The sequence below is a fragment of the Cellulomonas sp. P2_B4 genome, from assembly GCF_056404795.1.
The window spans coordinates 114,386-171,394 of the sequence record NZ_JBFUDI010000007.1 but is presented as its reverse complement, the minus strand read 5'-3'; the positions used below and the strand labels follow the sequence as shown (position 1 = coordinate 171,394).

Below are 57,009 nucleotides of genomic sequence, written 5' to 3'. Positions count from 1 at the left end.
ACGTACGACGTCGGGGCGCGGCTGGCCGGTGCGACCCCGGAGCCGACCGACGACCCGGCGGCACGCCTCGCCGACGGCGGCGTCCGGCTGGTGTGGCTGAACTCGCCCGGCAACCCGACCGGCCAGGTCCTGGGTGTCGACGAGCTCGCGCGGGTCGTCGACGCCGCGCGGGCGGCCGCCGCGCGGGACGGGCGCCCGGTCGTCGTCGCGTCCGACGAGTGCTACGCCGAGCTGGCCTGGGACGAGCCCTGGGTCTCGCAGGGGGTCCCGAGCCTGCTCGACCCTCGCGTCACCGGCGGCGACCTGACCGGGCTGCTCGCCGTCTACTCGCTGTCCAAGCAGTCCAACCTCGCCGGGTACCGCGCCGCGTTCGTCGCGGGGGACCCGGTGCTCGTCGCCGAGCTGCTCGAGGTGCGCAAGCACGCGGGCATGATCGTGCCAGGACCGGTCCAGGCCGCGACGGCCGCGGCGCTGGCCGACGACGGGCACGTGGCCGAGCAGCGGTCGCGCTACCTGCGCCGCAGGAACCTGCTGCGCGGGGCGCTCGAGCAGGCCGGGTATGCCGTCGACGGCTCGCAGGCGGGGCTGTACCTCTGGGTGCGTCCGGAGGCCGGTGACCAGGACAGCTGGGCCACCGTCGGCGACCTCGCGTCCCTCGGCATCCTCGTCGCGCCGGGTGCGTTCTACGGCGCTCCCCGACACGTCCGTGTGGCGCTGACCGCGACCGACGAGCGCGTCGCCGAGGCCGCCGCACGCCTTGCCGGCGCCTGACGAAGAGCCATCAGATGGTCCTGTGATCGTCGTCACAGGCCCAACGCCACGTCGAAGATTGGTCACGGAACGGCTTGCGCAGGTACCGTCGATCACGGCCAACGTGGGCCGCCAGAGGCAGGCCGAACCGGCTGCACAGCACGACGGTCCGGACGCGCGGGACATCCTCGCCGCCGAGCCGTCGCAGGAGAGGAACACCATGTCGGACGTCGCCACTGCTCCGGTACAGCTGATCGTCGAGGGCAAGTCCAAGGACCTGCCCATCGTGACCGCGACCGAGGGCAACGACGGGATCGTCGTGTCCTCGCTCCTGCGGGACACCGGTCTGGTGACGGTCGACCCCGGGTTCATGAACACCGCCTCCTGCGAGTCGAAGGTCACCTACATCGACGGCGACGAGGGGATCCTGCGCTACCGCGGATACCCCATCGAGCAGCTCGCCGAGAAGTCGACGTTCCTCGAGGTGGCCTACCTGCTGATCCACGGCGAGCTGCCGACGCCGGCCGAGCTGGACGCGTTCACGGAGCGCGTGAACCGGCACACCCTGGTGCACGAGGACTTCCGCACCTTCATGGGGACGTTCCCGCGCAAGGCGCACCCCATGGCCGTCATGTCGTCGGCGATCAACGCGCTGGCCACGTTCTACCCGGAGTCCCTCGACCCGTTCGACCCCGAGACGGTCGAGCTGGCGACGGTGCTCATCCTGGCCAAGACGCGCACCATCACGTCGTACGTGCACCGCGCCAGCAAGGGCGAGCCGCTGCTCTACCCGGACTACTCGCGCGGCTACGTCGAGGACTTCCTGCGCATGACGTTCGCGGTCCCGTACCAGCAGTACGAGGCCGACCCGACGATCGTCGCCGCGATGGACCAGCTCCTCATCCTGCACGCCGACCACGAGCAGAACTGCTCGACGTCGACCGTCCGCATCGTCGGCTCCAGCCACGCCAACCTCTACGCGTCCGTCGCGGCCGGCATCAACGCGCTGTCCGGCCCGCTGCACGGTGGCGCCAACGAGGCCGTCCTCAAGATGCTCACCGAGATCCAGGCCAATGGCGGCGACGCGTCCGAGTTCATGAAGCGCGTGAAGAACAAGGAGCCCGGGACCCGCCTCATGGGCTTCGGGCACCGCGTCTACAAGAACTACGACCCGCGCGCGGCGATCGTGAAGAAGAGCGCCGACTCCGTCCTGTCGGCCCTCGGCCATAACGACGAGCTGCTCGACCTGGCCATGGGCCTCGAGGAGATCGCTCTCTCCGACGAGTACTTCATCAGCCGCAAGCTCTACCCGAACGTCGACTTCTACACGGGCCTCATCTACAAGGCCATGGGCTTCTCCGAGGAGATGTTCACGCCTCTGTTCGCGCTGGGCCGGATGCCCGGCTGGATCGCCCAGTGGCGCGAGATGATGACCGACCCGCAGACGAAGATCGGCCGCCCGCGGCAGATCTACACGGGCGCCGTCGAGCGCGACTACCAGGGCCTCGACGCCCGCTGACCCACCCGCAACGTCCGCACTCGTGGGGCCTATAGCCCCAAGGAGTGCGGACGTTGTGCGTTGTCGGGGCGGCTCGGAGGCTTTGACGACGACGGCCACCACCAACGACGAGGCGCCGCGCGACGTGCCTGGCTCGACGACGACCGACGACCGACGACCGACGACCGATGACGACCACCGACGACGACGACCGATGACGACCATCGACGACGACCACCGACGACGACGGCCGGCGACGACGACCGATGACGACCACCGACGACGACACCCGACCATCGACGACGCTCGCGGCCAGCCGGCCAGCCGGCCAGCCGGCCAGCCGGCCAGCCGGCCAGCCGGCCGGCCGTGTGGATCTAGCCCCACTTGTGACTGGTGGGACGCATGAGGTGCCCCATCCGTCACTCCAGTCCCACGTGTCCCAAGAGGGGCTAGGTCCGCACCGGGGTCGGGCGCGGGCGCGCAGCCGACCTACGGCCGGCGGCGCGTCCCACCGTCGACCTACGGCTGGGTCGTGATCGTCAGGCTGACCGTGCCGGCGGGGACCGGGGTCGTCGACGGGGTCCAGGCGCCGGTGGTGCGGTCCCAGGTCCGGTCGGCGACGCTCACCGACGTGAGCTGCAGCGGGTCGGCGACGGCGGCGGCCCACTGCGCGAGCGCCCAGTCGCGCTGGCCCGCCTCGTCGATCGAGGTCACCGCCGAGGTCGGGAACGTGAGGGTCGCGCCGCCGTCAGTGGGGGTGACCTGCACGGGGACGTCACCGAGGTCGCGCTGGATGCGCGCGACGACGTCGTCAGGGGTGGTCGGCTCCGCGTCGCGCAGGGTGCAGGCGACGGCGGCGGGGGAGTAGCCGGTGAGGGCGGAGGCCCAGGCGCGGGAGGAGCCCTCGTGCTGGGCGTAGGCCTCGGGGAACGCCGACCGCTGGACGGCCTGGGCGGCTTCGGTGATCGGCAGGTCGCGATAGCCGGGGACCTGGACCAGGCGGTCGTAGAAGATCCCGGTCGAGTAGACGGGGTCCTGGATCTGCTCGGGCGTGCCCCAGCCCTGCGAGGGTCGCTGCTGGAACAGGCCGAGCGAGTCGCGGTCGCCGTAGTCGAGGTTGACCAGCTTGGACTCCTGCATCGCGGTGGCCAGGGCGATGGTCACCGCCCGGGCGGGGAGCTCGCGGCGCAGACCGGTGGCGGCGATCAGGGCGGCGTTGTCGGCCTGGGTGGTCGAGAGCGCCCAGCCCGTGCCGTCGACGGTCGCGACGCACCGTTCGGCGACGGGCGCCGGCGGGTGCGTGCGCGAGAGGAACCACACGACGCCCGCGACGCCGAGCGCCAGGACGGCGAGCGCGACGAGGACCGCGCAGCCCCCTCGGCGGGCGGCCCGCCGTCGCCGTCGGGCGCTCACTCGTTGGCGTGCAGGGACGCGTTCAGCTCGACACCCGAACCCGCACGCGCGACCGCCTCGACCCCGCCGGTCAGTGAGTTCCGGCGGAACAGGATGTTGTCGCGACCTGCGAGCTCGCGAGCCTTGACCACGGTCGGCTCCCCGGCGCCCAGGACGGTGACCTTGGTGCCGGCCGTGACGTAGAGGCCGGCTTCGACCACGCAGTCGTCGCCGAGCGGGATGCCGACGCCCGCGTTCGCGCCGAGCAGGGTGCGGCTGCCGATCGAGACGACCTCGCGGCCGCCGCCCGACAGGGTGCCCATGATCGAGGCGCCGCCGCCGATGTCGGAGCCGTCGCCGACCACGACGCCGGCGGAGATGCGGCCCTCGACCATCGACGTGCCGAGCGTCCCGGCGTTGAAGTTCACGAACCCTTCGTGCATGACCGTGGTGCCGGCGGCCAGGTGGGCTCCCAGGCGCACCCGGTCGGCGTCGGCGACGCGCACCCCGGCCGGGACGACGTAGTCGACCATCCGCGGGAACTTGTCGACGCTCAGCACGGTGACGGGCACGCCGCTCGTGGCCCGCAGGCGCGCGCGCGTCGCCTCGAATCCCTCGACCGCGCAGGGGCCGCGGTCGGTCCACACGACGTTCGGCAGCACCCCGAACAGACCGTCGAGGCTCTGCCCGTGCGGGGGGACGAGCCGGTGCGAGAGCAGGTGCAGGCGCAGGTAGGCGTCGGCCGTGTCGGCGGGCGGCGTGTCCAGGTCGATGACCGTGCGGACCACCTGGATGCGGACCCCGCGGGCGTCGTCCTTGCCCTCGGCGGCGGTCAGGTCGGCGGGCGGCTCGGAGTCCGAGGAGGGTGAACCGAGGGCCGGGGAGGGGTACCAGACGTCCAGGGTGGTGCCGTCGTCGGTCAACGTGGCCAGGCCGTATCCCCATGCCATACGTCCGGTCGTCCGAGCAGTCATGGCGACAACCCTAGGTCAACGGCGAGGACTAGGGTCGCGTCGTGGCATCCGAGACCTCCGTCATCCTCGACCTTTCGGCCGACCCGGTCGCGCTCACCCGGGCGCTGTGCGACATCCCGTCGGTGAGCGGCGACGAGCGCTCGATCGCGGACGCCGTGGAGACGGCGCTGCGTGCCTACGCACACCTCGAGGTCCTCCGGGACGGCGACGCCGTCGTGGCGCGCACGAGCCTGGGCCGCCCGACGCGGGCGGTGATCGCCGGCCACCTGGACACCGTCCCGATCGCGGACAACCTGCCGACGAGGCTCGTCGGCGAGGGTGCGCTGGCGGAGCTGTGGGGGCGCGGGACCGTGGACATGAAGGGCGGGGTCGGCGTGCAGCTCGCGCTGGCGGCGTCGCTCGCGCAGCCGTCGCACGACGTGACGTGGGTGTTCTACGACCACGAGGAGGTCGCGTCCGACCTCAACGGCCTCGGGAGGCTGGTCCGCAACCACCCGGACTGGGTGCAGGGCGACTTCGCGGTGCTGTGCGAGCCGACGAACGGCGGTCTCGAAGGCGGCTGCAACGGCACCCTGCGCGTCGAGGTGCGCCTCGAGGGCGTCGCGGCCCACTCGGCCCGGGCCTGGATGGGCCGCAACGCCATCCACGCCGCCGGCGAGGTGCTGCGTCGGCTCGAGGCGTACGAGCCCGCTTCCGTCGAGGTCGACGGCCTGGTCTACCGAGAGAGCCTCAACGCCGTCCTCGTCGACGGCGGGACGGCCGCGAACATGATCCCCGACTCCTGCGTCGTGACGGTGAACTACCGGTTCGCCCCGTCGGCGTCGGTCGCGCAGGCCGAGGCGCACGTCCGCGAGCTGTTCGACGGCTACGACGTGGTGCTCACGGATGCCGCCGCCGGAGCGCGCCCGGGCCTGGACGCCCCGGCCGTCCAGCAGTTCGCGGCGGCGGTCCTGTCGGTGACCGGCGGCCAGGCCGGCCCGAAGTACGGGTGGACGGACGTCGCACGGTTCGCCGAGCTCGGCGTGCCGGCCGTGAACTTCGGCCCGGGTGACCCGCTCCTGGCGCACAAGCGCGACGAGCACGTCGTCGTCGGCCAGATCACCTTGGTCCACGACGCGCTGCGGCACTGGCTGACCTCCTGACGACGGGCAGGTGACGTCTGGGTGACCTCGTCACCGGTCGCCGCGGTCGCACCTAGAGTCGGGGCATGAGCGACGACGGTCAGCCCGCACCCGGACTCGGCTACCGCAGAGGCCCGGTCCTCCTTCGCGGCCAGCAGATCCCCAAGACCACCTCCGACCAGCGGCTGCTCAGCGGCGGCGACGGCGCGGACTGGCTGCACGGCGACCCGTGGCGCGTCATGCGCATCCAGAGCGAGTTCGTCGAGGGGTTCGGGGCGCTTGCGGAGGTCGGCCCCGCGGTCAGCGTGTTCGGCTCGGCCCGGGTGCCCGCGGACCACCCGGACTACGCGATCGGCGTCGAGGTCGGCCGCCGCCTGGTCGAGGCGGGGTACGCGGTCATCACCGGCGGCGGCCCGGGCATCATGGAGGCCGCCAACCGCGGCGCCAAGGGGGCCGGCGGCCTGTCGGTCGGGCTCGGCATCGAGCTGCCGTTCGAGCAGGGCATGAACCCGTTCGTGGACCTCGGCGTGAATTTCCGGTACTTCTTCGCCCGCAAGACGATGTTCATGAAGTACTCCGAGGGCTTCGTCGTGCTGCCCGGGGGTTTCGGGACGTTCGACGAGCTCTTCGAGGCCCTGACGCTGGTCCAGACCCACAAGGTGATCAGCTTCCCGATCGTCCTGGTCGGCAGCGCGTACTGGCAGGGCCTCCTGGACTGGGTGGCCAGCTCGGTGCAGGAGCGCGGCATGGTCGGCTCGGCGGACGTCGAGCTCATCAAGCTCGTCGACACCGCAGAGGAGGCCGTCGACGCCGTGCTGGCGCGGGGCGCCGAGCTGCGCGCGGAGGAGGAGCGCGCGGCCGCCGAGACGGCGCTCGCGCAGCACTCGCCGGAGAGCCCGTGAGCGGGGTCCCCCCAGCGGGTGCCCCGCTGCGTCTGCGCGGCCGCGAGATCGGACCGGACCGGCCGGTCGTGATGGCGGTGGTGAACCGCACGCCCGACTCGTTCTACGCCCCGGCCCGGTACGACGACGCCTCCGCGGACGCGGCCGTCGCGCGGGCGGCCGACGAGGGCGCGGACATCGTCGACCTCGGCGGGGTCCGTGCCGGGCGAGGCCCCAGGGTCGAGGCCGACGAGGAGATCGCCCGTGTGATCCCGCTGGTCGAGCGGGTCCGCCGACGCCACCCGGACCTGCTGGTCAGCGTCGACACGTGGCGGGCCGAGGTCGCCCGGGCCGCGGCCGATGCGGGCGCCGACCTGATCAACGACACCTGGGCGGGTCACGACCCGTCGCTCGTCGAGGTCGCCGCCGAGCGAGGGCTCGGCATCGTCTGCTCGCACACCGGCGGCGCGCGACCGCGGACCGACCCGTTCCGCGTCGAGTACCCGGCCACCCCGGGCGGCGACCCGCTGGACGGCGTGCTCGACGACGTCGTGCGCACGGTGTCGGCGGCCGCCCGACGAGCGGTGGACCTGGGCATCGACCCAGCCAGCATCCTCGTGGACCCGACGCACGACTTCGGCAAGAACACCTGGCACAGCCTCCATCTGGTCCGGCGTACCGAGGCGCTCGTCGCGCTCGGCCACCCGGTGCTGATGGCCCTGTCCCGCAAGGACTTCGTCGGCGAGAGCCTGGACCTGCCCGCCGAGGACCGGCTCGAGGGCACGCTCGCCGCGACCGCGGTCGCCGCGTGGCTCGGGGCCCGGGTGTTCCGGGCGCACGACGTGCGCGCCACGCGCCGCACACTCGATATGGTCGCCACCATCCGCGGGGACCGAGCCCCGGCCAGGACGGTGAGAGGACTGGTGTGAGCGACGTCGCCGTGGTCGAGCCGACGGAGCCGTCAGCCGCAGCGCGTCTGTGGGCGTGGTCCCGGACGCGGCCGTGGTGGCTCCAGGTCCTCGCCGTCTACGCCGCGGCGCGGCTGGCCACGACCGTCGTCTTCCTGTGGGTCGCCTCCGGGCAGGGCGAGAACGCGTGGACCGGCCCTCATCCCGGCTACTTCCCGTACGTGGGGTTCCTGTTCGACGGCAGCTGGTACCGGCAGATCGCCGAGCAGGGCTACCCGAGCACGTTGCCGGTGGACGCCTCCGGCAACGTGCAGCAGAACGCGTGGGCGTTCTTCCCGCTCTTCCCGCTGATGGCCCGCGGGTTCATGGAGATCGCGCGGCTGCCGTGGGAGGTGGTCGCACCCACGCTGGCGCTGACGCTCGGCGCCGTGGCGATGCTGCTGATCCACCGCGCGATCGCCGAGGGCGCCCCCCGTGCGGTCGAGGCTCGCCCCGGGCTCCCGCTGGCGACCGTCGCGCTGGTGAGCGTCTTCCCGACGGCCGCCGTGCTGCAGACCGCCTACACCGAGGCGCTCGCGCTGACCCTCGTCGCGGCCGCGCTGCTCCTGCTGATCCGCCGGCAGTACGCCTGGATGGCCGTCGCGGTGCTCGCCCTGGGCTTCACGCGAGCCGTGGCGCTGCCCATGGCGGCGGTCGTCGTCGTGCACGGACTCGTGCGCTGGCGGAGGTCCCGCGAGACGTTCACGTGGCGCACGGGGGCCGGGCTCACGGCGCTCGCGGCGTGGTGCTTCGCCTCGGGACTGATCTGGCCGGCCGTCTGCGGCTGGGTCACCGGGGTGTCGGACGGGTACCTGCAGACGCAGGAGGCGTGGCGAGGGGCGGCCAGCGTGACCCCGTTCTACGGCTGGACCTACGTGCCGACCTTCTGGTTCGACCGCTGGGCGATCCCCGTGATGGTCGCGGGCTTCTCGCTCGTCGTCGCCACCCTGGTGGTCCCGGCGGCGTGGCGGCTGGGGAACGAGCTGCACGCCTGGTCGGCCACGTACGTCGTCTACATCGCTGCGGTGGTGGAGCCCGGCAGCAGCCTCGCCCGGTTCCTGCTCCTGGCGTTCCCGCTCGGCGCGGTGACCGCGGGGGTCGTCACGCGGCCGACGGCGGCCCGGCGCTGGTGGTTCGGGGGCGTCGTGCTCCTCATGTTCGCGCTGCAGGTGCTGTGGGTCCGGCAGATGTGGCACGCCAACGCGGGTCCCGACTGGCCGCCGTGATCGTCGTCGAAAAGCTGGACATGCGTCCGATCGGGGACCCCTGGAAGCATCGGTCAAGGTGAGGGCCGTCCTGTGAACTAGGATGGATCCCGGACAACCGGCAGCTGAGGCCAGACGTGAGGTGCGCGCGAGCGCGCCCGCAGCCTGGCCTCGCAGCAGCCCGGACGCACGAGCGAAGGAGACGCCCCGCATGGCCGCGATGAAGCCGAGGACCGGTGACGGCCCGCTCGAGGTCACGAAGGAAGGCCGCGGCATCGTCATGCGCGTGCCGCTCGAGGGCGGGGGACGGCTCGTGGTCGAGCTCAACGCGACCGAGGCCGCGGAGCTGGGTGAGGCCCTGACGTCCGTCGTCAGCTGACGATGGCACGGGCAGGCGCCTCGGCGGCGCGGATCGGCCGGACACCTCCGGCGGTCACGCTGGCCGGCGGGACGGTCGGCACGTCGACGCTGCTCACCGACGGGTCGACCGATGCGGTCGCGATCCCCGTCTCTCCCGCACGCGCCGGCGACGACGCGCTGGTTCCGGGTGAGGGGACCGCAGCCGCGGCCGCCCGCTACGGGATCGACCTCGCCGAGATCGGCGAGCGCGCCCGTCTCGCGGGCAACCCCGGGGACGTCTACGTCCTGCAGCTGCCGCGCCCGGTCGGCTCGTCCGTCGTGCTGCCGTGGGCGGATCTGCCGCCCAGGCTCGTGCTCGTCGGCGTGGGGGCGGGTCGTCCCGACGACCTGCGCCGCGCCGGTGCCGCGCTCGCCCGCGCCACCCGCGGGCTGGGCCGAGTGGTGACCACGGTCGGCGCCGAGGCGCAGCAGACCGCGTCGCAGGCGGCCTCCGCCGCGCGCGCTGTCGCGGAGGGCTACCTGCTCGCCGCGTACGCGCCGCTGCGGTTCTCCGCCCAGGACGAGTCGAAGGAGCCCGGCGAGCTCGTGCTCCTGGGACGCGACGGCACCCGTGCGGCTGCCGCCGTCGGCGCCGCGCGGACGGCCGCGACGGCCACCTGGCTGGCGCGGGACCTGGCGACGACCCCGTCCAACATGAAGAACCCCGAGTGGATGGCCGAGCAGGCCCGCCGGCTCGGCACCGCGGCCGGGCTGGACGTGGTGATCCGCGGTCCGCGCGAGCTCGGGGAGTTCGGCGGCATCCTGGCCGTCGGTTCCGGCTCCGCGTCACCGCCGCGGCTGGTCACCGTCGGCTACACGCCCGCGACGTTCACGCCGGGGTCCGGCAAGCACGTGGTGGTCGTCGGCAAGGGCATCACGTACGACACCGGCGGCCTGTCCATCAAGCCGAGCGACGCCATGGTGCCGATGAAGACGGACATGACGGGTGCCGCGGTCGCGCTGGCCACCGTGCTCGGTGCCGCCGCGGACGGGGTCGCGCACCGCGTCACGGCGGTCCTGCCGCTGGCCGAGAACCACGTGGGGGCGTCCTCGTACCGCCCCGGCGACGTGCTGACGATGTTCGGCGGCACCACGGTCGAGATCGCGAACACCGACGCCGAGGGACGACTCGTCCTCGCGGACGCCCTGGCGTGGGCGGACGCGACGCTCGACCCCGACGTGCTCATCGACGTCGCCACCCTCACGGGCGCCGCGACGATCGGCCTGGGCAAGCAGCACGCCGCCCTGTACTCGTCGGCCCCGGCCCTCGTCGAGGAGCTCGTCGCGGCGGGCGAGGCGTCCGGGGAGCGGGCGTGGCACATGCCGCTCGTCGAGGAGTACGAGGAGGCCGTCCGCTCGGACGTCGCCGACCTGCGCCACGTGCCGCTGGACAAGAAGATCGGCGGCGGGTCCATCACGGCCGCGCTCTTCCTGCGGCACTTCGTCGGGACGCGCACGTGGGCCCACCTCGACATCGCCGGACCCGCCCGCTCGACGTCGGACAAGCACGAGGTCAGCGACGGGGCGACGGGCTTCGGTGCGCGGCTGCTGCTGCGCTACCTCGACAACCTGCGCTGACCGCCTGGTCAGGCATCAGGCGGCCGCGACGACCGCCTTCTTCTCCGCGCCCGGCTGCTCGGCCGGGATCCGTCCCGTGAAGAACAGGCCGACGAGGGCGATCAGGGCAAGCACGGCGAGCGCGCTGCGCAGGCCGTCGAGCCGCGCCTGAGCGTTCTCCTCGACCGCCGCGGCGGCGGCCTGGTCGCTCACGCCCGCGTCCTCGAGCGCCTGCTCCAGGGCGACGTCGGACAGGAACGGGATGCCCGCCGCGAGCTCGACGCTCGCCGTGCTGGACACCTCCGCCGGGACGTCGTCGTTGCTGGCGATCCCCGTCAGGAACGACGAGGTGAGCATCGCGATGAGGATCGACCCCGCCAGGGCGGTCCCGAGGGAGGCACCCAGGTTGGTCGCGGTGTTCTGCAGGCCGCCCACCTCGTCGCTCTCGTCGGCCGGCACGGCCGAGACCGTGACGCTGCCGAGCTGGGACGCGAGCGCCCCGATGCCGAGGCCCGCGAGCAGCAGCGGCACCGTGACGATCTCCGGCCCCGCCGACGATTCCATCGCGGTGAACAGCGAGACGATGCCCAGGCACATCGACAGCAGGCCCAGCCGGACCACGCGGCGGGGCGAGGCGTTCGGGAAGAACCGCGGGATGCCGGCCGCCGCGAGCAGCAGGGTGATCGACAACGGCATGATCCGCAGGCCGGTGTCGATCGCCGACAGGCCGAGGGCCACCGACAGGTACAGCGGGATGGTGAAGAACAGCCCGGCCTGGACCAGGAACTGGAAGAAGAACATGAGCAGGCCGCCGGTGAACTGCCGGTTGCCGAACATCTCGAGGCGGACCAGCGGTTCGCGGCCGCGGCTCACCATGTGCCGCTCCCACGAGGCGAACAGCCAGATCACGAAGATCCCGGCGATCACCAGCACGATCGTGGGCGACAGCCCGAGGATGTCCGGTCCGCCCGGCTTCGGCATGACCCAGCCCCAGGAGCTCGAGCGGAGCACACCGAACACGGCCAGCCCGAGCCCGGTGGCCGACAGGATCGCGCCGATGATGTCGAGCCGCGGTCCGCGCTCCGTCTCCGGGTCAGAGATCTTGCGCGTCCGCAGCAGGATCGCGAGCACCACGACGACCTCGCCGGCGAACACCCAGCGCCAGGAGAAGTACGTCGTCGCGAAGCCGCCGATCAGCGGGCCGAGCGCGACGGCGACGGCACCGGCGGCCATGACCAGCCCGTAGGCCCGCGGGCGGCCGGCGACGGGCACGTTGCTGGCGACCAGGGCGACGATCGCGGGCAGGATCAGCGCCGCGCCGATGCCCTCGAGCAGCGACCAGCCGAGCAGCAGGACCGGCAGGTTGGGCGCCAGCGCCGTGGTCAGCGATCCCGCGCCGTAGATCAGGCAGCCGATCGCGAACGCGCGCTTGCGGCCGATCAGCGTGCCGACCTTGCCGCCGGGGATCATGAGCATCGCCATGACCAGCGTGTAGAGCGTGATCGCGGTCTGGATGCCCTCGATCGTCGTCCCGACGTCCTCGGCCACGGTCGCGATCGCGACGTTCATGACCGAGCTGTCCAGGGTCATGAGGAACTGACCCGCGCCGAGCGTGAGGATCACCGCTCCGGCGGTGGACGCCTTCGCGGTGGTCGTGGCGCTCATCGCTTGACCGCGACCAGCAGCCCGTCGCCCGACGGCAGGAGCGCGCTGACGAGCCGGTCGTCGGAGCGCACGACCCGGCCGACCTCGCGGATGACCGTCGTCGTCTCGTCGCGCCGCGCGGGGTCGGCCACCCGGTCGTGCCAGAGCGCGTTGTCGACGGCCAGCACGCCGCCTGGCCGCAGCATCCGGACGGCCTGCTCGACGTACTGCGGGTAGGACTCCTTGTCGGCGTCCACGAAGACGAGGTCGTAGGCGCCGTCGGTCAGGCGCGGGAGCACGTCGATCGCGCGACCGGGGATCGTGCGCGTCCGGGTGGGCTTGACGCCCTCCTCCGCGAACGCCTCCTTGGCGGCACGCTGGTGCTCGAGCTCGAGGTCGATGGTGGTGAGCACACCGTCCGCGGGCATGCCGCGCAGCAGGTACAGGGAGCCGACGCCGGCGCCCGTGCCGATCTCGACGACGGCGCGGGCGGAGACCGCAGCGGCCAGGACGGTCAGCGCGGCACCGGAGCCCGGCAGCACGGGCGTGCAGCCCAGCTGGCCGGCACGCTCACGGGCACGCAGCAGGACGTCGTCCTCCGGCACGAACTCCTCGCAGTAGACCCAGCTCTGGGCCTTGTCGGTGGAGATGGCTGCCTCCTCGTCGAGCTGTACAACGGTCCTGGCCAGCGTAGTGGCGCGACCGGAGCGGCTGTGGGAGGCATAGCGATCCGCTACCGGCGGAAACCTTTCGCCCCTCCGGAGCGTTCCCTCAGTTCGAGCTCCACAGGTTTGCCTGGGAGACTTGCCCCTGACATGACTGACCGCGAGGAGACTGAGCACCTGATGAGCACCGAGCCCGCCACCTGGCAGGCACCGTCGTGGGAGGACATCGTCCGCGACCACTCGGCGCGGGTCTACCGGCTCGCGTACCGGCTCACGGGCAACAAGTTCGACGCCGAGGACCTCACGCAGGAGACGTTCGTCCGCGTGTTCCGCTCGCTGCACTCCTACCAGCCCGGCACGTTCGAGGGCTGGCTGCACCGCATCACCACCAACCTCTTCCTCGACCAGGCCCGCCGCAAGCAGCGCATCCGCATGGACGCGATGGGCGAGGACTCCGAGCGGTACGCGTCCGGCGACCAGCTGGGCGCCCCTGAGCGCGCGTTCGAGCACGGCAACCTCGACCTCGACGTGCAGCGTGCCCTCGACGAGCTGGCGCCGGAGTACCGCGCCGCCGTCGTCCTGTGCGACATCGAGGGCCTGTCCTACGAGGAGATCGCGGTCACGCTCGGCATCAAGCTCGGCACGGTGCGGTCGCGGATCCACCGCGCGCGTGCCCGCCTGCGCGTCTCCCTGGAGCACCGCGCGCCCGAGGCCCTGAGCGTGTTCTCCGACGACGACACGGCGGCGGAGGCGGTCCGCGGATGACGGCGCACCTCGGCTCGCGCATCAGCGCCCTCGTCGACGGCCAGCTCAGCGTGGCCGCCACCGAGCGCGCGCTGGCGCATGTCGCGGTGTGCTCGCAGTGTGCGGTCGAGCTGGGCGCGGCCAGGTCCGCGCGCCAGGCCCTGACCTCGGTCGACGAACCGTGCCCGGCCCCCGACCTCACCGCGCGGCTCCTGTCGCTCGCGGGCAGCGTCCCCACCGAGCAGCCCTCCAACGACCCGTTCGCGCCGCCCACGCCGGGCTCGCGCTCGGAGCTCGCGTCCTACGGCGTCACGTCGCCGGGCGGCTGGCTGGGACGCTCGAGCGTCCGCGGGGACCTGCGTCAGAAGCGGTCGAGCGTGCGGATCGCGGCCGGGTCGATGGCCGGCCTCGGCGCGGTCGCGGCCATGCTCTTCGTGCTCGGTGAGCAGCCGGCCGTCGTGCCGAGCAGCCATCCGGGCGCCGACCTCGGTCTCCTCGGCGGCGCGGTCACCGAGCGCGCGCCCGCGGCGTTCGACACCGGGTCGGAGGTCGCGGCCACCGGCAGCGACTCCGTGGCCTGGCTGCAGGCGCACCAGTGGTCGTTCCCCGCGCAGCTGCCCGACGGCTGGGCCGTCAGCGCCGTGCGCTGGTCCGGCGACGACTCGACCGTCCTCGAGGTCGACGTGGTCGGTCCCGAGGGCTCTCTCGTGGTGACCGAGCAGCAGGGGCGCCTCGACACGGACGCCCTCGCCGGTGCGCCCACGAGCCGGGTCGGCGGCCGCGAGGTCTACGTGCTCTCGTACGAGCCCTGGCACGTCGTGTGGCAGGCCGACTCGACGGTGGTCCAGGTGGTCGCCTCGGAGTCGAACGGCTCGGCGGAGGAGCTTGTGGGAGCCTTTCCGGGCGGCGCCTACGACGACGGCGTGCCCGCGCAGATCACGCGCGGCTGGGACACCGTGACAGGAGCCCTCGAACGACCATGAGCACCCCCGACGACCCGTCGGTCCCGGGTTCCTCGCCCGAGGTCCCCGCGCGCACCGCCGCCCCGGACAGCAACCCGTTCGCGTCCCCGTCCGGCCAGCGCCCCCTGCCGACCACGCCGCAGCAGCCCGCCACCGTCGCGAGCCCGTACCCGCCGCCGCCCGCACAGAGCCCGTACGCGCCCCCGGCTGCCCAGACCGGGACGCGCTACCCGACGCCTACCCAGTCCCCGTGGGGACCGGCACCGGCCGCGGACCCGTGGCGCACGGCGCCCGCAGCGCCATCCGCCGACCCGTGGGCCGGGCACCGCCCGCCCGCGCCGGACTCGGCCCCGTGGGACGCGCAGACCTACCCCAACCCGGCGCCGACCCCCGGCGAGCCGCCGCACCCGGCCGTCCGGACGGTCACCAAGAAGCGCCGCACGCTGTCCGTCGCGTGGGTCGTCCCGATCGCCGTGCTGGCGCTGGTCGCCGGGCTCGCCGGCGGGGTGATCGGCGGCCGGATCTCGGCCACGGACCACCTCGAGGACGCGGGCCTGCCTCCGGCGGGGACCGGCACCGCCACGATCGAGCGGGCACCGGACTCGGTCGCGGGCATCGCCAGCGGCGTCCTGCCGAGCGTCGTGTCCATCCAGGTCGACGGCGCCCAGGGCAGTGCCACCGGCTCGGGCTTCGTGCTCCGCCAGGACGGCTACCTGGTGACCAACCACCACGTCATCGCGCAGGCCGACGACGCCGCCTCGACGACCATCACCGTGACCTTCGTCGACGGCAGCGAGAAGCCCGCGACGATCGTCGGCAGCACCTCGGACTACGACCTCGCGGTCCTCAAGGTCGACGTCGACGGCCTGACCCCGCTGCTGCTCGGCGACTCGGGAGAGGTCGTCGTGGGCGACCCCGTGGTCGCCATCGGTGCGCCGCTCGGCCTGGCCGGCACCGTCACCACCGGGATCGTCAGCGCGCTCAACCGCCCGGTCACCGCCGGTGACGAGAGCAGCACGGCGTTCATCAACGCGATCCAGACCGACGCCGCGATCAACCCCGGCAACTCGGGCGGTCCGCTGGTCAACGCGGCGGGCGAGGTCATCGGCATCAACTCGGCGATCGCGCAGCCGCCCGGCTCCACCGCGACCGTGGGCGGCAGCATCGGCCTCGGCTTCGCGATCCCTTCCAACCAGGTGCGTCGCACGGCCGACCAGCTCATCGAGACCGGCCACGCGACGTTCCCGATCATCGGCGTGCTCCTCGACCAGGGCTACGCCGGCGAGGGCGTGCAGGTCTCGGGCCAGGACCAGAACGGGCAGCCGCCCGTCAGCGCCGACGGCCCGGCCGACCGCGCGGGCATCCACCCGGGCGACATCATCCTGGCGATCGACGGCCGTCCGGTCACGCAGCCCGACGAGCTGATCGTCGCCATCCGCGCGCTGACGCCGGGGGACACCGTCCTGCTGCGCGTCCGCACCGGGTCCGCCGAGCGGGACGTCCGCGTCAAGCTCGACGAGTCCGAGGCGCCCTGAGTCCCCGGGGACCGGAAAGGTAGTCTGGCGTTGTGTTCGGGATCAACGGCGGTGAGCTCCTCATCCTCTTCGTCGTGGCCGCGCTCGTCATCGGGCCGGAGCGTCTGCCCGGGTACGCCGAGCAGCTGGGCCAGTGGGTCCGCCGTGGCCGGATCTTCCTGCGCGACGCCAAGCTCCGCGTCGACGAGGAGCTCGGCGAGGAGGGCAAGGACGTCGACTGGGCCGCGCTCGACCCTCGTCGGTACGACCCGCGCCGGATCGTGCGGGAGGCGCTCCTCGACGACCCCGCGCCGCCACCGGTGCGCTCGGTGACCCGGCCCGGTGCCGTCCCCGCCAGCAGCCCCGCCTCGAACGCCGTGCGCGGCGGTGCGGCCACCGCCGCGGCCGTCCCGGTCGTCGCCAACCAGGTCGCGCCGTTCGACGACGAGGCCACCTGAGCGACCCGCTCACCCCACCCCCGTCGACCTGTCAGAATGGGCGGATGCACTTGGCGCCGCAGTCGTCGCGCATCTTCTCGGGGATGCAGCCCACGTCCGACTCCCTCCAGCTGGGGAACTACCTCGGGGCACTGACCCAGTGGGTGGCGCTGCAGGAGGAGCACGACGCGCTCTACTGCGTGGTGGACCTGCACGCGCTCACGGTCAGTCCTGACCCCGCGGTCCTGCGCGACCGCACCCGTCGCACCGCCGCGCAGTACCTCGCGGCCGGCGTCGACCCCGCGCGCTCGATCCTGTTCGTCCAGTCGCACGTGCCCGAGCACGCCGAGCTGGCCTGGTTGCTGTCATGCCACACGGCGTTCGGCGAGGCCAACCGGATGACGCAGTTCAAGGACAAGTCCGGCAAGCACGGGACCGAGGGCACGACGGTCGGCCTGTTCACCTACCCGGTGCTCATGGCCGCGGACATCCTGCTCTACGACACGACGCTCGTGCCCGTGGGCGAGGACCAGCGCCAGCACCTCGAGCTCACGCGTGACCTGGCCAACCGCCTCAACAGCAGGTTCGGCCCGGACACCGTCGTCGTGCCCGAGCCTCACATCGTGAAGGCCACCGCCAAGATCTACGACCTGCAGGACCCGACGGCGAAGATGAGCAAGTCCGCCGAGAGCCCGAACGGCCTGATCGAGCTTCTCGACGACCCCAAGGTCGTGACCAAGCGCATCAAGGGCGCGGTGACGGACGCCGGCAACGAGATCCGCTTCGACCCGGAGAACAAGCCCGGCATCTCCAACCTGCTGACGATCTTCTCGGCCCTCACCGACCGGTCGATCCCGTCGCTCGAGGCGGACTACGCGGGCAAGGGCTACGGCCACCTCAAGGTGGACCTGGCCGAGGTGGTCGTCGACTTCCTGGGTCCGTTCCAGGCGCGCGTGAACGGGTACCTGTCGGACCCCTCGTCGCTGGACGACGTGCTGGCCGACGGCGCCGATCGCGCCAGCGACCTGGCCTCCGTGACGCTCGAGCGGCTCTACGAGCGCAGCGGGCTCCTGCGGCGGCGCTCGCGGGTCCGCGCGTGAAGCTGCCGGAGCGATCCGGCGACCAGCTCCGGATCGGTGTGGCCATCACGGTTCCCGAGCCCTACGGCACCGTGCTGCAGTCGGCGCGCGCGCGGTTCGGCGACCCGTGGGCGGAGTTCATCCCGCCGCACATCACGCTGCTGGGCCCGACCGTCGTGGAGCACGACGAGATCGAGGCGGTCGACGAGCACCTGGCCCGGGTCGCCGCGTCGCACGTGCCGTTCGTCGTGCACCTGCGCGGCACCGCGACCTTCCGTCCGGTCTCCCCGGTCGTGTTCGTCCAGCTGGCCGAGGGTGCGCCGGGGTGCGCCGCACTCGAGCGCAGCGTGCGCTCGCACGTGCTCGACCAGGAGGTGCGGTTCGACTACCACCCGCACGTCACCGTCGCGCACGAGGTCGCGGACGAGCAGCTCGACGCCGCGTCCGCCGACCTGGCGGGGTTCGACGCCACGTTCGTCGTCGACAGCTTCCACAGCTACGCGCACGGCGACGACGGCGTCTGGCGACCGGTCCGCGACTTCTCGCTGACGGGAGCCGCCGCAGATGCCGGGGTCGGCTGCCCGACCTAGGGTGCAGGGCATGACCACCGACGACGCGCGCCCGCCCGCGGGGGCAGGGACCGCGCAGGCGCACGCGCTGGCGGTCGAGAGCCCGCCGGAGCAGCCGGGGTTGGCGGCACGCGGCAAGGCGTTCTGGGACTGGGTCAAGCACACGCGTCCGATGCGGGCCAACTCCCGGTTCGGCGCGCGCAGCGGCGGCGTCCTGACGGGCGGGATCGCCTACGCGACCCTGTTCTCCGTCTTCGCCGCGCTGACCATCGGCTACACGATCTTCATGGCCGTCCTGGGCGACAACGAGAAGCTGCGTGCGCAGATGCTCGACGCCATCGACTCGGCTCTGCCCGGCCTGATCGACACGGGCGACGGCGGGCTGGTCAAGCCCGAGGACCTCGTGCTGAACACACAGCTGACGCTCGCCAGCGTGATCGCGGTGGTCGTCCTGCTGCTCAGCGCGATGGCGGCCGTCTCCGCGCTGCGGCGGGCCGTGCGCGCGATGTTCGCGGACGACGACCTGCTCGGCAACGGGATGCTCGGCAAGGCGCGTGAGCTCGGCGGGTTCGCCGGGATGGCGATCGCGTTCCTGCTCTCCGCGATCCTCACCATCGCCGTCACCAGCGCGACGCAGTGGCTGCTCGCGGCGCTCGGCTGGAGCGGCTACACGACGACGGTGCTCACCGTGCTCGGGATCCTGGTCGCATTCGTCGTCGACGCCTCGGTGTTCGTCCTGATCGTCACCGTGCTGGCCGCCCAGCACCCGCCGCGCCGGGACCTGCTGTGGGGGGCGGCGTTCGCCGGCATCGGGCTCGGGGTCGTCCGGCAGCTGGGCACGGCGGTCGTCGGGGGCAGCGTGAACAAGAACCCGCTGTTCGCCTCGGTGATCGTGCTGGTCACGCTGCTCGTCTGGATCAACCTCCTCGCGCGGATCATCCTGCTGGTCGCCGCGTGGACAGCGGACCCGCCGTACGTGGACAAGAAGAAGCTGGCGGCGGAGGCAGCCGCCGCGCGCCTGTAGCCACCCCTGCCTCAGCCGAGGGCGGCGTGCAGCTCGGGCAGCCGAGCCGTCAGGGTCGCGAGCCGGGCCAGGGTCGCGGCGGGCTCGCCGATCGACCCGAGCCGCAGCATCCCCGGGTCGCCCGCACGCTGGCCTGCGGCGATGCGGTCGGTCGCGGAGGTGATCCGCACGGGCACGTGGTCCAGCAGGGTGTGCGGGTCGAGGTCGCCGTACCCGTCCGCGATCGTCGCCAGCCCGTCGGCCATCTCCACCGCGTCCGCTGCCGGGTGCAGCAGTGCCGAGTTCCACGCGTACATCGCGACGTCGTCCAGCGGGACGCCCGGGCCGGCCACGTCCCAGTCGAAGACGCCGGCCAGCTCGTCACCGTCGAACGCCAGGTTGTAGATCGCCGTGTCGTGGTGGCAGACGATCTCGCCGGGCTCGAGGGCTCGCTCGACGAAGCGCCACCGGCGGCTCTCGCGCGGGAAGCCCGCCACGGCGGCGTGGAACGTCCGCAGCCAGCGCATCGCCGACCGGGTCTGGGCCGCCGACGCCGGCTCGGTGTGGATGTCGAGCACGCGCCCGAGCAGGAACGTGAGGATCTCCCGGCCGCGCTCGTCGGTGCCCAGGACGCGGGGGATCTTCTCGACGCCCGCCGCAGCCAGGAAGTCGAGCAGCTCGTGCACCGCGGGCGTCCAGGGTCCGGTCGGCCGCCGCACGGTGTCGCCGACGCGGACGGCGCCACCGACGTTCCCGCCGGGCAGCGCGACCTCGTCGTCAGGCGTCACGACGGCGTTCCGGGACCGGCTCTCCGCGACGCTCGAGCTCGGCGACGACCGAGGCGGGGATCGCGCGACACCCGCACGCCGTCGCGTGCTCGACGTGCCAGGCGACGCGCGCGTCCAGCGGAGCCCCCCGCCCGAGCACGTGCTCGTCGTGCCAGTCCGTGTTCACGACGACAGTCGAGCACGGACTCGATCGATCGTCGATCCCGATGCGCTCAGAAGGCGCGCGTGATCATCGCGCGCTTCACTTCTTGGATCGCCTTGGTGACCTCGATGCCTCGCGGGCACGCCTCGGTGCAGTTGAAGGTCGTGCGGCACCGCCACACGCCCTCCTTGTCGTTGAGGATCTCGAGGCGCTGGGTGCCACCCTCGTCGCGGCTGTCGAAGATGAACCGGTGCGCATTGACGATCGCGGCGGGGCCGAAGTACTGCCCGTCGGTCCAGAACACCGGGCACGACGAGGTGCAGGCGGCGCACAGGATGCACTTGGTGGTGTCGTCGAAGCGCGCGCGCTGCTCGGCGGACTGGAGACGCTCCTTGGTGGGCTCGTTCCCCGTGGTGATCAGGAACGGCATGATCTCGCGGTAGGACGCGAAGAACGGCTCCATGTCGACGACGAGGTCCTTGATCACCGGCAGGCCCTTGATGGGCTCAATGGTGATCGGCTTCTTGATGTCGAGGTCCTTGAGCAGCGTCTTGCAGGCCAGGCGGTTGCGGCCGTTGATGCGCATGGCGTCGGAGCCGCACACGCCGTGGGCGCAGGAGCGACGGAACGTCAGCGAGCCGTCCTCCTCCCACTTCACCTTGTGCAGGGCGTCCAGGACGCGGTCGGTGCCGTGCGCGCGCACGGTGAACTCGTCCCAGTACGGCTCGCCCGTGCCGTCGTCGCCGGGCAGGTAGCGCCGGACCTTGAGGGTCACGTCGAACGACGGGATCACCGGTGCCGCGGAGGGGGCGTCGAGGGTTGCGGTCATCAGTACTTGCGCTCCATCGGCTGGTAGCGGGTCACCGTGACGGGCTTGGAGCCCAGCACGAGCTGGTAGTCCTCGAACACGGTGGTGTGGTGGAAGGCGCCCTTGTGGTCGCCGTCGCCGTCCGTGCCCCACAGGCGGTGGCCCTTGACCGGCAGCGGGCGCCGGTACGCCATCGTGTGCTTCATGTAGTTCTTGTCGTCGCGGTCCGGGAAGTCCTCGCGGAAGTGCCCCCCGCGCGACTCGTCGCGGTTCAGGGCGCCGACGACGACCGTCTCGGCGATGTCCAGCAGGAACCCGAGCTCGACGGCCTCGAGCAGGTCGGTGTTGAACATCTTGGACTTGTCCTGGACGCTCACGTGCCGGAACCGCTTCTGCAGGCTCTTCACGTCCTCGAGCGCCTGCTCCAGCGACTCCTTGGTCCGGAACACCTGGGCGTTGAGGTCCATCGACTCCTGCAGCGCCTTGCGCAGGTCCGCGACGCGCTCGCCGTCGGCCCGCGTCCGGATCTCCTCCAGGCCGGCGACCACGGAGTCCGCGGCCCCCTCGGGCAGCTCGACCCAGGACGCCTGGACCGCGTAGGCCGCCGCCGAGATCCCGGCGCGCTTGCCGAACACGTTGATGTCCAGGAGCGAGTTGGTGCCCAGCCGGTTGGAGCCGTGCACGCTGACGCACGCGACCTCGCCCGCGGCGTAGAGCCCACGGATGACGTCGGTCTGGTTGCGCAGCACCTCGGCCTCGATGTTGGTGGGGATGCCACCCATGGCGTAGTGCGCGGTCGGGTACACGGGCACGGGCTCGGTGTAGGGCTCGATGCCGAGATAGGTGCGCGCGAACTCGGTGATGTCCGGGAGCTTGGCGTCGATGTGCGCGGGCTCGAGGTGCGTCAGGTCGAGCAGCACGTAGTCCTTGTTGGGGCCGGCGCCGCGGCCCTCGCGCACCTCGTTGGCCATGGACCGGGCGACGATGTCGCGCGGGGCCAGGTCCTTGATGGTGGGGGCGTAGCGCTCCATGAAGCGCTCGCCCTCGGAGTTGCGCAGGATGCCGCCCTCGCCGCGGGCCGCCTCGGAGAGGAGGATGCCCAGGCCCGCCAGGCCGGTCGGGTGGAACTGGAAGAACTCCATGTCCTCCAGCGGGATGCCGCGGCGGTACGCCAGCGCCATGCCGTCACCGGTCAGGGTGTGGGCGTTCGACGTCGTCTTGTAGATCTTGCCGGCGCCACCCGTGGCAAGGACCACGGACTTGGCCTGGAAGACGTGGATCTCACCGGTCGCCAGCTCGTAGGCCACGACGCCCGAGACGTTGACCTCCTCGCCGTCCGGCACGTGACCGGCCGCGAGGTCGCGGTCCACCAGCAGGTCCAGCACGTAGAACTCGTTGAAGAACTCGACCTCGTTCTTCACGCACTGCTGGTAGAGCGTCTGCAGGATCATGTGACCCGTGCGGTCCGCGGCGTAGCAGGACCGGCGCACGGCCGCCTCGCCGTGGTTGCGCGTGTGCCCGCCGAAGCGCCGCTGGTCGATCTTGCCCTCGGGCGTGCGGTTGAACGGCAGGCCCATCTTCTCCAGGTCGAGCACGGCGTCGATGGCCTCCTTGGCCATGACCTCGGCGGCGTCCTGGTCGACCAGGTAGTCACCGCCCTTGACGGTGTCGAACGTGTGCCACTCCCAGTTGTCCTCCTCGACGTTGGCCAGGGCGGCGCACATGCCGCCCTGCGCCGCACCCGTGTGGGAGCGCGTCGGGTAGAGCTTGGAGATGACGGCCGTGCGTACGCGCGTCGAGGACTCGAGCGCGGCACGCATCCCTGCGCCGCCCGCGCCGACGATCACGACGTCGTACTGGTGGGTCTGCATCGGGGTCGATGCCTTCCTTGTCTCTGTGGTCTCGTCAGGCGGTGCAGAACGAGGGGAGCAGGTCCGCCGGCGAGCCCGTCGGGCACGGGTCGAACGTGAAGATCACGAGCGTGCCCAGCACGACGACGATCATGAAGGCGAGGTAGAGCAGGACCTTGAGCGTCAGGCGCAGGCCGTCGCGCTCCGCGTAATCATTGACGATCGTCCGCACGCCGTTGGTGCCGTGGATCATCGCGAGCCAGAGCATGAGCAGGTCCCAGACCTGCCAGAACGGCGACGCCCACTTGCCGGCGACGAAGCCGAAGTCGATCGCCTTGACGCCCTCGCCCGCGACGAGGTTGACGAACAGGTGCCCGAAGATCAGGACCAGCAGGATCACGCCGGACGCGCGCATGAAGACCCAGCCGTACAGCTCGGTGTTGCCGCGCGTGGTCAGGCGGGCCGGACGGGCCCTGGGCGCGCGGGGCGCCTTCGGGTCGGCGATGGTGCTCATCACTCGCCCCCGAACACGTGCATCAGGTGGCGGGGCAGGAAGCCGGCCATGGTGACGACGAACAGGCCGATCACGATCCAGAGCATCAGGCGCTGGTACTTCGGGCCCTTGGCCCAGAAGTCCACCAGGATGATGCGGATGCCGTTGAACGCGTGGAACACGATCGCCGCGACGAGGCCGGCCTCACCGAGGCCCATGATCGGGTTCTTGTACGTGCCGATCACGTCGTTGTAGGCCTCGGGGGAGACGCGGACGAGAGCCGTGTCGAGGACGTGCACGAGGAGGAAGAAGAAGATCGCGACGCCGGTGACGCGGTGCGCGACCCACGACCACATGCCTTCTCGCCCTCGGTAGAGCGTCCCGGCGGGCGCTTTGCGCTTCACYGGCGCATCGGGCGCTGCGGACACTGGGGGATCCTCCTGGCGAGTCAGAGGTGCGGACGACGGCGTCCCTAGACGACCTCACTGTAGTGAACGACTTCCACCCCGACCTCACAGGGAGGGCCCCCTGTGAGGTACTCCACATGCTGGACACCAGGGAGCTCATGGCTACCCTGACCCCCATGTCTTCCAGCGGATCGACCATCTCGGGCTTCCACGCCGTCATCCCCGCCGGCGGCGCGGGCACCCGGCTCTGGCCGCTCTCGCGCGCGGGTCACCCCAAGTTCCTGCTCGACCTCACGGGAACCGGGCGCACGCTGCTGCAGGGCACGGTCGACCGGCTACGACCGCTCGCGGGCGACGCGGGGATCCTCGTGGTCACCGGGGCGCGGCACGCGCAGGCCGTCGCCGGGCAGCTGCCGGAGCTCGGCCAGGGCCAGGTGCTCGCCGAGCCGTCGCCTCGGGACTCGATGGCCGCGATCGGTCTCGCCGCCGCGGTGCTGCTGGAGCGCCACGGCGAGGACGTCGTGCTCGGGTCCTTCGCGGCCGACCACGTGATCTCCGGGACCGACCTGTTCGAGGAGACGGTCCGCGAGGGCGTCGTCGCCGCGCAGGCCGGGTACGTCGTCACGATCGGCATCCGCGCCACGGAGCCGTCCACCGCGTTCGGGTACGTCCGCTCCGGGCAGAGCCTGGGTCTCGACGAGGCCCCGCGCGCCCAGCACGTCGCCGGGTTCGCCGAGAAGCCCGACGCCGAGACCGCGACCGCGTACCTGGCCACCGGCGAGTACCGCTGGAACGCGGGCATGTTCATCGTCAGGGCGCGCGTGCTGCTCGACCACCTCGCCGCCCAGCTGCCCGCGCTCGCCGCGGGTCTGGTCGAGATCGCCGCCGCGTGGGACGGCCCGGACAGGGCCGCCGTGCTGGACCGCGTCTGGCCCGGCCTCACCAAGATCGCCATCGACCACGCGATCGCCGAGCCCGTCGCCGCGGCCGGAGGCGTCGCCGTGGTGCCCGGCGACTTCGGCTGGGACGACGTGGGCGATTTCGCCTCGCTCGCGGTGCTGCTCGAGGGTGGGACCCTCGGCGACCCGTCGGCCGTGCAGCGCATCGACGCCGAGGGCTCCCTGGTCGTCGCGGGCGACGGCCGGACCGTCACGGTCATCGGGCTGCCCGACGCCGTCGTCGTCGACACCCCCGGCGCGGTGCTCGTCACCACCCGGGCCAACGCGCAGGCCGTCAAGCAGGGCGTGGACGGCTGGCGCGCGCTGGGGCGCGACGACCTGCTCTGATCCGCGGATAGGGTCGAACCGTGCCCGACCTCACCCCTGTCGCCCCGCTGAGCTCGCTGCGTCCCGCTCCCACGGAGCCCGTCGCGGCGCAGCTCGCCGCCCTGTACGACGGCCTGCGCGACGAGCTCGTCGCGATCCGCCGGGACATCCACGCCCACCCGGAGCTCGGCCGCACCGAGGTGCGCACCACGGCGTTGCTGGCGGACCGGCTGCGGGCGGCGGGCCTGCACCCGCACCTCCTGCCCGGCACCGGCCTCCTGTGCGACATCGGCCCGGGGCCGGCGGTGACGGGACGGCAGCGGATCGCGCTGCGCGCGGACCTCGACGCGCTGCCCGTAATCGACACCACGGGTCTGCCGTGGGCGTCGACCACCCGCGGGATCGCGCACGCCTGCGGGCACGACGTGCACACGACTGCGGTCCTCGGCGCGGGACTGCTCCTGGCCCAGGTCGCCGACCAGCTGACCACCGGCGTCCGGCTCGTGTTCCAGCCGGCCGAGGAGGTCCAGCCCGGTGGCGCGCTCGACGTGCTCGCGGCGGGCGGCCTGGACGGCGTCGGGCAGATCTTCGCGTTCCACTGCGACCCCAAGGTCGACGTCGGGCACGTCGGCACGCGCATCGGGCCGATCACGTCGGCCAGCGACGAGGTCACGGTGACCATCTCCGGCCCCGGCGGCCACACGTCGCGACCGCACCTGACGGGCGACGTGGTGTTCGCGCTCGGCCAGGTGATCACGCAGGTGCCCGCGATCCTGGGCCGCCGGCTTGACCCACGCTCGGGCGTCAACCTGACGTGGGGCGCGGTGCAGGCCGGCTCGGCGCACAACGCGATCCCGCCGATCGGCACCCTCAACGGCACCCTGCGCTGCTTGGACGTCCGGGCGTGGGAGAAGGCGTCGGAGGTGTTCCACGCAGCCGTCGAGAACGTCGTGGCGTCGCTGGAGGTGGACGTGGAGGTGCGCCACCACCGCGGCGTGCCTCCCGTGGAGAACGCCGAGCAGTCCACCGGCGTGCTCGAGGAGGCCGCACGCAGCGTGCTCGGAGCGGGGTCCGTGCTGCTGACCGAGCAGTCGCTCGGCGGCGAGGACTTCGCCTGGTACCTGACGCGGGTGCCGGGTGCGATGGCCCGGCTGGGCACCCGCACGCCGGGCGGTCACACGTACGACATCCACCAGGGCGACCTGCGGGTCGACGAGCGCGCGGTCGAGGTCGGCGCCCTCTTCCTCGCCCGGGCCGCGCTTCTCGCGGGCTGAGACAGGACGTCCGCCACCTGGGCGGATATACCAAGTCGGTAACGTTACCTGCGGGGATACCCATCGGTAACATGCGCGTCACGCGCGGCTGGCTAGTGTCCGAACCATCAATGCCGGTCAGGCACACGGTCGTGCCACAGGGCGCACGGAGCCTGCCCGGCGAGAAGCTGACGAGATTCAGGAGACGCGCGTGAACAAGATCATTCGAGTGGCTGCGCTCGGCGGGGCGCTCGCGCTCGCGCTTGCGGCGTGTGGCAGTGCACCGGAGGACGAGAGCAACCCCACCGACGGTGGCTCCAGCGCCGCCGCCACGGTCGACTACACCGCGTGCATGGTGTCGGACGAGGGTGGCTTCGACGACGCCTCGTTCAACGAGTCGGGCTTCAAGGGCATGCAGCAGGCCGAGAGCGAGCTGGGCGTGACGATCAAGTCCGCCGAGTCGACCGACCCGGGCCAGTACACGACCAACGTTGACTCGATGGTCCAGCAGGGTTGCAACCTCATCATCGGCGTCGGCTTCGCGCTCGAGGACGCCGTCCAGGCGGCCGCCACGGCCAACCCGGACATCGACTTCGCGCTCGTCGACTCCGCGTTCTCCGACGAGAACTTCGCGCCCGTCACGATCGACAACGCCAAGCCGCTCCTGTTCAACACGCAGGAGTCGTCGTACCTCGCGGGCTACCTCGCCGCGGGCATGTCGAAGACCGGCACGGTCGCCACGTTCGGCGGTCAGCCGTTCCCGTCCGTCACCATCTTCATGGACGGGTTCTCCGACGGGATCGACGCCTACAACACCGACAACGGCACGTCCGTGAAGCTCCTCGGCTGGGACAAGGCCGCGCAGAACGGCTCGATGATCGGGAACTTCTCCGACACCGAGGCCGGCCGCACCACGACCGAGCAGTTCATCGCCGCGGGCGCGGACATCATCCTGCCCGTCGCCGGCCCGGTCGGCGCCGGTTCGCTGAACGCCGCGAGCCAGCACCCCGGCACGTCGGTCATCTGGGTCGACTCGGACGGCTACCTGCAGCCCGCCAACGACCAGTACAAGAGCCTGCTGCTCACCTCGGTGATGAAGCAGATCCAGGCCGCCGTCTTCGACACGATCAAGTCCTCGTCGTCGGGCGACTTCAGCAACACGCCGTACGTCGGCACGCTCGAGAACGGTGGCGTGGCGCTCGCGCCCTTCCACGACTTCGAGTCGCAGGTGCCGGCTGAGCTCTCCGCCAAGATCGACGAGCTCAAGGCTGCGATCATCGACGGCTCGCTGGTCGTCGACTCGCCGTCGGCCAACAAGGTCAGCTGACCTTGTAGCGCCAGGCGTCGACGGGGGGCCCGGGACGGACACGTTCCGGGCCCCCCGTGCGTCAGCGCCCAGCAGGGCTAATGTCGCTCACAGGATCGGGTGGAAGGCGGCGAGCGTGCAGCTCGAACTGCGAGGCATCACCAAGCGTTTCGGCTCGTTGGTTGCCAACGACGGCATCGACCTGACGTTCGCACCAGGCGAGATCCATGCACTCCTCGGCGAGAACGGCGCCGGGAAGTCGACCATGATGAACGTCCTGTACGGGCTCTACCAGCCCGACGCGGGGCAGATCCTGGTCGACGGGCAGCCGCGGACGTTCGCCGGTCCCGGCGACGCGATGGCGGCCGGCATCGGCATGGTGCACCAGCACTTCATGCTCATCCCGGTGTTCACCGTGGCGGAGAACGTGGTGCTCGGTCACGAGCCGACGGCCGCCGGCGGGCTCATCGACCTCAAGGAGGCGCGTCGCCGCGTCCGGGAGATCTCCGACCAGTTCGGGTTCGCCGTCGACCCCGACGCGCTCGTCGAGAACCTCCCCGTCGGCGTGCAGCAGCGCGTCGAGATCATCAAGGCGCTCTCGCGCAACGCCGAGGTCCTGATCCTCGACGAGCCGACCGCCGTGCTCACGCCCCAGGAGACCGACGAGCTGATCGCGATCATGCGCCAGCTCAAGGCCGCCGGGACGTCCATCGTCTTCATCACGCACAAGCTGCGCGAGGTCCGCGCCGTCGCGGACACCATCAGCGTCATCCGCCGCGGTCGCGTGGTCGGGACGGCCACCCCCGCGAGCACCGAGGTCGAGCTCGCCTCCCTCATGGTCGGACGCTCCGTGAGCCTGGCCGTCGACAAGGCCGACGCGACGCCCGGTGAGGCGTCGTTCGCCGTGAAGGCGCTCACCGTGTTCGACGCCAACGGCGTCGCGGTGGTCGACGACGTCTCGTTCGAGGTCCGCCGCGGCGAGATCCTGGCGATCGCCGGGGTCCAGGGCAACGGCCAGACCGAGCTGACCGAGACCATCCTCGGGCTCCAGAAGCCGGCCAGCGGCTCCCTGCTGCTCGACGGCACGGAGCTGGGCGGACGGTCGGTCGCCGGGGTGATCGAGGCCGGCGTCGGCTTCGTCCCCGAGGACCGCAGCACCGACGGCCTGATCTCCTCGTTCTCCATCGCCGAGAACCTCATCCTCGACATGCACCGCAGCAAGCCCTACGCCCGCGCCGGCTCCCTGAGCCCCGCGCGCGTGGCGGAGAACGCCGCGCACCGCGTCGAGGAGTTCGACATCCGGGTCCGGTCGGTGCAGGACCCCGTCAGCACCCTGTCCGGCGGCAACCAGCAGAAGGTCGTGCTGGCCCGCGAGATGTCCCGGCCGCTGCGGCTGCTCGTCGCGTCGCAGCCGACCCGTGGGCTCGACGTGGGATCCATCGAGTTCGTGCACAAGCGGATCGTCTCCGAGCGCGACAAGGGCACTCCGGTCATCATCGTGTCGACGGAGCTCGACGAGGTGCTCGCGCTGGCCGACCGGATCGCCGTCATGTACCGCGGCAAGATCATCGGCGTGATCGACGGCGGGCACACCTCCGACCGCGACGTGCTCGGCCTGATGATGGCGGGCGTCCCGCTCGACCAGGCGCGTGAGCAGGCGGCGGGGCACCACACGGCGCTCGCGGAGGTGGACGCGGTGGTCGAGGACCTCGACCTCGACGGCCCGGCCCCTGCAGCCGCTCCCGCCGCCGCCGCTCCGGCCCCACCAGTCGCCCCGACCCCGCCGGCGCCGCCCGTGCCGGAGGCCGTCGCCGCCCCGACGAACGATGAGGAGGAGCAGGCGTGACCGCCACCGTCCAGGACGCACCCGCGCCCGCGCCGGCATCCGAGGAGCCCTCGGGCCCCAAGCGGCCGTACCTGCAGGCCGTGATGGACTCGACGACGACCACCGTCATCGTCGCCATCTTCATCGCCCTGTGCCTCGCCGCGATCCTCGTCGTGGCCGCCGACCCGGCGTCCCAGAAGGCGTTCGGCTACGTCACCGCCCGGCCGCAGGACTTCTTCAGCGCCGCGTGGGACGCCATCTACTCGACGTACTCGGCCCTCTTCCGCGGCGCGATCTACGACTACCAGGCCACGGGCGCCCGCCGGATCCGACCGATCACCGAGACGATGGTGTCGTCGGTGCCGCTGATCCTCGCCGGCCTCGGTCTGGGCATCGGCTTCCGGTCCGGGCTGTTCAACATCGGCGCCCAGGGCCAGGTCCTGGTCGGTGCGGCCGCCGGTGCGTACGTCGGCTTCAAGGCCGAGCTCCCGGTCGGCCTGCACGTCATCGCGGCCTGCGCGGCGGCGATGATCGTCGGTGGCCTCTGGGCCGGCATCGCCGGGTTCCTCAAGGCGCGCACGGGGGCCAGCGAGGTGATCGTCACGATCATGCTCAACTCGATCGCGTTCTACCTCGTCTCCTACCTGCTCACCACGTCGGTGCTGCGCCAACCCGGCGGTCAGCGTCCCGTGACGCCGCCGGTGCGCGACACCGCCGTGATGCCGCTGCTGCTGGGACCGCAGTTCCGCCTGCACCTCGGCTTCATCATCGCGATCCTCGCCGCAGTCGTCGTGTGGTGGGTGATGGAGCGGTCGACGCTCGGGTTCAAGTTCCGGGCCATCGGCGCCAACCAGGACGCCGCCCGCACCGCCGGCATCCGCGTGCCGCTCATGTTCGTGCTGGTCATGCTCATCGCCGGTGGCCTGGCCGGGCTCGGCGGTGCCATGCAGATCCTGGGCACCGACAAGACGTTCCAGGCCGGCAGCGCCGGGTCCATCGGGTTCGACGCCATCACCGTCGCGCTGCTCGGGAGATCGAGACCCCTCGGCACTGTGCTCGCGGCGCTGCTCTTCGGGGCGCTGCGGGCAGGGTCGCCGCTGATGCAGACCTCCGCCGGCACCCCGATCGACCTGGTGCTCGTCATCCAGGCCGTGATCGTCCTGCTGATCGCCGCACCGCCCCTGGTCCGTGAGCTGTCGATCTTCCACTGGACCGCGACGTTGTTCGGCTACGACCGGAAGAGGGCAGCCGCGTGAGCACGCTCGCCGCACCAGAAGCGCCCAGCGCGCACGAGTCTCTCGTCACCCCCGTCCAGGTCGGCATCCGCTACCGCGGGCCGATCACCTACCTCGTCGTCGGGGTCCTGTCGCTCGTCTTCTTCGGGCTGCTGACGCCGGCGTCGGACGTCACGACGTTCCAGGTGGCCACGCCGAACGACTTCTTCAAGATCGACCAGTTCGCGGTCCCGTCGCGGCTGACCGCGTCGATCCTGTCGCTGATCGCCATCGGCCTGGGCGTCTACGCGCTCGTGCTCGCCCGGGCCCGCCGCAAGGCGCCGGTGTGGCTCGCGCCCGTGTACGGCGTGCTGGTCCTGTTCGCACTGCTGGTGTGGGTCATGGCCGGCAACGCCAACGCGCTGCCGTTCACGCTGCTGCTCACCACGGCGCTGGTCGCGTCGGTCCCGCTGGTGTTCGGCGCCATGGCCGGCCTGCTGTGCGAGCGCTCGGGCATCATCAACATCGCCATCGAGGGGCAGATGCTCGCGGGTGCGTTCCTGGCGGTCGTCGTCTCGTCGACCACCCAGAACGCCTACACCGGCCTGATCGCCGCCCTGGTGGCCGGTGCGCTCGTCGGGTGCGGGCTGGTGCTCTTCGCCATCCGGTACCGGGTCGACCAGATCATCGTCGGCGTCGTGCTCAACGTGCTGGTCATCGGCCTGACCAACTACCTGTTCTCGACGCTGCTCACCGACGACCCGCAGAAGCTGAACTCGCCGCCTCGGCTGCCCACGCTGCCGATCCCGGGCCTGTCGCAGATCCCCGTCATCGGCCCGGTGCTGTTCGACCACTCGATGATCGTCTACCTCATGTACATCGCCGTGGCGGTGCTGCAGATCCTGGTCTTCCGGAGCCGCTGGGGCCTGCGCATGCGGGCGGTCGGCGAGCACCCCAAGGCCGCCGACACCGTGGGCATCAAGGTCAACGCCACGCGCGTGCGGTCCACGATCCTCGGCTCGGCTCTGGCCGGCCTCGGCGGCGCGGCTCTGGTGTCGGCGGGCCTCGCGTTCACCAAGGAGCTGACGTCGGGCAAGGGCTACATCGCCCTCGCGGCCATGATCCTGGGCCGGTGGAGCCCCAAGGGCGCCCTGGCGGCGTCGCTGTTCTTCGGCCTGGCCGACGCCCTGCGGCGCGTGCTGAACAACCTCGGCTCGCCCATCCCGAGCGACGTGCTCGCGATGCTCCCGTACCTCGCGACGATCTTCGCCGTGGCCGGTCTGGTCGGCCGCGTGCGCCCGCCGGCCGCCGAGGGAATCCCGTACACGAAGTGAGCCCTGTGGACACCATCGACTGGGACGCCCTGCGGGCCGCCGCCACCGACGTCATGCACCGCGCGTACGCGCCCTACTCGCAGTTCCCGGTGGGGGCCGCCGCGCTCGTCGACGACGGCCGGGTGGTCGTCGGCTGCAACGTGGAGAACGCCTCGTACGGGGTCACGCTCTGCGCCGAGTGCGCCCTCGTCTCCGGCCTGCACGTGTCCGGGGGCGGGCGGCTCGTGGCGTTCACGTGCGTCGACAAGCACGGCAACGTCCTGATGCCCTGCGGCCGCTGCCGGCAGCTGCTCTGGGAGCACGGGGGAGCGCGCCTGCTCGTCGAGACGACGCACGGCGTGAAGCCGATGACCGAGGTGCTCCCCGACGCCTTCGGCCCGGCCGACCTCGAGGAGCGGGCATGAGCTTCGACGCCGTCGACGTCATCGTCGCCAAGCGGGACGGCCACCGGCTGACGGACGCGCAGATCGACTGGGTGGTCGACGCCTACACCCGCGGCGCGGTCGCCGAGGAGCAGATGTCGGCCCTCACGATGGCGATCCTGCTCAACGGGATGGACCGCGCCGAGATCGCCCGCTGGACCGCCGCGATGATCGCGTCGGGCGAGCGGATGGACTTCTCGGGGCTGTCCCGGCCGACCGCCGACAAGCACTCCACGGGCGGCGTCGGCGACAAGATCACGCTCCCGCTCGCCCCCCTGGTCGCCGTGTTCGGGGTGGCCGTGCCGCAGCTGTCCGGCCGCGGCCTCGGGCACACCGGCGGCACGCTGGACAAGCTGGAGTCGATCCCGGGCTGGCGCGCCGCGCTGAGCAACGAGGAGATGATGGCGCAGCTGGAGGACGTCGGCGCGGTCATCTGCCAGGCCGGCTCCGGGCTCGCCCCCGCCGACCGCAAGCTCTACTCGCTGCGCGACGTCACGGGCACCGTCGAGTCGATCCCCATGATCGCCGCGTCGATCATGAGCAAGAAGATCGCCGAGGGCACGGGCGCGCTGGTGCTCGACGTGAAGGTCGGGTCCGGCGCGTTCATGAAGGACATCGACCGCGCGCGCGAGCTGGCCCGCACGATGGTCGACCTCGGCACCGACGCCGGGGTGAAGACCGTCGCGCTGCTCACCGACATGTCCACGCCGCTGGGCATGACCGCGGGCAACGCGCTCGAGGTGCGGGAGTCCGTCGAGGTGCTGGCGGGCGGCGGTCCGGCCGACGTCGTCGAGCTGACCGTGGCGCTCGCGCGCGAGATGCTCGAGGCCGCCGGCGTGCCCGGCGACCCCGCCGACGCCCTCGCGGACGGCCGGGCGATGGACGCCTGGAAGCGGATGATCGCGGCGCAGGGCGGGGACGCCGACGCGACCCTGCCCGTGGCGCGCGAGACCGAGCAGGTGCTGGCCGAGGCCGACGGGACCGTGACGGTCCTGGACGCCTACGCCGTCGGCATCGCGGCCTGGCGGCTGGGGGCCGGGCGCGCGCGCAAGGAGGACCCCGTGCAGGCGGGTGCGGGCGTCGAGCTGCACGCGCGGCCCGGCGACATCGTCCGCGCCGGGCAGCCGCTGCTGACCCTGCACACCGACACCCCGGAACGATTCGAGCGGGCCCGCGAGGCGCTCGCCGGTGGCGTCGTCGTCGCTCCTGCCGGAACCCCGGTGGGCGTCCGACCGCTCGTCATCGACCGCGTCGAGGCCTGACGCGCGCGTGCCGCGAGCCGGGGGCACGATGGAGGCATGAGCACCGTTCCCGGGAGTGACGCCTGGCGGGACGCCGGACTGGCGCCGGTGGACCCGCACCGACCGCTGAGCCTCGTCGACGACACGGACGTGAGCGACGACGAGGACTACGAGCCCGACTTCGCGCGCCCTGACCTCGACGGACGTGCCGACGAGGCCGACGTCGTCGAGCAGGACACCGAGGTCGGCGACGAGGAGGACGGCCCCGGGTGAAACCCGAGGCCCGGGGGGCCCGAGCCGGACATTTCGGTACGGTGAGGCCATGAGCACCCCCGCCGAGCCCCCTGCCGTCGCGCCCGCCGAGGACCTCGTCGCGAAGATCCCTGCGCTGCCCAAGGTGCTCCTGCACGACCACCTCGACGGCGGCCTGCGCCCCCAGAGCATCATCGAGATGGCCGCCGAGGCGGGGCACGAGCTGCCCGCCACGGACGCCGACGCCCTGCGTGACTGGTTCTACGACGCCGCGTCCTCGGGCACCTTGCCGCTCTACCTCGAGACGTTCGACCACACCATCGCCGTGATGCAGACCGAGGAGCACCTGCGCCGGGTCGCCCGGGAGTCGGCGATCGACCTCGCGGCCGACGGGGTCGTGTACGCCGAGCAGCGGTACGCCCCTGAGCAGCACCTGCAGAAGGGCCTCTCGCTCCAGCAGGTGGTCGACGCGGTGCAGGCCGGGTTCGCCGAGGGGGTCGCCGAGGCGGCCGCGCAGGGTCGCACGATCCGCATCGGCACCCTGGTCACCGCGATGCGGCACGCGGACCGCTGGGACGAGATCGTCCAGCTGACGCTGGCCAACCGCGACAACGGCGTGGTCGGCTTCGACATCGCCGGCGCCGAGGAGGGGTTCCCGCCGTCGCGGCACATCTCCGCGTTCGAGACCCTGCGCGACGCGAACTTCCCGGCCACCGTGCACGCGGGCGAGGCCTCCGGGCTCGACTCGATCGCCGAGGCGGTCCACCTGGCCCAGGCGGCGCGCGTCGGGCACGGCGTCCGGCTCATCGACGACGTGACGGCCGACGAGCTCGGCGACCGGCTCGGGCTGCTGGCGCACTGGGTCCGCGACCGGCGGATCCCGCTCGAGCTGTGCCCGTCGTCGAACCTGCAGACCGGCGGGGCTGCGTCGGTGGCCGAGCACCCCGTGACCCGCCTGAAGCAGCTCGGGTTCGCGGTCACCGTGAACACCGACAACCGGCTGCAGTCGCGCACGTCGCTGGGCCGGGAGCTGACGCTCCTGGTCGAGGAGGCGGGCTGGACGCTCGACGACCTGCGCGACGTCACGGTCACCGCCGCCTCCCACTCGTTCCTGCACCACGACGAGCGCCAGGCGCTCATCGAGACCGTGATCCTGCCCGCGTACGCCGCGGCCCGCCCGGGGCGCCACTCCGCCTAGGAGGACGCGTCAGCGGCTCGCGATCGCCAGCAGGTCACGCGCCGAGCCCGTCGGCGCCTGGCCGCGCGGCCACACCGCCCGCAGCGAGCGCGTGAGGTCGAGGTCGCGGACGGGGACGCGCACCACCCGGCGGGCGGCGACGTCGTCGGCGACCGCGAGCTCGCTGAGCACCGCCGGACCGGCGCCCGCGGCGACCGCCGAGCGCAGCGCGCTGGTGTTGGCCAGCTCCAGCAGCGGGGTGGCCAGCGGCGCCCACTCCTGCAGGGCCTCCTCGAGGGCGGTGCGCGTCCCGGAGGCGGGCTCGCGCTGCACGAGGCGGGTCGCGGCGAGCGTCTCGGGGGCCAGCGGCCTGCGCAGCCGCGCCCACGGGTGCCCGGGCGGGACGACGACGACCAGCCGGTCGCGGGCCACGGTCTGGCTGTCGAGGCCCGGCGGGATGCGCGGTCCCTCGACGAACCCGAGGTCGGCGGCCCCGTCGAGCACCTGGGCGGCGACGTCCGCGGAGTTGAGCGCCGAGAGGCTCACGGCCGTCTCCGGTCGGGTCGCGGCCAGGCGCACGAGCCAGAGCGGGAGCAGGTGCTCGGCGACCGTGAGGCTGGCGGCCACCCGGAGGCGCGCCTGTCGGTCGTGACGCAGCGAGCCGATGCCGGCCTCGAGCACCGCGGCGGCGTGCAGCACGTCGCGCGCCCAGTCGGCCAGCAGCGATCCCTCCGTGGTCAGCGTCGAGCCGCGCGGGCTTCGGGTGACCAGCGGGAACCCGACCAGCCGCTCCATGCTCTTGACCCGCGCCGAGACCGCCGGCTGGCTGATGCCGTGCTCGGCCGCCGCCAGACCGAGGCTTCCGGTGGAAGCCACCCGGATGAGCAGCTCGAGCGAGTCGAGGTCGGGCACGCGGGCGAGACTCATCACGTCAGTCTATGTGTAGACATAAATCGACCCTATGGCCCGATCAGCCGAAGACCGCTACCGGCACCGCCGGACCGCACGCACTCTGGACGCATGACGACGACCATGGACCGGGCGGAGGTGCGACGCCTGTCGGCGGTCGGGCCCAACTGGTACGCGTCCGTCATGGCGACCGGCATCGTCGCGAACGCTTCGGTCACGCTGCCGGTCCCCGGCCTGGATCGGTTCGGGCGGGCGGTGTGGCTGTTCGCCGTGCTGCTGCTCGTCGTCGTGACCGCGGCGACGGTGGCGCACTGGGTGCAGCACCCGGCGACCGCCCGGGGCCACCTGCGGCACCCCGTGCTCGGCAGCTTCTACGGTGCCATGCCGATGGCGCTCCTGACGGTCGGCTCCGGGGCGCTCGTGTTCGGCCGTGACCTGGTCGGGCTGCACGCGGCCCTCGTCGTCGCCTGGACGCTCTGGATCGTCGGCACGGTGGGCGGGCTGGTCTGCGCGGCCGTCGTGCCCCGTCGCGCCTACACCGGCGACGCGTTCGGCGGCTGGTTGATGCCCGTCGTGCCGCCCATGGTCTCCGCCGCGAGCGGTGCGCTGCTCGTGGCGGAGATGCCGGACGGCCCGGGCCGGGAGGCGATGCTGGTGGCCTGCTACGCGATGTTCGGGGTCGCGCTGGTCGCGAGCGTCGTCGTGGTCGTGCCGATCGGGCGGCGGCTGCTCCGGCACGGCGTCGGGCCGGCCGCGCTCGTGCCGACCTTGTGGATCGTCCTCGGCCCGCTCGGCCAGTCGATCACGGCCGCGCACGGGCTCGGTCTGGCGACGGGCTCGGCGGCACGCGCGTTCGGCGTGCGGTACGGGCTCGTGGCCTGGGTGCTCGCGATGCTCTGGCTCGCCGTGGTCGTCGTTGTGACCCTGCGCGCCCGGCCGCCGTTCGGGCTGCCCTGGTGGAGCTTCACGTTCCCGGTCGGCACGGTCGTCACCGGGTCCAGCGCCCTGGCGGCGAGCACCGGCGCAGCGGTGTTCGCGTGGTCGGCCGTCGGCCTCTACGCGGCGCTCGTCGTGGCGTGGGCCGTCGTCGGGACGCTGACCGCGCGCAACGCGCAGCGGCTGCTCGCCTAGATCAGACCCTTCGTGTGCCAGACCGTCTTCGTCTCGGTGAACGCCGTGATGCGGCCCAGCGACTGACCGACCTCCTCGGGCGGGAGCACGCGCTTGAGCGTGTCCGCCGCGGCGATCTGCAGGTCGACCCAGTCGAGGTCGCCCGCGCCGGCCAGGTCGAGCCCGTTGACGTCCGCGTGGCTCGCCAGCCAGGGCGCGATCTCGGCCGGGGAGCCCGTCAGCACGTTGACGACGCCCTTGGGCACGTCGCTCGTCGCGAGGACCTCGGACAGGCTGATCGCCGAGAGCGGGAGCCGCTCGGAGGCCACCACGACCACGGTGTTGCCCGCGACGAGGGCCGGCGCGACCACGGAGACGAGACCGAGCAGCGAGGAGTCCTGCGGCGCGACGATGGCCACGACGCCGGTCGGCTCGGGCACCGAGATGTTGAAGTACGGCCCGGCGACGGGGTTGGCGTTGCCGGCGACCTGCGCGTACTTGTCGGCCCAGCCCGCGTACCAGACCCAGCGGTCGATGGCGGCGTCCACCTGCGCCGTCGCCTTGGACACCGAGACGCCCTCGGCGTCGACGATCTCCGCGACGAACTGCTCGCGACGACCCTCGAGCAGCTCCGCGATCCGGTACAGCACCTGCCCGCGGTTGTAGGCGGTCGCACCCGACCAGCCGGCGACGGCCGCGCGCGCGGCGACGACCGCGTCGCGGGCGTCCTTGCGGGACGCCTTGGCGGCGTTGGCCAGGAACGCGCCCTTGGCGCTCGCGATCTCGTAGGTGCGCCCCGACTCGCTGCGCGGGAACGCGCCGCCGATGTAGAGCTTGTAGGTCTTCGGTACTGCCAGCCGGCTCACTTGGTGGCTCCGTTGCTCTTCAGGTACGCGGCGATGCCGTGCCGGCCGCCCTCGCGGCCGTAGCCGGACTCCTTGTAGCCGCCGAACGGGCTCGACGGGTCGAACCGGTTGAACGTGTTGGCCCACACGACGCCCGCGCGCAGCTGGTCGGCGACCGCGAGGATGCGGCTGCCCTTGTCGGTCCAGATGCCCGCCGACAGGCCGTACGGCGTGTTGTTCGCCTTGGCGATCGCCTCCGCGGGCGTGCGGAACGTGAGCACCGACAGCACCGGGCCGAAGATCTCCTCGCGGGCGATCCGGTGGCTCGTCGAGACGTTGTCGAAGATCGTCGGCGCGAACCAGAAGCCGTTGGCCGGGATCTCGCACGCGGCCGTCCAGCGCTCGGCGCCCTCGGCGTCCCCGATGTCGCTCAGGGTGCGGATCCGCTCCAGCTGCTCCGCGCTGTTGATCGCCCCGATGTCGGTGTTCTTGTCGAGCGGGTCGCCCAGGCGCAACGTCGACAGGCGCGCCTTGAGCCGGTCGACGACCTCGTCGTGCACGGACTCCTGCACCAGCAGGCGGCTGCCGGCGCAGCAGACGTGGCCCTGGTTGAAGAAGATGCCGTTGACGATGCCCTCGATGGCCTGGTCGATCGGCGCGTCGTCGAACACGATGTTCGCCGCCTTGCCGCCCAGCTCCAGCGTGAGCTTCTTGCGCGTGCCGGCCACCTGCTTGGCGATCGCGCGACCGACGTCCGTCGAGCCCGTGAAGGCGACCTTGTCGACGTCCTGGTGGCCGACGAGGGCGGCGCCCGTGGAGCCGGCACCGGTGACGATGTTGACGACGCCCGGGGGCAGGTCGGCCTGCTGGACGATCTCCGCGAACAGCAGCGCGGTCAGCGACGTGGTCTCGGCGGGCTTGAGCACGACGGTGTTGCCGGCCGCGAGCGCCGGGGCGATCTTCCACGCGAGCATGAGCAGCGGGAAGTTCCACGGGATGACCTGCGCGGCGACGCCCAGGGGAGCGGGCGCAGCGCCGAGGCCGACGTGGTCGAGCTTGTCGGCCCAGCCGGCGTAGTAGAAGAACCAGGCCGCGACGAGCGGCACGTCGACGTCGCGGCTCTCCTTGATCGGCTTGCCGTTGTCGAGCGACTCCGCGACCGCCAGCTCGCGGGACCGTTCCTGGACCAGCCGCGCGATCCGGAACAGGTACTTGCCGCGGTCGGCTCCCGAGAGGCGCGACCAGGTCTTGTCGTAGGCCTTGCGCGCTGCGGCGACCGCTGCGTCCACGTCGGCCTCGGACGCCGTCGCGATCGTCGCGATGTGCTTCTCGGTGGCCGGGTTGATCGACGAGAACGGCGTGCCGCCGCCCGCCCGGAACTCTCCGCCGATGAACAACCCGTACTCGCTGCGCAGGTTGAGGATCGCCTGGGACTCCGGTGCCGGGGCGTAGTCGAGGAATGTCATCAGGGGGCCTCAGTCGATCGTCACGTAGTCGGGACCGGAGTAGTGGCCGGTCGCCACCTTCTGGCGCTGCAGGAGCACGTCGTTCAGCAGGCTGGACGCGCCGAACCGGAACAGGTGCGGCGACAGCCACTCCTCGCCCGCCGTCTCGGCGACGGTCACCAGGTACTTGATCGCGTCCTTCGAGGCGCGGATGCCACCCGCGGGCTTCACGCCCACCTGCAGGCCGGTCAGCCGGTGCCAGTCGCGGACCACCTCGAGCATGAGCAGCGTGACGGGCAGGGTGGCCGCGGGGGCGACCTTGCCCGTCGAGGTCTTGATGAAGTCGCCGCCGGCCAGGATGCCCAGCCAGCTCGCGCGGCGGACGTTGTCGTAGGTGTTCAGCTCGCCGGTCTCGAGGATGACCTTGAGGTGCGCGTACGTGCCGTCGGCTCGTCGGCAGGCCTCCTTCACGGCGACGATCTCGTCGTAGACCTCGCCGTAGCGCCCCGCCAGGAACGCGCCGCGGTCGATGACCATGTCGATCTCGTCGGCACCCGCGGCGACCGCGTCGGCGGTGTCCTCCAGCTTGATCGAGCGCGACGCCCGCCCGCTCGGGAAGGCCGTGGCCACGGCGGCGACCGCGATCTCGCCGTGCGCGGCACCGAGCGCCTCGACGGCGTGCGGGACCATGTCGCCGTAGACGCAGACCGCGGCCACGCGCGGGCAGGTCGGGTCGGACGGGTCGGGCGTCATGGCCTTCGCGACGAGGGACCGCACCTTGCCGCGCGTGTCCGCACCCTCGAGCGTGGTGAGGTCGATGAGCCCGATGATCCGGTCGAGCGCCCACGCCTTCGAGGTCGTCTTGATCGACCGGGTGCCCAGGCCCGCGGCCCGCTGCTGGAGGCCGACCGCGTCGACCCCCGGGATGCCGTGCAGGTAGCGGCGGAGGTTCGCGTCGGTCGCCTCACCGCCGATGAGCGCGAGCGCGCGGTCCGTCGGGGCGATCTGGGTGCCGGTCATGGATTCATCTTCGCTCACCCGGGGGCGACGAGCGCACCTAGATGCCCAGTGAGACCCGGATGTCCACGGCCACGGCGTCCAGGCGCTTGCGAGCCTCGTCGCGCGCGTGGCCGAGGGCCTTGCCGTCGGCGTGCGACCCGACGGGTTGGATCACCTCGAGGTAGGCCTTGATCTTCGGCTCCGTGCCGCTGGGACGCACCACGACGCGCGTCCCGTCCTCCGTGAGCAGCCGCAGGCCCTCGGTGGGCGGCAGGCCGTCGCGGTCGTCCTCGGTCCCGGCGGCCAGGTCCACCACGTCGGTCACGCGCGACCCGCCGAGGCTGCGCGGGGGAGTCCGCTTGATGTCGTGCACCAGCGGCAGGATCTGGTCCTGGTCGGTGAACCGGGCGGACACCTGGTCGGTGAGGTGCAGGCCGTGGGTGCGCGCGATGTCGTCGAGCGCGTCGATCAGGGTGCGTCCCTCGGCGTGCAGCCGGGCCGCCAGCCCCGCCATGAGCAGCGCCGCGGAGATGCCGTCCTTGTCGCGCACGTGCGCCGGGTCGACGCAGTAGCCGAGCGCCTCCTCGTACCCGAAGCCGAGGTGCTCGACGCGGGAGATCCACTTGAAGCCCGTGAGCGTCTGCGCGTAGCCCAGGCCCGCGGACGCGGCGATCTTGCCCAGCAGTCGCGACGAGACGATCGAGCTGGCGAACGTCGGCGTCGTCGAGTCGGGGTCCGCGTCCGAACCGAGCCAGCGGGCGGCCATCGCGGTGCCGAGCAGCGCGCCGGTCTCGTCGCCATGCAGCATGCGCCAACCCTCGGCTTCCGCGGTGTCCGGGCCGCGGTGGCTGCGGTGCCGGGGGTCCTGCACGGCGACCGCGCACCGGTCCGCGTCCGGGTCGAGAGCGATGACGATGTCGGCGCCCTCGTCGCTGGCCAGGCCGGTGGCCATGTCGATGGCGCCGGGCTCCTCGGGGTTCGGGAACGCGATCGAGGGGAAGTCCGGGTTGGGCTCGAACTGCTCGGGCACCACGAGCAGGTGCCGGAACCCGGCCTGCGTGAGCACCCGCTGCGCCACCTCGCCGCCGACCCCGTGCAGCGGCGTGAGCACGATCTTGAGGTTCCCGGCGGCCGCCCGGCTGGCCTCGTCGGTCGGCGCGAGGGCGACGACGGCGTCCACGTACGCATCGAGCACGTCGAAGCCGAGCATCGTCCAGCCGTTGGTGGACCGCGGGACCGAAGCGACGGACGGGACGTGCGCGATCTCGGCCGCGATCGCGGCGTCGGCGGGCGGAACGATCTGGGAGCCCTGGCCCGAGTCGGTGACCACCCGGCCGCCGAGGTAGACCTTGTAGCCGTTGTCCTCGCGGGGGTTGTGCGACGCGGTGACCATGATCCCCGCGTCGGCGTCGAGGTGCCGCACCGCGAAGGCCAGCACGGGGGTGGGCAGGCTCTCCGGCAGCACCAGCACCTCGATTCCCACGGCGGTGAGCACGGCCGCCGAGTCGCGCGCGAAGTCCACCGACTTGTGGCGCGCGTCGTACCCGATGACCACACGCGGGCGCGGGTGGACCCCGTCCAGCTCGCCCAGCAGGTAGTCCGCGAGGCCGGACGCGGCGCGGATGACGACCGCGCGGTTCATCCGGTGCGGACCGCCGCCGAGCCGCCCGCGCAGGCCGGCGGTGCCGAACTGCAGCAGACCGCTGAACCGGTCGGCCAGCTCTGCCCGGGCCTCGCGGCGGGCATCGATCGCCTGGCGCTGCGTCGGGTCGGGCTCGCGGCTGTCGGTGGTCTGCGCGTCCGCCAGGGTCAGGAGGGCACGGAGCTCGTCGGCCGTCTGGGGATCCGGGTCGTCCTCGATCCATGCCTGCACGCGCGTCCGGAGGTCTGCCCACGCATCGTCGCCGGTCATGGGCCCAAACTACTCACGCCTGCGGGCGTGCGCTCATTCAGAGCCGGCGGACGATCTGGGCCAGCAGCGCACTGATCCGCGGGCCCGCCGCGACGCCCGCCTCGATCACCTCGGTGTGAGACAGCGGGATGGGGCTGATCCCGGCCGCGAGGTTGGTCACCAGCGAGATGCCCAGGATCTCCAGCCCCGCGTGCCGGGCCGCGATGGCCTCCAGGCTCGTCGACATGCCGACCAGGTCGCCGCCGACGACACCGGCCATCTTCACCTCGGCCGGCGTCTCGTAGTGCGGCCCGGGGAACTGCACGTAGACGCCCTCGTCGAGGGTCGGGTCGACCTCGCGCGCGATCGCCCGGAGCCGCGGCGAGTACAGGTCGGTGAGGTCGACGAACGTCGCGCCCTCCAGCGGCGAGGTGGCCGTGAGGTTGATGTGGTCGCTGATCAGCACGGGTGTGCCCGGGCCCCAGCCGAGGTTCAGCCCGCCGCACCCGTTGGTGAGCACGACCGTCGTCGCGCCTGCGGCGGCCGCGGTCCGCACGCCGTGGACGACGCGACGCACGCCGCGGCCCTCGTACAGGTGCGTGCGGCTGCCGAGCACCAAGGCGTGCTTGGCTGCTGTTCCTGACGTTCCTTCGATGCGGATCGAGCGGATCGTGCCCACGTGACCCACCACGGCGGGCGTGGAGAACCCCGGCACCTCGTGGCTGGCCAGCTCCGCCACGGTCTCGCCCAGCAGGTCCGCGGCCCCGCCCCAGCCCGAGCCGAGCACGAGGGCGACGTCGTGCGTCGGCACCCCTGTCGTCCGTGCGATGTAGCCCGCAGCGGCCCGCGCGACCTCGAACGGGTCGGTGGCCGGGTCGTCCAGAGATGTGACGTCGCTCATGATCGAAGGCTAACCCGCTGGCCGGTCCGGACCAGAGCGGCAGAATGTTTCCTGTGAGCACCCCTGCGCAGGAATCGGCCAACCCTCGCGTCGTCATCATCGGCGGCGGACCGGGCGGGTACGAGGCGGCACTGGTCGGTCGACGGCTCGGCGCCGACGTCACGGTCGTCGAGGCCGTGGGGCTCGGCGGGGCCGCGGTCCTGACCGACGTCGTGCCGTCCAAGACGCTGATCGCGACCGCCGAGTGGATGACCATCGCGGACCGCGCACCCGAGCTGGGCATCCGGCTCGACGGCACCGCCCTCGACGCCCCCGGCCTCGACGACCTGCGGCACCGTATCGACCTCGCCGCCGTCAACACCCGCGTCAAGGCGCTCGCGGCCGCGCAGTCCGCGGACATCCGGGCCCGGCTCGAGCGCGAGGGCGTGCGGATCGTCCTCGGCCACGGCCGCCTCGACGGGCCGTCGCGCGTGCTCGTCTCCACCCCCGAGGGTGCCGACGACCTGACGCTCGACGCCGACGCCGTCCTGATCGCGACCGGCGCCACCCCGCGGATGCTCCCCGAGGCGAAGCCCGACGGCGAGCGCATCCTCACGTGGACCCAGCTGTACGACCTGCCCGAGCTGCCGAAGAAGCTGATCGTCGTCGGCTCCGGCGTCACCGGCGCCGAGTTCGCCGGCGCGTACACCTCGCTCGGCGCCGAGGTCGTGCTCGTCTCCAGCCGCGACCGCGTCCTGCCCGGCGAGGACGCCGACGCCGCCCAGCTGCTCGAGGACGTCTTCAAGACCCGCGGCATGACGGTGATGTCCCAGTCCCGCGCCTCCAAGGCGGTCCGGACCGCCGACGGGGTCGAGGTGACCCTGGCCGACGGGCGCGTCGTCGAGGGCTCGCACGTCCTGTTCGCCGTCGGCTCGATCCCGACGTCGCACGGCCTCGGCCTCGAGGAGGCGGGCGTCCGCCTGACGCCGTCCGGGCACATCGAGGTCGACAAGGTCTCACGCACCAACGTCCGGGGCGTGTACGCCGCCGGCGACGTCACCGGAGTCCTGCCGCTCGCGTCCGTCGCGGCCATGCAGGGGCGCCTGGCCATGGCGCACGCGCTCGGCGACGCCGTCGCGCCGCTGTCGCTGCGGGGGGTGTCGTCGAACATCTTCACGCTGCCGGAGATCGCGACCGTGGGGTTCTCCGAGGCCACGATGCAGGAACGCGGCATCAAGTACTCGGTCAGCATGCTGCCGCTCGCCCGCAACCCGCGCGCCAAGATGCTCGGCGTACGCGACGGCTTCATCAAGATCTTCGCCCACGCAGGGTCGGGCGTCGTCGTCGGCGCGGTCATCGTCGGGCCGCGTGCCAGCGAGTCGATCTTCCCGCTCACCATGGCGGTCAACTACCGCCTCACCACCGACCAGATCGCCGAGACGTCCACGGTCTACCCGTCGTACTCGGGCACGATCGCCGAGGTCGCGCGCATCCTCCACCACCGCATCGAGGACTGAGCCGGTCCGACCAACGAATACCGGCCCGAAGCCAGCCGAGCGGTCCGTTCCCGCGATCGAGAACAACGTTGTGCGCGTCAAGCCGTCCTATAACGCTGTTCAGGTTGTTCTCGCTCGGCCGGCACCGGTAGGCAGCGGCGCGTCCGACGTCGCGACCTCCAGCACGCGTGACGTGGAGATCTGCGCACGGGCGAGCACCGCGAAGCGGGCGCCGGCCACGTCGTTGGCGGCGAGCCCATGGTCGGCGCCGACCCGGACGACGACCCGTGCGCCGACGGGCACGTCGTCGACGGTGACGCAGACGCGGGCGTCGACCTGGTGGTCCGCGAGTCGACGGGGCCGGTCACCCGCCGGGCGTGAGGCGGGCGACCACCGGGAGGTGGTCGGACTCCGTCTGGCCGGGCAGGACCTTGGCGGACTCGAACGTGACGCCCTGGCCGAAGATCCAGTCGATGCGTTCGGTGGGGTCGGTGCTGGTCGACGTCAGTGACGACGGGTCGCCGGCGGCGTCGACGGCCGAGACCCAGCCGGCATCGGTCAGGAACGTGATCTCGGGGGAGCCGGGCGTGGCGTTGAAGTCGCCGGCGAGCAGGGCCGGCGGCGTCACCGGCTCGGCCTCCGCGAGCGCGGACAGCTGCTCCAGCCGCGTCGGCGTGTTCTCGGCGCGGTGCTGCAGGTGGACCGACGTCACGCGCAGCGACACCCCCGAGGCGGTGGTGAGCGTCGTGGCGAGGGCCGAGCGGTTCTGGGGGCCGTCGCCGTAGGGCAGGTCGTGGATCGCCACGTCGGTGAGGGCCGACCGCGACAGCACCGCGTTGCCGAACTGCCGGTCGGCGGCGGGCGCGAAGTGGATCGTCATGTTCAGCCGTCGCGACAGCCACGTGGCCATGTCGGCGCCGCCGCCGAAGATCCAGCCTCGCTCGACCTCCTGCAGGGTGACCACCGAGGGGTCCTGCGCCTCGATCGTCTGCGCGATGGCCTCGAGGTCGACGCCGGTGACGGGCGAGACGCCGTAGTGCAGGTTCCAGTCGACGATCGTCACGGTGTCGTCGGCGGCGCGGTCGGGCACGGTGGGCGTGGAGAGGGCGACGAGGCCGATGGCGGCGAGCACAAGCGCGGGCAGGAGCAGGAGCCGGACCGAGGCCATGCTGCGGGGGAGGCGGTCGGACGGGCCGGCCAGCGGGGTCCGTCGGCGCAGGCCGGACAGCGCGAGCGCGAGCGCGGTCAGGACGAGGACCCACACGTTGTCGACGCCGAGCGGGAGGTCGTAGTCGAGCATGTAGACGAGCAACGGGGCGATGGTCAGCACGCCGACGACGAGCGTCGCGGCCGCGGTCCGCGGGATGCCACGGGGCGCGGGCCGGTGGGCGCTCAGGGCCGCCGCGAGCACGACGCCGACGGACACCAGGAGCACGCCGATGGCCACGAGTGCCCAGAAGTCGGTGATCCAGAGCGCGCCGGCGACCCCGACGACGACCAGCACGGCCGCGCCCACGCGCCACGGCGCCGACCACTGCGCCGGTCGCAGCAGCAGGCCTGCGCCGACGAAGTTGGCGGCGACCAGCACGATCCCCGCGGTGCGCAGCGACGTGCCCGACTGTGAGGCGGCGAAGGCGGGGTTGGCCAGGATCATCGCGGCGATCGCGAGGAACGGGCCGAGGGCCCAGAGGCGACGCGGGCGGCCGGTCGGCTGGGTCTCCACTGTGGTGAACGCCGCGAGGCCGCGGGCGGTGCCGAGCACGGACAGGCCGAGCAGGACGGCGACGATCCACCCGGACCAGCCCGGCTGCCACAGCGCGTCCCAGGTGCCCAGCAGGAGCTGGAGCCCGACGGACAGCCCGCACCCGAGGACGAGCCCGACGGCGGCCTGCCGACCGCCCGACGGCCGACCCGCGACGAACGCGACGCCGAGGCACAGCACCCCGACGGCCACCGCGACGGTGACGAGGCCGACGACGTTCAGCGCGATCCCGTCGAGACCCTGCAGGACGATCCGCAGGACGGCGAGCACCGCCGAGCCGAGCAGCATCGAGCGGGCGTCCGGGGTGCCGGACAGGCACCGGCCGAGGACCAGCACGAGGGCCGCGACGACCCCGGCCCCGGCGTAGGAGCCGAGCGAGGCGAGCGCCGCGTCGACGGTGCTCACCGCGAACGCCCGGTCCAGCAGCGGCCCGCTGGCCCGGACCATCTCCAGGGCCATGACCGTCAGGAGCGCGACGAGCCACACCCGGGTGGGTGTGCCGGCGTCGAGGGGGGTGCGCGCCGGTTGCTCAGTCGTCACGCGCGGCAGAGTACCGCTGCGACTACGCGAACAGCGCCTGGCCGACGTACGGGCTGTCGTCGGTGGTCACGGGCGTGCCGTCGGAGCCGAGGACGAGCGATCCGTCGGGCACCCCGGGAGGGACCGCGTAGAGCCCGGACGCGGTGTGCGTGAGGTACTCCATCAGGCCGTCGTTGCTCGACAGGGCTGTCTGCATCGGGATGTAGTGCGTGCGCGGGTCCGTGACGAACGCGAGGAAGAACAGCCCCGCGTCCAGCCGGCCGAGGCTGTCGTTGCCGTCGGTGAAGTTGTAGCCGCGGCGCAGCATCCGCACGCCCTTGTTCTCGCTGGGGTGGGCCAGGCGGACGTGCGAGTCGACGGCGATCAGCGGCTTGCCGTCGCCGCCCTTGGCCGTGAAGTCGGGCTCCGTGAACTCGGTGCCCCCGGACAGCGGCGCACCGGCGCCCTTGGTCCGTCCGACCAGGCCCTCCTGCTCGCCGAGCGAGGTGCGGTCCCACGTCTCGATGCGCATGCGGATGCGTCGCGCGACCAAGAACGAGCCCCCGGCGAGCCACTGCGTCTGGGGCGTCAGCGCGGAGCCGGGCACCCAGACGTGCTCCTGGAGGTCCGAGGTCTCCTCCGCCTTCACGTTCGCGGTGCCGTCCTTGAACCCGAACAGGTTGCGGGGAGTGAGCTGGGCGGTGCTCGTCGAGGACGTGCGCCCGTAGCCGAGCTGGGTCCAGCGGATCGTCGCGGTGCCGAACGCCGCACGGGACAGGTTGCGGATCGCGTGCACGGCGATCTGGGGGTCGTCGGCGCACGCCTGCACGACGATGTCGCCGTCGCTGCGTGCGGGGTCCAGGTCGTCGGCGGCGAAGTGCGGCAGGTCGACCAGGCCCTCCGGCAGCCGGTCGGCGAGCCCGAACCGGTCCTCGCCGGGCGTGCCGTCGGCCGACGGGGTCCCGACGAACATCGAGCGGCCGAAGCCGAACGTGATGGTCAGGCCCGCGGGCAGCAGGTCGGCGGCCTCGCCCGTGTCGTCCGGCGGCGCGTTGTAAGGCCCCGACGCCGGACCGAACGGCCCCGCCGAGAGTCCCTGCGTGAGGCGTGCGGCGATCGTCGTCCAGGTGCGCAGCAGCGTGATCAGGTCGTCGCGCGACGTCGTCGTCAGGTCGAAGGCGGCCAGGTAGAGCCGGTCCTGGGCGGGCGTGACGATGCCGGCCTGGTGGACGCCCGTGAACGGGTACGTGCCGGGCGACCCGGAGGCCGTGGCCGCGGGCGAGGGTGCCGTCGCCCGGCCGACGCCGAAGCCGGTGGCGGCGGCGAGGCCGACGGCGAGCCCTCCGCCCAGCCCGAGGAACCCGCGCCGCGAGAGGCGGGGGCTGTCGGACTGGGCTGAGGACTCCTCCGGGGTGTCGTGCGGGTCCGTGGGGGCGGACACATGACTCCTAGGGATCAGCTGCTGGTGACGGTGGCGGTGAGCTGCGAGAGCGGCTCGGCCAGGGCGTCGACCGCGGCGGCGAGCGCCTTGATCTGCGCGTCCGTCAGGTCGTCATAGTAGGTGAAGCCGGACTCGATCGAGCCCTGCGCGCTGAGCAGGGTCTGCAGCTCGGCGAAGCGCGTGGTGAGCTCGTCGGCGAGGTCCGGGTCCTGCGCCTCGACCACGTCGGCCAGCACCTCGAAGCCGACGTGCGCACCGTCGACGTTGGACTGGAAGTCCCAGAGGTCGGTGTGCGACCAGATCTCCTCCTCGCCGGTGACCTTGCCGGTCGCGACCTCGTCGAGGAGCTCCTTGGCGCCGTTCGCGATCTGGAAGGCCTCGAACGTGAAGTCGGGGGCGTTGACCTCGTCGACGAGCTGCTGCGTGTACTTCACGAGGTCGGCCGCGGCCGCGTCGCGCTGCTCCTGCGTCAGCGGCACGTAGGCCACGCCGCCGTTGGCGTCGGGCTCGGGCTGCCAGAGGTCCTTCTCGATCAGGTGCCAGCCGCTCCAGGGCGTGCCGGCCTCGACGTCGGCCTCGCGCAGGTCGAGCAGCGGGTCGAGGTCACCGAACGACTCGGCGACGGGCTCGATGCGCTCCCAGTGCACTCGGGTGTCGGCATAGAGGCTGCGCGCCTTCTCGTCGTCCCCCGAGGTGTAGGCGTCGGCGAACTCCTGCGTGCCGGAGATGAGCGCGCCCACCTGGTCCTTCACGTACGCGACGTACTGGGCCTCGGCTGCGGAGATCTGGTCGGCGGTGTCGCCCGTCGGGCCGACGTCCGAGCCGGAGTCGGTGACGGTGAACTCCGCCCGGATGCCGTCGCCGACCATGCCCGGCTTGCACGCGGTGTAGTACGTGCCCGGCTTGACCTGGACGACGAGGTCACGCGACAGGCCGGGGCCGACGTTCTCGACCTCGGAGATGACCCGCAGGCCGTCGTCGCCCAGCAGGTAGAACTCGGTGACGTCGTCGCCCGCGTTGGTGACCGCGAACTGCACCGTGCCGGAGGGGGCCTCGGCGGCCGAGACCTCGCACGCGTCGTCCGTCGACTTCACGGTGAGGACCCCCGACGACGACGCGCTCGGGCCCGAGCCCGCGGTGTCGTTGGCGACGCAGCCGGCGACGAGCGGGAGCACCAGCGCGGCCAGCGCGGCAGCGGTCAGGACAGGGCGGCGGGACATGGGTCTCCTTCGAGACGGGGTGTCGACGAGCTCAGGCGGCGGAGGCCGTGACCGCGGGAGCGGTGGCTGCGGGGCGCGACGGTGCGTGGCCCCAGGTGGTGCGGATGAAGAAGTACATCGTCGGGACGATGTAGGCGATCCACGCGAAGGCCTGGAGCCAGGTGGTCGCCGGAGTGAAGTTGAAGACGCCCTTGAGCAGCGAGCCGTACCAGCTGCTCGGCGGGACCGTCGAGGAGACGTCGAACGCGAGGTTGTTCAGGCCGGGCAGGATGCCGGCCTCCTGCAGGTCGTGGACGCCGTAGGACAGCACCCCGGCCGCGACGACGATGAGGAACAGCCCGGTCCAGGCGAAGAACGTGCGCAGGTTGAGCTTGAGCGCGCCGCGGTAGACCAGCCAGCCGAGCAGCACGGCGGTCGCCAGGCCGAGTGCGGCGCCGATCAGCGGCGCGGCGTTCGGGGTGGTGCCGGGGACGTTGCCGCTGGTCGCCTGGGCACCGGCCCACAGGAACAGCGCCGTCTCCAGGCCCTCGCGCCCCACGGCCAGCAGGGCGACGACGAACACGGCCTTCTGGCCGCCGCCGATCGCGTCGTCGAGCTTGTGGTGCAGGCCGGACTTCATGTGGCGGGCCGTCTTGGCCATCCAGAAGATCATCCAGGTGATCAGGCCGACGGCGATGATCGAGAGCGTCCCGCCGATGGCCTCCTGCGCCTCGAACGACAGCCCCTGCGGGCCGAACGTCAGCAGGGCGCCGAAGCCGAGGGCGACCAGGATGGCTGCCGCCACGCCGGTCCAGAGGGCCGGCAGCTGCTCGCGGCGCTCGGACTTCACCAGGTACGCCACGAGGATGCTGACGACCAGCGCGGCTTCGAGGCCCTCGCGCAGACCGATGAGGTAGTTGGCGACCATGGTGAACTTCCGTCGGGGGACCGTGAGGAGAGGCTTACCTCACTGATCGGCGACCATACCCCTAAGGGTGCCCTTAGTGCGACATCGGTCCGGTTCTTGACCCTGTGAAACCGGTCACCGGTCGAGGCGGTCCCGGAGGTCCGGCCAGGCGTCGGCGAACGCGGGGAGCAATGGCAGGGTCGCGACCTCGTCGACGGGGACCCACCGCAGCTCGATGCTCTCGGCGTCCGTGACCGCCGGGTCGACGGGGAACAGCTCGTCGGCGATCACGGTCGTGTAGGACCAGTCCGGGTGCTGCAGGACCGACTCCCCGCGCAGCCGCACGTTCACACGGTCGATGCCGGCCTCCTCGGCCGCCTCGCGCAGTGCGGCGTCGGCGGCGCTCTCGTCGGGCATCCGGGCGCCGCCGGGGATGCCCCACGTGCCGCCGTGGTGGCTCCACTCGGCGCGGTGCTGCAGGACGACCGCGATCGCGCGGCCGTCGTCGTCGCGCCGCACGAGCAGGAGGCCCGCGGCCCCGAACAGGCCCCAGTGCCGCAGACCGCAGCCGCACTCGACCCAGCCGTCGCCGGGCTGGCGTTCGCGGTGCGGCGGGAGCACGGAGCGCGTCAGCCGACGATCTCGCAGATGGCCGTGCCCGCGCTCACGCTCGACCCGACGCCCGCGGTCAGGGACGTCACGGTGCCGGCGCGATGCGCCACGAGAGGCTGCTCCATCTTCATGGCCTCGAGCACGACGACGAGGTCACCCTCGGCCACCTGCGCGCCCTCGGCGACGGCGACCTTGACGATCGTGCCCTGCATCGGCGAAGCGAGCGTGGTGCCGTTCGAGGAGCTGGTCCGGGCGGCGCGACGCACGGGCCGACGGGCGCCGGGGCCTGCCGAGCCACGGCCGGAACCCGACATCGCGCGGCCCAGGGCCAGCGCTGCGGGCAGGACGACCTCGATGCGCTTGCCGCCGACCTCGACGACGACCCGCTCGAGCGCGGCGGGCTCCTCGTCCTCGTCGGTCGGCTGTGCCGGTGCGGACGCGCCGAGCGCGGCGACGGTCTCCGCGAACTCGGTCTCGATCCAGCGCGTGTGCACGGTGAACGCCTCGTCCGGGTCCCCCGGGGCGAACGCCTTGGCGTCGAGCACGGCGCGGTGGAACGGCACGACGGTCGGGATTCCCACGACCTCGAGCTCGGCGAGCGCGCGGCGGGCGCGGGCCAGGGCCTGCTGCCGGTCGGCGCCGGTGACGATGAGCTTGGCGATCATCGAGTCGAACAGGCCGGAGACGCTGTCGCCCTCGACGACGCCGGAGTCGACGCGGACGCCGGGGCCCGTGGGGAGCCGCAGCGTCGTGATCTTGCCGGGGGCCGGCAGGAAGCCCGCGGACGGGTCCTCGCCGTTGATGCGGAACTCGATGGAGTGCCCGCGGGTCTGCACGCGGTCGTAGCCGAGCGGCTCGCCGGCCGCGATCCGCAGCTGCTCGCGGACCAGGTCGATGCCGCTGACCTCCTCGGTCACCGGGTGCTCGACCTGCAGGCGGGTGTTGACCTCGAGGAACGAGATCGTGCCGTCGGCCGCGACGAGGAACTCGCAGGTGCCGGCGCCGACGTAGCCCGCCTCGCGCAGGATCGCCTTGGACGACTCCACGAGCTGCTCGTTCTGCGCGTCGGTCAGGAACGGCGCGGGCGCCTCCTCGACCAGCTTCTGGTGGCGGCGCTGCAGGGAGCAGTCACGCGTCGAGACGACGACGACCGTGCCGTGCTCGTCGGCGAGGCACTGCGTCTCCACGTGCCGGGGGCGGTCGAGGTACCGCTCGACGAAGCACTCTCCGCGACCGAACGCCGCGACGGCCTCGCGGACGGCGGACTCGAACATCTCGTCGATCTCGTCGACGCTGCGGGCGACCTTGAGGCCGCGGCCGCCGCCGCCGAAGGCCGCCTTGATCGCGATCGGCATGCCGTGCAGGTGCGCGAACGCGTGGATCTCGGCGACGCCCTGGACGGGGTCGGGGGTGCCGGCGACCAGGGGTGCGCCGGCGCGCTGCGCGATGTGCCGCGCGCTCACCTTGTCGCCGAGCGACTCGATGGCCGACGGCGGGGGACCGATCCAGGTGAGCCCTGCGTCGATCACGGCCTGCGCGAACGCGGCGTTCTCGGCGAGGAAGCCGTAGCCCGGGTGCACGGCGTCCGCGCCGGAGCGGCGGGCGACGTCGAGGAGCTTGGAGATGTCGAGGTACGTCTCGGCCGCGCGGGAACCTCCGAGCGCGAACGCCTCGTCGGCGATGCGCACGTGCACCGCCTCCCGGTCGGTGTCGGCGTAGACGGCGACGGAGCCGATCGACGCGTCGCGACAGGCACGGGCGATGCGGACGGCGATCTCACCGCGGTTGGCGATGAGGACCTTGGAGATGACGGGCACGGCTCACCGTAACGCGGAGGGGGGCCGCGCCTCGCGCCCGGAGCGTGTGCCTCGGCAAGATTGGGGAACCGGCCAGGCTCACAGGTGCGTTTTTGTAGGGATCCGACGAGGACCGCGGTCTGACGTACGCGCTGCACGCCGGCGTTTGTCGGCTCCGGACAAGAATCAGGCGGTGCGCCAGAGGTCGGGCATGGTCACGCCGACCTCTCCGAGGAGCGATCGGAGCAGCGGCAGGCTGATCCCGACCACCCCGTGGTGGTCGCCCTCGATGCGCTCGACGAAGGATCCACCGAGCCCGTCGATCGTGAACGCGCCGGCCACCGCGAGCGGTTCGCCCGTCGCGACGTAGGCGTCGATCTCCGCGTCGGACAGGTCCGCGAACGTCACGGTCGTCGACGAGGTCGCGCCGAGCATCGTCGGCGTCGCGCGCTCGTCCATCAGCCAGTGCCCGGTGTGCAGGACGCCGGTGCGGCCGCGCATGGCCCGCCACCGGTTCCTCGCAGCGTCCGCGTCCGCCGGCTTGCCGTGGATCTCGCCGTCCAGCTCGAGCATCGAGTCGCAGCCGAGCAGCAGCAGGTCGTCCGCGTCCTCGAGCTCCTCGGGCAGGTTCCGCGACACGTCCTCGACCTTGGCTTGCGCCAGCAGCAGCACCGCGTCCGCGGGCTCGAGAGCGCCGAACCGGCTCTGCGCGGCGGCCAGCGCGGCCACCTCGTCGAGGTTCGAGACGGCGACCAGCGGGTCGATCCCCGCGGCCACGAGCGTGGCGCGACGGGCGGGCGAGGCGGAGGCGAGCAGCAGACGGGTCACGGGACGCGAGCCTACGGGCCCGGCGGCGGCCCGGCTCTAGTTCGGCGGAGGTGCCGTGCTGTCTCGGACGACGAGGGTCACCGGGATCATGTGCTGCGCCGAGTCGGGGGCGTCACCGGCGCGGTCGCGGGCGATCGAGTGCGTGAGGGCACCGGCGGCGGCCTTGCCCTTCGCCTCGAAGTCCTGGCGGACCGTGGTCAGGGTCGGGCGCATGCGGCGGGCGAGCGGGGCGTCGTCGTACCCGACCACCGAGAGGTCCTCGGGCACGCGCAGGCCGCGCTGCTCGGCGGCGTGCACGACGGCCGCCGCCATCAGGTCGGAGAAGCACAGCACCGCCGTGGGCGGGTCGTCGCCGGCGAGCATCTCGCGGGCGCCCTCGGAGATGTGCGGCTCCATGTTGTCGACGACCTCGTACGTCACGGGGGTCACGCCGCCCGCGGTCAAGGTCTCGACCCAGCCGAGCTGGCGTTCGCGCGCGACGAACCCGCTCGCCGCGGTCGTGATGTCGGGCGCCCAGCCCGGGGGGACCTCGACGTTCATCGTGAGCGTGGCGACCCGACGGTGACCGAGGTCGAGCAGGTGCTGCGCGGCCAGGCGCGCGCCCTCCCGCTCGTCGAGGATCACGCTGGCCGAGCCGGGCCGCGGGTCGCCGTCGACGAACACGAGCGGCAGCTTGCGACGCACGAGCCAGTCGACGGCGGGGTAGTCGGCCGCGCAGCCGTAGACGAGGGCGGCGTCCATCGGGATGTCGCGTGCCGGGATCATGCCCTCGGCGCCGGTCGCCGGCAGCAGCACGACCGCCATGCCGGTGGGGGCGAGCTCCTCGGCGACCGCGCCGAAGAACGCGGCGGCGATCGGGTCGCGGAACGCCGCACCGACGGACTCGGTGAGCAGCACTCCGACCGCGCCGGTCGTGCCGCGGGCCAGGGCGCGCGCGGACGGGTCGGGGCCGACGTAGCCGAGGTCCGCGGCGGCGTCGAGGATCGTGCGCCGCATCTCGGCCGACAGCTGGTCGGGACGCGAGAACGCGTTGGAGACCGTCATGCGGCTCACGCCGACGCGGTCCGCGATGGTCTGCAGGGTCACGCGCGCCACGGGAGCACCACCGTCCACGGGCACGCGCGCGACGACACCCTGTTCCGCTCCATGCGGGACAGGGTAGGTCGCCCAGGCGCTCGTCACTGCGTCGCCGTGCCGCTCGTCCTGCTCGTCACTGCGCCGCTGCGCCGCTCCGGGGTGCCGACGAGGGTGCGATCGCGTCCGCGAGGTGGTGCAGCACGCCGGCGACGGACCGCCGGGTGCGGGCGGCGGGCGGCCGGCGCTCGCCGGTGCGGCGGTGCCGTCGGACCACTACGACGGGTGCGGTGGGGTGGGCGCTGTGCGCCTCCTGGTAGGTGGCGGGTGGTCCGAAGAGGAGCCCGAGCTGGGGTCCGTCCATCGACATGGTGTCCTCGCTCTCATCGGTGTTCTATACCGATAAAGTAGCGCAGATCGTCTGTACCGGTCAAGTGGAATAACGGACAGGACTTCCGACCCGGTCCGCAGCCACAGGTGCGCAGGGCAGAATGGATGGCGCAGTGTTCGGGTCACGGCGGGCGGTACCGCCGGCCCGAGCGGGCCGGCCAGGACGCCGGCCCGACGGCGCGAGGAGAACAGATGGCTGACGGGACGCGAGCGTCGTCGAAGGGGCTGGACGACGGCGTCCACGACCCGGAGACCGACCTCGACGAGATCGACGACGACCTCGACGACTGGGTCGACCCCGATCCCGACCTGCGCGAGCCGCCGACCCCGGCGTGGCGTCGCCGGACCGCGATCGAGATGGTGATCTCCGGCGCGCTCGGGCTGCTGGCGTCCTTCGTCCTGTCGATCGACGCGCTCAAGCTCGCAGCCGACCCGAACGCCAACCTCAGCTGCACCGTCAACCAGGTGATCGACTGCGGCAAGGTGGCCAAGGAGTGGCAGGCGCACCTGCTGGGCGAGTTCTTCCCGAACGCGTTCCTGGGGATCGCTGCCGAGTCCGTCGTGATCACGATCGCGGTGGCGATGCTCGGCGGCGTGATCTTCCCGCGCTGGTACATGCTCACCGCGCAGGCGATCTACACCGTCGGGTTCGTCTTCGCCTGGTGGCTCTTCGCCCAGTCGTACTTCGTCATCGGCGCCCTGTGCCCCTGGTGCCTGCTGATCACGGTCACGACGACGCTCGTCTGGGCCGGCCTGACCCGCATCAACATCCGCGACGGCGTGATCGACATCGGCGCGGGCGCACGGCGGTTCGTCGACCACGGCAGCGACTGGTTCGTCACGGCGGCGATCATCATCCTGATGGCTGCGGCGATCGTGCTGAAGTACGGGTCGCTGCTCTTCGCCTGACCCGACCGACGCGTGGGGCCGGTGGCATCGTCGCCACCGGCCCACCGACCCGTCTCAGGCCGAGAACGCCTGCTTCAGCACGTCCAGCGGCAGCGAGCCCATGCCGAGCGCGCGGGCGTGGAACGCACGGATGTCGAACTCCTCGCCCGCGGCGGCGGCCTTGGCGGCCGCCTCGTCGCGCGTCTGCTCCCAGAGGCGCTGGCCGATCTTGTACGACGGCGCCTGCCCCGGCCAGCCCAGGTACCGGTTCCACTCGAACCGGATGAAGGCCTCGGGCATGTTCACGTTGGCCTTGAGGAACTCCCAGCCCTTGTCGGCGTCCCAGGTGCCGCCGCCCCACTCCTGCGGAGCGGGCAGGCCGAGGTGGACGCCGAGGTCGAACACGACGCGAGCCGCGCGCATGCGCTGGCCGTCGAGCATGCCGAGGTGGTCGCCCGGGTCGTCGAGGAACCCGAGATCCGCCATGAGCCGCTCGCTGTAGAGCGCCCAGCCCTCGCCGTACCCGGAGGTCCAGCACGCGAGCCGGCGCCAGCGGTTGAGCGTCGCGCGCTCGTAGACCGCCTGGCCGATCTGCAGGTGATGGCCCGGGACGCCCTCGTGGTAGACCGTCGTCTTCTCGCGCCAGGTGTTGAACGTGGTGACCTCGGGCGGCACGGACCACCACATGCGGCCCGGTCGGCTGAAGTCGTCGCTCGGCGGCGTGTAGTAGATGCCACCGTTCTGGGTGGGCGCGATCCGGCACTCCAGGCGCCGCAGCTCGTCGGGGATGTCGAAGTGCGCGCCGTCGAGCGCCTCGATCGCCGCGTCGGCGGTCTCCTGCATCCAGGCCTGGAGCGCGTCCGTGCCGGTCAGCAGGCGGGACGGGTCGGCGTCGAGCAC

55 protein-coding genes (2 of these 55 only partly in view) are annotated in these 57,009 nt (G+C 72.4%); 28 read left to right on the top strand and 27 right to left on the bottom strand.

The genetic code is table 11. The features are described 5' to 3' along the window. On the top strand, nt 1–771 hold the 3' portion of the coding sequence (gene dapC, locus AC1DZC_RS14065) for a succinyldiaminopimelate transaminase (protein ID WP_477043694.1). The gene continues 369 nt to the left of window position 1, outside the view; only the last 771 of its 1,140 coding nucleotides appear in the window; the start codon falls outside the window, past its left edge; the stop codon is at nt 769–771. Between the two features lie 199 nt (nt 772–970). After that, nucleotides 971–2,269 carry a citrate synthase gene (locus tag AC1DZC_RS14060; RefSeq protein ID WP_477039652.1) on the top strand — a complete coding sequence of 433 codons (1,299 nt, stop codon included), beginning with the start codon at nt 971–973 and terminating at the stop codon, nt 2,267–2,269. 498 nt (nt 2,270–2,767) lie between these two features. Here AC1DZC_RS14060 and AC1DZC_RS14055 read toward each other — a convergent pair whose 3' ends face one another. Together AC1DZC_RS14055 and dapD are read right to left on the bottom strand one after the other, a co-directional pair. After that, nucleotides 2,768–3,661, bottom strand: coding sequence for a hypothetical protein (locus tag AC1DZC_RS14055; protein WP_477043693.1), 894 nt, complete (start codon nt 3,659–3,661; stop codon nt 2,768–2,770). After that, nucleotides 3,658–4,590, bottom strand: a complete 933-nt coding sequence (gene dapD / locus AC1DZC_RS14050; RefSeq protein ID WP_477043692.1) for a 2,3,4,5-tetrahydropyridine-2,6-dicarboxylate N-succinyltransferase — start codon at nt 4,588–4,590, stop codon at nt 3,658–3,660. Before dapD ends, AC1DZC_RS14055 begins: the two co-directional genes overlap by 4 nt. 65 nt (nt 4,591–4,655) lie before the next feature. Here dapD and dapE point away from each other — a divergent pair, with 65 nt between their 5' ends. From dapE to AC1DZC_RS14020, 6 genes are all read left to right on the top strand, one after another. Next, nucleotides 4,656–5,756, top strand: coding sequence for a succinyl-diaminopimelate desuccinylase (gene dapE, locus AC1DZC_RS14045; protein WP_477043691.1), 1,101 nt, complete (start codon nt 4,656–4,658; stop codon nt 5,754–5,756). Between the two features lie 65 nt (nt 5,757–5,821). Further along, nucleotides 5,822–6,637 (top strand): LOG family protein, encoded by an 816-nt coding sequence (locus AC1DZC_RS14040; protein ID WP_477039594.1) that lies wholly within the window; start codon nt 5,822–5,824, stop codon nt 6,635–6,637. Further along, complete coding sequence (folP, locus tag AC1DZC_RS14035) at nt 6,634–7,545, top strand: dihydropteroate synthase (RefSeq protein WP_477039595.1); 912 nt, start codon at nt 6,634–6,636, stop codon at nt 7,543–7,545. Before AC1DZC_RS14040 ends, folP begins: the two co-directional genes overlap by 4 nt. Then, nucleotides 7,542–8,789, top strand: a complete 1,248-nt coding sequence (locus AC1DZC_RS14030) for a hypothetical protein (RefSeq protein ID WP_477043690.1) — start codon at nt 7,542–7,544, stop codon at nt 8,787–8,789. The genes folP and AC1DZC_RS14030 overlap by 4 nt, the downstream gene beginning before the upstream one ends. Nucleotides 8,790–8,979: 190 nt before the next feature. After that, the gene (locus AC1DZC_RS14025) at nt 8,980–9,147 is read left to right on the top strand and encodes a DUF3117 domain-containing protein (RefSeq protein WP_013772033.1); all 168 of its coding nucleotides are present in this window, start codon (nt 8,980–8,982) and stop codon (nt 9,145–9,147) included. Nucleotides 9,148–9,149: 2 nt separating this feature from the next. Next, complete coding sequence (locus AC1DZC_RS14020) at nt 9,150–10,745, top strand: leucyl aminopeptidase family protein (RefSeq protein WP_477043689.1); 1,596 nt, start codon at nt 9,150–9,152, stop codon at nt 10,743–10,745. Nucleotides 10,746–10,760: 15 nt separating this feature from the next. On the opposite strand, the gene AC1DZC_RS14015 is transcribed toward AC1DZC_RS14020, so the two are convergent. After that, nucleotides 10,761–12,389 (bottom strand): MFS transporter, encoded by a 1,629-nt coding sequence (locus AC1DZC_RS14015; protein WP_477043688.1) that lies wholly within the window; start codon nt 12,387–12,389, stop codon nt 10,761–10,763. Further along, on the bottom strand, nt 12,386–13,018 hold the full coding sequence (locus tag AC1DZC_RS14010) for an O-methyltransferase (RefSeq protein WP_477039653.1): 633 nt from the start codon (nt 13,016–13,018) through the stop codon (nt 12,386–12,388). Before AC1DZC_RS14010 ends, AC1DZC_RS14015 begins: the two co-directional genes overlap by 4 nt. A 165-nt stretch (nt 13,019–13,183) precedes the next feature. Here AC1DZC_RS14010 and sigE point away from each other — a divergent pair, with 165 nt between their 5' ends. The 7 genes from sigE to AC1DZC_RS13975 are packed head-to-tail and all read left to right on the top strand — an operon-like array spanning nt 13,184 to nt 19,362. Beyond that, the gene (gene sigE / locus AC1DZC_RS14005; protein WP_477039599.1) at nt 13,184–13,798 is read left to right on the top strand and encodes an RNA polymerase sigma factor SigE; all 615 of its coding nucleotides are present in this window, start codon (nt 13,184–13,186) and stop codon (nt 13,796–13,798) included. Beyond that, nucleotides 13,795–14,760: an anti-sigma factor family protein gene (locus AC1DZC_RS14000; protein WP_477043687.1), complete on the top strand. Its 966-nt coding sequence runs from the start codon at nt 13,795–13,797 to the stop codon at nt 14,758–14,760. The genes sigE and AC1DZC_RS14000 overlap by 4 nt, the downstream gene beginning before the upstream one ends. Then, nucleotides 14,757–16,274: a S1C family serine protease gene (locus AC1DZC_RS13995; protein WP_477043686.1), complete on the top strand. Its 1,518-nt coding sequence runs from the start codon at nt 14,757–14,759 to the stop codon at nt 16,272–16,274. Before AC1DZC_RS14000 ends, AC1DZC_RS13995 begins: the two co-directional genes overlap by 4 nt. A gap of 32 nt (nt 16,275–16,306) precedes the next feature. Further along, complete coding sequence (locus AC1DZC_RS13990; protein WP_477039602.1) at nt 16,307–16,711, top strand: twin-arginine translocase TatA/TatE family subunit; 405 nt, start codon at nt 16,307–16,309, stop codon at nt 16,709–16,711. 44 nt (nt 16,712–16,755) lie between these two features. Then, nucleotides 16,756–17,790 carry a tryptophan--tRNA ligase gene (trpS, locus tag AC1DZC_RS13985; RefSeq protein ID WP_477039603.1) on the top strand — a complete coding sequence of 345 codons (1,035 nt, stop codon included), beginning with the start codon at nt 16,756–16,758 and terminating at the stop codon, nt 17,788–17,790. Continuing rightward, a complete protein-coding gene (locus AC1DZC_RS13980) occupies nt 17,787–18,359 on the top strand; it encodes a 2'-5' RNA ligase family protein (RefSeq protein WP_477043685.1) in 573 nt (190 codons plus the stop codon). The genes trpS and AC1DZC_RS13980 overlap by 4 nt, the downstream gene beginning before the upstream one ends. Nucleotides 18,360–18,369: 10 nt before the next feature. Next, nucleotides 18,370–19,362, top strand: coding sequence for a YihY/virulence factor BrkB family protein (locus tag AC1DZC_RS13975; protein WP_477043684.1), 993 nt, complete (start codon nt 18,370–18,372; stop codon nt 19,360–19,362). A gap of 11 nt (nt 19,363–19,373) precedes the next feature. On the opposite strand, the gene AC1DZC_RS13970 is transcribed toward AC1DZC_RS13975, so the two are convergent. The 6 genes from AC1DZC_RS13970 to sdhC are packed head-to-tail and all read right to left on the bottom strand — an operon-like array spanning nt 19,374 to nt 23,826. Further along, entirely contained in the window at nt 19,374–20,129 is a 756-nt protein-coding gene (locus AC1DZC_RS13970; protein WP_477043683.1) for a phosphotransferase, read from the bottom strand. Continuing rightward, entirely contained in the window at nt 20,119–20,295 is a 177-nt protein-coding gene (locus AC1DZC_RS13965) for a hypothetical protein (RefSeq protein WP_477039607.1), read from the bottom strand. The genes AC1DZC_RS13970 and AC1DZC_RS13965 overlap by 11 nt, the downstream gene beginning before the upstream one ends. A 46-nt stretch (nt 20,296–20,341) precedes the next feature. Next, the gene (locus AC1DZC_RS13960) at nt 20,342–21,100 is read right to left on the bottom strand and encodes a succinate dehydrogenase iron-sulfur subunit (protein WP_477039608.1); all 759 of its coding nucleotides are present in this window, start codon (nt 21,098–21,100) and stop codon (nt 20,342–20,344) included. Further along, nucleotides 21,100–22,950: a succinate dehydrogenase flavoprotein subunit gene (gene sdhA / locus AC1DZC_RS13955; RefSeq protein WP_477043682.1), complete on the bottom strand. Its 1,851-nt coding sequence runs from the start codon at nt 22,948–22,950 to the stop codon at nt 21,100–21,102. The genes AC1DZC_RS13960 and sdhA overlap by 1 nt, the downstream gene beginning before the upstream one ends. 34 nt (nt 22,951–22,984) lie before the next feature. Next, the gene (sdhD, locus tag AC1DZC_RS13950) at nt 22,985–23,443 is read right to left on the bottom strand and encodes a succinate dehydrogenase, hydrophobic membrane anchor protein (protein WP_477039610.1); all 459 of its coding nucleotides are present in this window, start codon (nt 23,441–23,443) and stop codon (nt 22,985–22,987) included. Continuing rightward, nucleotides 23,443–23,826 carry a succinate dehydrogenase, cytochrome b556 subunit gene (gene sdhC / locus AC1DZC_RS13945; RefSeq protein ID WP_477043681.1) on the bottom strand — a complete coding sequence of 128 codons (384 nt, stop codon included), beginning with the start codon at nt 23,824–23,826 and terminating at the stop codon, nt 23,443–23,445. Before sdhC ends, sdhD begins: the two co-directional genes overlap by 1 nt. Before the next feature lie 179 nt (nt 23,827–24,005). Here sdhC and AC1DZC_RS13940 point away from each other — a divergent pair, with 179 nt between their 5' ends. From AC1DZC_RS13940 to AC1DZC_RS13895, 10 genes are all read left to right on the top strand, one after another. Further along, a complete protein-coding gene (locus tag AC1DZC_RS13940) occupies nt 24,006–25,115 on the top strand; it encodes a mannose-1-phosphate guanylyltransferase (RefSeq protein ID WP_477039612.1) in 1,110 nt (369 codons plus the stop codon). Between the two features lie 20 nt (nt 25,116–25,135). Beyond that, nucleotides 25,136–26,368: an amidohydrolase gene (locus AC1DZC_RS13935; RefSeq protein ID WP_477039613.1), complete on the top strand. Its 1,233-nt coding sequence runs from the start codon at nt 25,136–25,138 to the stop codon at nt 26,366–26,368. Between the two features lie 190 nt (nt 26,369–26,558). Then, nucleotides 26,559–27,674 (top strand): BMP family lipoprotein, encoded by a 1,116-nt coding sequence (locus AC1DZC_RS13930; protein ID WP_477039614.1) that lies wholly within the window; start codon nt 26,559–26,561, stop codon nt 27,672–27,674. A gap of 115 nt (nt 27,675–27,789) precedes the next feature. Further along, nucleotides 27,790–29,499, top strand: a complete 1,710-nt coding sequence (locus AC1DZC_RS13925) for an ABC transporter ATP-binding protein (protein ID WP_477039615.1) — start codon at nt 27,790–27,792, stop codon at nt 29,497–29,499. After that, nucleotides 29,496–30,734: an ABC transporter permease gene (locus AC1DZC_RS13920; protein ID WP_477039616.1), complete on the top strand. Its 1,239-nt coding sequence runs from the start codon at nt 29,496–29,498 to the stop codon at nt 30,732–30,734. Before AC1DZC_RS13925 ends, AC1DZC_RS13920 begins: the two co-directional genes overlap by 4 nt. Continuing rightward, a complete protein-coding gene (locus AC1DZC_RS13915) occupies nt 30,731–32,026 on the top strand; it encodes an ABC transporter permease (RefSeq protein WP_477039617.1) in 1,296 nt (431 codons plus the stop codon). The genes AC1DZC_RS13920 and AC1DZC_RS13915 overlap by 4 nt, the downstream gene beginning before the upstream one ends. 5 nt (nt 32,027–32,031) lie before the next feature. Next, nucleotides 32,032–32,430, top strand: coding sequence for a cytidine deaminase (locus tag AC1DZC_RS13910; RefSeq protein ID WP_477039618.1), 399 nt, complete (start codon nt 32,032–32,034; stop codon nt 32,428–32,430). Beyond that, the gene (locus AC1DZC_RS13905; protein ID WP_477039619.1) at nt 32,427–33,710 is read left to right on the top strand and encodes a thymidine phosphorylase; all 1,284 of its coding nucleotides are present in this window, start codon (nt 32,427–32,429) and stop codon (nt 33,708–33,710) included. Before AC1DZC_RS13910 ends, AC1DZC_RS13905 begins: the two co-directional genes overlap by 4 nt. Nucleotides 33,711–33,746: 36 nt before the next feature. Continuing rightward, a complete protein-coding gene (locus tag AC1DZC_RS13900; protein ID WP_477043680.1) occupies nt 33,747–33,962 on the top strand; it encodes a hypothetical protein in 216 nt (71 codons plus the stop codon). A gap of 49 nt (nt 33,963–34,011) precedes the next feature. After that, a complete protein-coding gene (locus AC1DZC_RS13895; protein ID WP_477043679.1) occupies nt 34,012–35,139 on the top strand; it encodes an adenosine deaminase in 1,128 nt (375 codons plus the stop codon). A 9-nt stretch (nt 35,140–35,148) separates the two neighbouring features. On the opposite strand, the gene AC1DZC_RS13890 is transcribed toward AC1DZC_RS13895, so the two are convergent. Beyond that, complete coding sequence (locus AC1DZC_RS13890) at nt 35,149–36,045, bottom strand: LysR family transcriptional regulator (protein ID WP_477043678.1); 897 nt, start codon at nt 36,043–36,045, stop codon at nt 35,149–35,151. Between the two features lie 93 nt (nt 36,046–36,138). On the opposite strand from AC1DZC_RS13890, the gene AC1DZC_RS13885 reads away from it, so the two are divergent. After that, the gene (locus AC1DZC_RS13885) at nt 36,139–37,158 is read left to right on the top strand and encodes a TDT family transporter (protein WP_477043677.1); all 1,020 of its coding nucleotides are present in this window, start codon (nt 36,139–36,141) and stop codon (nt 37,156–37,158) included. Here the strand turns inward: AC1DZC_RS13885 and AC1DZC_RS13880 are convergent. The 5 genes from AC1DZC_RS13880 to AC1DZC_RS13860 are packed head-to-tail and all read right to left on the bottom strand — an operon-like array spanning nt 37,155 to nt 43,218. Then, a complete protein-coding gene (locus AC1DZC_RS13880) occupies nt 37,155–38,003 on the bottom strand; it encodes an aldehyde dehydrogenase family protein (protein WP_477043676.1) in 849 nt (282 codons plus the stop codon). The two genes, AC1DZC_RS13885 and AC1DZC_RS13880, sit on opposite strands and share 4 nt — an antisense overlap. Then, nucleotides 38,000–39,448: an aldehyde dehydrogenase family protein gene (locus tag AC1DZC_RS13875; RefSeq protein ID WP_477043675.1), complete on the bottom strand. Its 1,449-nt coding sequence runs from the start codon at nt 39,446–39,448 to the stop codon at nt 38,000–38,002. The genes AC1DZC_RS13880 and AC1DZC_RS13875 overlap by 4 nt, the downstream gene beginning before the upstream one ends. Before the next feature lie 9 nt (nt 39,449–39,457). Beyond that, nucleotides 39,458–40,447 carry a deoxyribose-phosphate aldolase gene (gene deoC, locus AC1DZC_RS13870; protein ID WP_477039626.1) on the bottom strand — a complete coding sequence of 330 codons (990 nt, stop codon included), beginning with the start codon at nt 40,445–40,447 and terminating at the stop codon, nt 39,458–39,460. Between the two features lie 37 nt (nt 40,448–40,484). Next, nucleotides 40,485–42,338 (bottom strand): phospho-sugar mutase, encoded by a 1,854-nt coding sequence (locus AC1DZC_RS13865; RefSeq protein ID WP_477039627.1) that lies wholly within the window; start codon nt 42,336–42,338, stop codon nt 40,485–40,487. Between the two features lie 37 nt (nt 42,339–42,375). After that, entirely contained in the window at nt 42,376–43,218 is an 843-nt protein-coding gene (locus AC1DZC_RS13860; RefSeq protein ID WP_477043674.1) for a purine-nucleoside phosphorylase, read from the bottom strand. A gap of 44 nt (nt 43,219–43,262) precedes the next feature. On the opposite strand from AC1DZC_RS13860, the gene AC1DZC_RS13855 reads away from it, so the two are divergent. Further along, nucleotides 43,263–44,714, top strand: coding sequence for an NAD(P)H-quinone dehydrogenase (locus AC1DZC_RS13855; protein ID WP_477043673.1), 1,452 nt, complete (start codon nt 43,263–43,265; stop codon nt 44,712–44,714). Nucleotides 44,715–44,813: 99 nt separating this feature from the next. Here the strand turns inward: AC1DZC_RS13855 and AC1DZC_RS13850 are convergent, their stop codons facing one another. From AC1DZC_RS13850 to AC1DZC_RS13805, 10 genes are all read right to left on the bottom strand, one after another. Beyond that, nucleotides 44,814–44,996: a hypothetical protein gene (locus AC1DZC_RS13850; protein ID WP_477043672.1), complete on the bottom strand. Its 183-nt coding sequence runs from the start codon at nt 44,994–44,996 to the stop codon at nt 44,814–44,816. Nucleotides 44,997–45,057: 61 nt separating this feature from the next. Next, nucleotides 45,058–46,995 carry an endonuclease/exonuclease/phosphatase family protein gene (locus AC1DZC_RS13845; protein ID WP_477043671.1) on the bottom strand — a complete coding sequence of 646 codons (1,938 nt, stop codon included), beginning with the start codon at nt 46,993–46,995 and terminating at the stop codon, nt 45,058–45,060. Between the two features lie 22 nt (nt 46,996–47,017). Beyond that, nucleotides 47,018–48,415: an iron uptake transporter deferrochelatase/peroxidase subunit gene (efeB, locus tag AC1DZC_RS13840; RefSeq protein ID WP_477043670.1), complete on the bottom strand. Its 1,398-nt coding sequence runs from the start codon at nt 48,413–48,415 to the stop codon at nt 47,018–47,020. Nucleotides 48,416–48,429: 14 nt separating this feature from the next. After that, the gene (gene efeO, locus AC1DZC_RS13835; RefSeq protein ID WP_477039633.1) at nt 48,430–49,635 is read right to left on the bottom strand and encodes an iron uptake system protein EfeO; all 1,206 of its coding nucleotides are present in this window, start codon (nt 49,633–49,635) and stop codon (nt 48,430–48,432) included. 31 nt (nt 49,636–49,666) lie between these two features. Beyond that, entirely contained in the window at nt 49,667–50,542 is an 876-nt protein-coding gene (gene efeU / locus AC1DZC_RS13830; RefSeq protein WP_477039634.1) for an iron uptake transporter permease EfeU, read from the bottom strand. Between the two features lie 114 nt (nt 50,543–50,656). Further along, nucleotides 50,657–51,142, bottom strand: coding sequence for an NUDIX domain-containing protein (locus AC1DZC_RS13825; protein ID WP_477039635.1), 486 nt, complete (start codon nt 51,140–51,142; stop codon nt 50,657–50,659). 8 nt (nt 51,143–51,150) lie between these two features. After that, on the bottom strand, nt 51,151–52,950 hold the full coding sequence (locus tag AC1DZC_RS13820) for an acetyl/propionyl/methylcrotonyl-CoA carboxylase subunit alpha (RefSeq protein WP_477043669.1): 1,800 nt from the start codon (nt 52,948–52,950) through the stop codon (nt 51,151–51,153). 165 nt (nt 52,951–53,115) lie between these two features. Continuing rightward, nucleotides 53,116–53,757, bottom strand: a complete 642-nt coding sequence (locus AC1DZC_RS13815; protein ID WP_477043668.1) for a Maf family protein — start codon at nt 53,755–53,757, stop codon at nt 53,116–53,118. A 36-nt stretch (nt 53,758–53,793) separates the two neighbouring features. Then, nucleotides 53,794–54,843, bottom strand: a complete 1,050-nt coding sequence (locus tag AC1DZC_RS13810; RefSeq protein ID WP_477043667.1) for a LacI family DNA-binding transcriptional regulator — start codon at nt 54,841–54,843, stop codon at nt 53,794–53,796. 124 nt (nt 54,844–54,967) lie between these two features. Continuing rightward, entirely contained in the window at nt 54,968–55,195 is a 228-nt protein-coding gene (locus AC1DZC_RS13805) for a hypothetical protein (protein ID WP_477043666.1), read from the bottom strand. Between the two features lie 218 nt (nt 55,196–55,413). Between AC1DZC_RS13805 and AC1DZC_RS13800 the strand changes: the two genes are divergently transcribed. Further along, nucleotides 55,414–56,130 carry a vitamin K epoxide reductase family protein gene (locus AC1DZC_RS13800; RefSeq protein WP_477039639.1) on the top strand — a complete coding sequence of 239 codons (717 nt, stop codon included), beginning with the start codon at nt 55,414–55,416 and terminating at the stop codon, nt 56,128–56,130. Nucleotides 56,131–56,184: 54 nt separating this feature from the next. Here AC1DZC_RS13800 and AC1DZC_RS13795 read toward each other — a convergent pair whose 3' ends face one another. Beyond that, on the bottom strand, nt 56,185–57,009 hold the final stretch of the coding sequence (locus AC1DZC_RS13795) for a DUF885 domain-containing protein (RefSeq protein ID WP_477043711.1). It continues 888 nt past the right edge of the window; the window shows 825 of its 1,713 coding nt (coding positions 889–1,713); its start codon lies off the right edge, out of view — the gene reads right to left on this strand; the stop codon is at nt 56,185–56,187.

Coding starts and splice junctions, on each gene's coding strand:
- AC1DZC_RS14060 (WP_477039652.1), top strand. CDS start 971: ATGTCGGACGTCGCCACTGCTCCGGTACAGCTGATCGTCGAGGGCAAG.
- dapD (WP_477043692.1), bottom strand. CDS start 4,590: ATGGCATGGGGATACGGCCTGGCCACGTTGACCGACGACGGCACCACC.
- AC1DZC_RS14040 (WP_477039594.1), top strand. CDS start 5,822: ATGAGCGACGACGGTCAGCCCGCACCCGGACTCGGCTACCGCAGAGGC.
- AC1DZC_RS14025 (WP_013772033.1), top strand. CDS start 8,980: ATGGCCGCGATGAAGCCGAGGACCGGTGACGGCCCGCTCGAGGTCACG.
- AC1DZC_RS14020 (WP_477043689.1), top strand. CDS start 9,150: ATGGCACGGGCAGGCGCCTCGGCGGCGCGGATCGGCCGGACACCTCCG.
- AC1DZC_RS14015 (WP_477043688.1), bottom strand. CDS start 12,389: ATGAGCGCCACGACCACCGCGAAGGCGTCCACCGCCGGAGCGGTGATC.
- sigE (WP_477039599.1), top strand. CDS start 13,184: ATGACTGACCGCGAGGAGACTGAGCACCTGATGAGCACCGAGCCCGCC.
- AC1DZC_RS14000 (WP_477043687.1), top strand. CDS start 13,795: ATGACGGCGCACCTCGGCTCGCGCATCAGCGCCCTCGTCGACGGCCAG.
- AC1DZC_RS13995 (WP_477043686.1), top strand. CDS start 14,757: ATGAGCACCCCCGACGACCCGTCGGTCCCGGGTTCCTCGCCCGAGGTC.
- trpS (WP_477039603.1), top strand. CDS start 16,756: ATGCACTTGGCGCCGCAGTCGTCGCGCATCTTCTCGGGGATGCAGCCC.
- AC1DZC_RS13975 (WP_477043684.1), top strand. CDS start 18,370: ATGACCACCGACGACGCGCGCCCGCCCGCGGGGGCAGGGACCGCGCAG.
- AC1DZC_RS13960 (WP_477039608.1), bottom strand. CDS start 21,100: ATGACCGCAACCCTCGACGCCCCCTCCGCGGCACCGGTGATCCCGTCG.
- sdhA (WP_477043682.1), bottom strand. CDS start 22,950: ATGCAGACCCACCAGTACGACGTCGTGATCGTCGGCGCGGGCGGCGCA.
- sdhD (WP_477039610.1), bottom strand. CDS start 23,443: ATGAGCACCATCGCCGACCCGAAGGCGCCCCGCGCGCCCAGGGCCCGT.
- AC1DZC_RS13940 (WP_477039612.1), top strand. CDS start 24,006: ATGTCTTCCAGCGGATCGACCATCTCGGGCTTCCACGCCGTCATCCCC.
- AC1DZC_RS13905 (WP_477039619.1), top strand. CDS start 32,427: ATGAGCTTCGACGCCGTCGACGTCATCGTCGCCAAGCGGGACGGCCAC.
- AC1DZC_RS13900 (WP_477043680.1), top strand. CDS start 33,747: ATGAGCACCGTTCCCGGGAGTGACGCCTGGCGGGACGCCGGACTGGCG.
- AC1DZC_RS13895 (WP_477043679.1), top strand. CDS start 34,012: ATGAGCACCCCCGCCGAGCCCCCTGCCGTCGCGCCCGCCGAGGACCTC.
- AC1DZC_RS13890 (WP_477043678.1), bottom strand. CDS start 36,045: ATGAGTCTCGCCCGCGTGCCCGACCTCGACTCGCTCGAGCTGCTCATC.
- AC1DZC_RS13885 (WP_477043677.1), top strand. CDS start 36,139: ATGACGACGACCATGGACCGGGCGGAGGTGCGACGCCTGTCGGCGGTC.
- AC1DZC_RS13875 (WP_477043675.1), bottom strand. CDS start 39,448: ATGACATTCCTCGACTACGCCCCGGCACCGGAGTCCCAGGCGATCCTC.
- deoC (WP_477039626.1), bottom strand. CDS start 40,447: ATGACCGGCACCCAGATCGCCCCGACGGACCGCGCGCTCGCGCTCATC.
- AC1DZC_RS13865 (WP_477039627.1), bottom strand. CDS start 42,338: ATGACCGGCGACGATGCGTGGGCAGACCTCCGGACGCGCGTGCAGGCA.
- AC1DZC_RS13860 (WP_477043674.1), bottom strand. CDS start 43,218: ATGAGCGACGTCACATCTCTGGACGACCCGGCCACCGACCCGTTCGAG.
- AC1DZC_RS13855 (WP_477043673.1), top strand. CDS start 43,263: ATGTTTCCTGTGAGCACCCCTGCGCAGGAATCGGCCAACCCTCGCGTC.
- efeO (WP_477039633.1), bottom strand. CDS start 49,635: ATGTCCCGCCGCCCTGTCCTGACCGCTGCCGCGCTGGCCGCGCTGGTG.
- efeU (WP_477039634.1), bottom strand. CDS start 50,542: ATGGTCGCCAACTACCTCATCGGTCTGCGCGAGGGCCTCGAAGCCGCG.
- AC1DZC_RS13805 (WP_477043666.1), bottom strand. CDS start 55,195: ATGGACGGACCCCAGCTCGGGCTCCTCTTCGGACCACCCGCCACCTAC.
- AC1DZC_RS13800 (WP_477039639.1), top strand. CDS start 55,414: ATGGCTGACGGGACGCGAGCGTCGTCGAAGGGGCTGGACGACGGCGTC.